Source organism: Amycolatopsis sp. NPDC048633 (assembly GCF_040650695.1).
Taxonomy (GTDB): domain Bacteria; phylum Actinomycetota; class Actinomycetes; order Mycobacteriales; family Pseudonocardiaceae; genus Amycolatopsis.
This window is the reverse complement of record NZ_JBEZHS010000014.1, coordinates 57,672-113,997: the sequence shown is the minus strand read 5'-3', so window position 1 is coordinate 113,997 and position 56,326 is coordinate 57,672. Positions and strand designations below refer to the sequence as shown.

Annotated in this window: 50 protein-coding genes and 1 pseudogene (1 of these 51 running past the window's edge); 29 read left to right on the top strand and 22 right to left on the bottom strand. The window is 72.2% G+C overall.

From position 1 onward, the window contains the following. Positions 1-145: the 3' end of a LacI family DNA-binding transcriptional regulator gene (locus AB0C38_RS24865; protein WP_360677391.1), read on the top strand. 878 nt of this gene lie to the left of the window's left edge; only the last 145 of its 1,023 coding nucleotides appear in the window; its start codon lies off the left edge, out of view; the stop codon is at positions 143-145. A gap of 22 nt (positions 146-167) precedes the next feature. On the opposite strand, the gene AB0C38_RS24860 is transcribed toward AB0C38_RS24865, so the two are convergent. Next, positions 168-1,301 (bottom strand): ice-binding family protein, encoded by a 1,134-nt coding sequence (locus tag AB0C38_RS24860; protein ID WP_360677389.1) that lies wholly within the window; start codon positions 1,299-1,301, stop codon positions 168-170. Between the two features lie 250 nt (positions 1,302-1,551). Between AB0C38_RS24860 and AB0C38_RS24855 the strand changes: the two genes are divergently transcribed. Further along, complete coding sequence (locus AB0C38_RS24855; RefSeq protein WP_360677387.1) at positions 1,552-2,292, top strand: ribonuclease activity regulator RraA; 741 nt, start codon at positions 1,552-1,554, stop codon at positions 2,290-2,292. Here AB0C38_RS24855 and AB0C38_RS24850 read toward each other — a convergent pair. The 5 genes from AB0C38_RS24850 to AB0C38_RS24830 all read right to left on the bottom strand — a co-directional run bounded on the left by AB0C38_RS24850 (position 2,289) and on the right by AB0C38_RS24830 (position 9,042). Continuing rightward, positions 2,289-3,548: a mandelate racemase/muconate lactonizing enzyme family protein gene (locus tag AB0C38_RS24850; RefSeq protein ID WP_360677385.1), complete on the bottom strand. Its 1,260-nt coding sequence runs from the start codon at positions 3,546-3,548 to the stop codon at positions 2,289-2,291. The two genes, AB0C38_RS24855 and AB0C38_RS24850, sit on opposite strands and share 4 nt — an antisense overlap. Then, a complete protein-coding gene (locus tag AB0C38_RS24845) occupies positions 3,545-5,563 on the bottom strand; it encodes an ABC transporter permease subunit (RefSeq protein WP_360677383.1) in 2,019 nt (672 codons plus the stop codon). Before AB0C38_RS24845 ends, AB0C38_RS24850 begins: the two co-directional genes overlap by 4 nt. Next, a complete protein-coding gene (locus AB0C38_RS24840; protein ID WP_360677381.1) occupies positions 5,560-6,996 on the bottom strand; it encodes an extracellular solute-binding protein in 1,437 nt (478 codons plus the stop codon). The genes AB0C38_RS24845 and AB0C38_RS24840 overlap by 4 nt, the downstream gene beginning before the upstream one ends. 101 nt (positions 6,997-7,097) lie before the next feature. Continuing rightward, on the bottom strand, positions 7,098-8,246 hold the full coding sequence (locus AB0C38_RS24835) for a Gfo/Idh/MocA family oxidoreductase (RefSeq protein WP_360677379.1): 1,149 nt from the start codon (positions 8,244-8,246) through the stop codon (positions 7,098-7,100). 49 nt (positions 8,247-8,295) lie between these two features. Further along, positions 8,296-9,042, bottom strand: a complete 747-nt coding sequence (locus AB0C38_RS24830; RefSeq protein WP_360677377.1) for an FCD domain-containing protein — start codon at positions 9,040-9,042, stop codon at positions 8,296-8,298. 73 nt (positions 9,043-9,115) lie between these two features. Here AB0C38_RS24830 and AB0C38_RS24825 point away from each other — a divergent pair, with 73 nt between their 5' ends. Next, on the top strand, positions 9,116-10,273 hold the full coding sequence (locus AB0C38_RS24825; RefSeq protein ID WP_360677375.1) for a mandelate racemase/muconate lactonizing enzyme family protein: 1,158 nt from the start codon (positions 9,116-9,118) through the stop codon (positions 10,271-10,273). A gap of 14 nt (positions 10,274-10,287) precedes the next feature. Here the strand turns inward: AB0C38_RS24825 and AB0C38_RS24820 are convergent, their stop codons facing one another. Next, entirely contained in the window at positions 10,288-11,718 is a 1,431-nt protein-coding gene (locus tag AB0C38_RS24820) for a hypothetical protein (protein ID WP_360677373.1), read from the bottom strand. 230 nt (positions 11,719-11,948) lie between these two features. Between AB0C38_RS24820 and AB0C38_RS24815 the strand changes: the two genes are divergently transcribed. From AB0C38_RS24815 to AB0C38_RS24785, 7 genes are all read left to right on the top strand, one after another. Then, positions 11,949-12,344 (top strand): STAS domain-containing protein, encoded by a 396-nt coding sequence (locus AB0C38_RS24815; protein WP_360677371.1) that lies wholly within the window; start codon positions 11,949-11,951, stop codon positions 12,342-12,344. Positions 12,345-12,424: 80 nt separating this feature from the next. Further along, complete coding sequence (locus AB0C38_RS24810; protein ID WP_360677369.1) at positions 12,425-13,303, top strand: alpha/beta hydrolase; 879 nt, start codon at positions 12,425-12,427, stop codon at positions 13,301-13,303. 46 nt (positions 13,304-13,349) lie between these two features. Then, positions 13,350-15,428 (top strand): fibronectin type III domain-containing protein, encoded by a 2,079-nt coding sequence (locus tag AB0C38_RS24805; protein WP_360677367.1) that lies wholly within the window; start codon positions 13,350-13,352, stop codon positions 15,426-15,428. A 4-nt stretch (positions 15,429-15,432) separates the two neighbouring features. Continuing rightward, complete coding sequence (locus AB0C38_RS24800) at positions 15,433-16,398, top strand: MoxR family ATPase (RefSeq protein WP_360677365.1); 966 nt, start codon at positions 15,433-15,435, stop codon at positions 16,396-16,398. After that, positions 16,395-17,522: a DUF58 domain-containing protein gene (locus AB0C38_RS24795; protein WP_360677363.1), complete on the top strand. Its 1,128-nt coding sequence runs from the start codon at positions 16,395-16,397 to the stop codon at positions 17,520-17,522. The genes AB0C38_RS24800 and AB0C38_RS24795 overlap by 4 nt, the downstream gene beginning before the upstream one ends. Further along, complete coding sequence (locus tag AB0C38_RS24790) at positions 17,519-19,606, top strand: transglutaminaseTgpA domain-containing protein (protein ID WP_360677361.1); 2,088 nt, start codon at positions 17,519-17,521, stop codon at positions 19,604-19,606. The genes AB0C38_RS24795 and AB0C38_RS24790 overlap by 4 nt, the downstream gene beginning before the upstream one ends. Positions 19,607-19,616: 10 nt before the next feature. Continuing rightward, positions 19,617-20,885 carry a protein kinase gene (locus tag AB0C38_RS24785; protein ID WP_360677359.1) on the top strand — a complete coding sequence of 423 codons (1,269 nt, stop codon included), beginning with the start codon at positions 19,617-19,619 and terminating at the stop codon, positions 20,883-20,885. 9 nt (positions 20,886-20,894) lie between these two features. Here the strand turns inward: AB0C38_RS24785 and AB0C38_RS24780 are convergent, their stop codons facing one another. Further along, positions 20,895-21,314, bottom strand: a complete 420-nt coding sequence (locus AB0C38_RS24780; RefSeq protein WP_360677357.1) for a hypothetical protein — start codon at positions 21,312-21,314, stop codon at positions 20,895-20,897. A gap of 347 nt (positions 21,315-21,661) precedes the next feature. Between AB0C38_RS24780 and AB0C38_RS24775 the strand changes: the two genes are divergently transcribed. Together AB0C38_RS24775 and AB0C38_RS24770 are read left to right on the top strand one after the other, a co-directional pair. After that, a complete protein-coding gene (locus tag AB0C38_RS24775) occupies positions 21,662-23,356 on the top strand; it encodes a serine/threonine-protein kinase (protein WP_360677355.1) in 1,695 nt (564 codons plus the stop codon). A gap of 72 nt (positions 23,357-23,428) precedes the next feature. Further along, complete coding sequence (locus AB0C38_RS24770; protein ID WP_360677353.1) at positions 23,429-24,220, top strand: FHA domain-containing protein; 792 nt, start codon at positions 23,429-23,431, stop codon at positions 24,218-24,220. Here the strand turns inward: AB0C38_RS24770 and AB0C38_RS24765 are convergent. Continuing rightward, complete coding sequence (locus AB0C38_RS24765; protein ID WP_360677351.1) at positions 24,217-24,672, bottom strand: MarR family transcriptional regulator; 456 nt, start codon at positions 24,670-24,672, stop codon at positions 24,217-24,219. The genes AB0C38_RS24770 and AB0C38_RS24765 overlap by 4 nt on opposite strands. 95 nt (positions 24,673-24,767) lie before the next feature. Here AB0C38_RS24765 and AB0C38_RS24760 point away from each other — a divergent pair, with 95 nt between their 5' ends. Further along, entirely contained in the window at positions 24,768-25,655 is an 888-nt protein-coding gene (locus tag AB0C38_RS24760) for an alpha/beta hydrolase (protein ID WP_360677349.1), read from the top strand. Between the two features lie 60 nt (positions 25,656-25,715). After that, positions 25,716-27,662 (top strand): potassium transporter Kup, encoded by a 1,947-nt coding sequence (locus tag AB0C38_RS24755; protein ID WP_360677347.1) that lies wholly within the window; start codon positions 25,716-25,718, stop codon positions 27,660-27,662. An 8-nt stretch (positions 27,663-27,670) separates the two neighbouring features. On the opposite strand, the gene AB0C38_RS24750 is transcribed toward AB0C38_RS24755, so the two are convergent. After that, on the bottom strand, positions 27,671-28,042 hold the full coding sequence (locus AB0C38_RS24750; RefSeq protein WP_360677345.1) for a MerR family transcriptional regulator: 372 nt from the start codon (positions 28,040-28,042) through the stop codon (positions 27,671-27,673). A gap of 112 nt (positions 28,043-28,154) precedes the next feature. Between AB0C38_RS24750 and AB0C38_RS24745 the strand changes: the two genes are divergently transcribed. Then, positions 28,155-29,228: an alkene reductase gene (locus AB0C38_RS24745; protein WP_360677343.1), complete on the top strand. Its 1,074-nt coding sequence runs from the start codon at positions 28,155-28,157 to the stop codon at positions 29,226-29,228. 109 nt (positions 29,229-29,337) lie between these two features. Further along, positions 29,338-30,540, top strand: a complete 1,203-nt coding sequence (locus AB0C38_RS24740) for an MFS transporter (RefSeq protein WP_360677341.1) — start codon at positions 29,338-29,340, stop codon at positions 30,538-30,540. 18 nt (positions 30,541-30,558) lie between these two features. Here AB0C38_RS24740 and AB0C38_RS24735 read toward each other — a convergent pair whose 3' ends face one another. Continuing rightward, positions 30,559-31,167 carry a methyltransferase domain-containing protein gene (locus tag AB0C38_RS24735; protein ID WP_360677339.1) on the bottom strand — a complete coding sequence of 203 codons (609 nt, stop codon included), beginning with the start codon at positions 31,165-31,167 and terminating at the stop codon, positions 30,559-30,561. Between the two features lie 78 nt (positions 31,168-31,245). On the opposite strand from AB0C38_RS24735, the gene AB0C38_RS24730 reads away from it, so the two are divergent. After that, the gene (locus AB0C38_RS24730) at positions 31,246-34,305 is read left to right on the top strand and encodes a tetratricopeptide repeat protein (protein ID WP_360677337.1); all 3,060 of its coding nucleotides are present in this window, start codon (positions 31,246-31,248) and stop codon (positions 34,303-34,305) included. 92 nt (positions 34,306-34,397) lie between these two features. Here AB0C38_RS24730 and AB0C38_RS24725 read toward each other — a convergent pair whose 3' ends face one another. Both AB0C38_RS24725 and AB0C38_RS24720 read right to left on the bottom strand, forming a co-directional pair. Further along, positions 34,398-34,874: an SRPBCC family protein gene (locus tag AB0C38_RS24725; RefSeq protein ID WP_360677335.1), complete on the bottom strand. Its 477-nt coding sequence runs from the start codon at positions 34,872-34,874 to the stop codon at positions 34,398-34,400. Between the two features lie 124 nt (positions 34,875-34,998). Then, positions 34,999-36,117 carry an NAD(P)/FAD-dependent oxidoreductase gene (locus tag AB0C38_RS24720; RefSeq protein WP_360677333.1) on the bottom strand — a complete coding sequence of 373 codons (1,119 nt, stop codon included), beginning with the start codon at positions 36,115-36,117 and terminating at the stop codon, positions 34,999-35,001. An 80-nt stretch (positions 36,118-36,197) separates the two neighbouring features. On the opposite strand from AB0C38_RS24720, the gene AB0C38_RS24715 reads away from it, so the two are divergent. Continuing rightward, the gene (locus tag AB0C38_RS24715) at positions 36,198-36,875 is read left to right on the top strand and encodes a TetR/AcrR family transcriptional regulator C-terminal domain-containing protein (protein ID WP_360677331.1); all 678 of its coding nucleotides are present in this window, start codon (positions 36,198-36,200) and stop codon (positions 36,873-36,875) included. On the opposite strand, the gene AB0C38_RS24710 is transcribed toward AB0C38_RS24715, so the two are convergent. Beyond that, positions 36,872-37,297 carry a helix-turn-helix domain-containing protein gene (locus tag AB0C38_RS24710; RefSeq protein ID WP_360677329.1) on the bottom strand — a complete coding sequence of 142 codons (426 nt, stop codon included), beginning with the start codon at positions 37,295-37,297 and terminating at the stop codon, positions 36,872-36,874. The genes AB0C38_RS24715 and AB0C38_RS24710 overlap by 4 nt on opposite strands. Between AB0C38_RS24710 and AB0C38_RS24705 the strand changes: the two are divergent. The 4 genes and pseudogenes from AB0C38_RS24705 to AB0C38_RS24690 form a co-directional block, all read left to right on the top strand. Beyond that, positions 37,271-37,650: pseudogene (locus tag AB0C38_RS24705) on the top strand (aldo/keto reductase); the annotation flags it as partial. The gene AB0C38_RS24710 and the pseudogene AB0C38_RS24705 overlap by 27 nt on opposite strands. Before the next feature lie 54 nt (positions 37,651-37,704). Then, positions 37,705-38,421, top strand: coding sequence for a TetR/AcrR family transcriptional regulator (locus tag AB0C38_RS24700; protein WP_360677327.1), 717 nt, complete (start codon positions 37,705-37,707; stop codon positions 38,419-38,421). After that, a complete protein-coding gene (locus AB0C38_RS24695) occupies positions 38,405-39,889 on the top strand; it encodes a glycosyltransferase family 39 protein (protein ID WP_360677325.1) in 1,485 nt (494 codons plus the stop codon). The genes AB0C38_RS24700 and AB0C38_RS24695 overlap by 17 nt, the downstream gene beginning before the upstream one ends. Positions 39,890-39,926: 37 nt before the next feature. Continuing rightward, a complete protein-coding gene (locus AB0C38_RS24690; protein WP_360677323.1) occupies positions 39,927-40,676 on the top strand; it encodes a short-chain dehydrogenase/reductase in 750 nt (249 codons plus the stop codon). On the opposite strand, the gene AB0C38_RS24685 is transcribed toward AB0C38_RS24690, so the two are convergent. The 5 genes from AB0C38_RS24685 to AB0C38_RS24665 all read right to left on the bottom strand — a co-directional run bounded on the left by AB0C38_RS24685 (position 40,642) and on the right by AB0C38_RS24665 (position 47,077). Continuing rightward, positions 40,642-42,747, bottom strand: a complete 2,106-nt coding sequence (locus tag AB0C38_RS24685; RefSeq protein WP_360677321.1) for an iron ABC transporter permease — start codon at positions 42,745-42,747, stop codon at positions 40,642-40,644. The genes AB0C38_RS24690 and AB0C38_RS24685 overlap by 35 nt on opposite strands. Positions 42,748-42,754: 7 nt before the next feature. Beyond that, positions 42,755-43,732: an iron-siderophore ABC transporter substrate-binding protein gene (locus tag AB0C38_RS24680; protein WP_360677319.1), complete on the bottom strand. Its 978-nt coding sequence runs from the start codon at positions 43,730-43,732 to the stop codon at positions 42,755-42,757. A 36-nt stretch (positions 43,733-43,768) separates the two neighbouring features. Then, on the bottom strand, positions 43,769-44,560 hold the full coding sequence (locus tag AB0C38_RS24675; RefSeq protein ID WP_360677593.1) for an ABC transporter ATP-binding protein: 792 nt from the start codon (positions 44,558-44,560) through the stop codon (positions 43,769-43,771). A gap of 213 nt (positions 44,561-44,773) precedes the next feature. After that, complete coding sequence (locus tag AB0C38_RS24670) at positions 44,774-46,399, bottom strand: FAD-dependent monooxygenase (protein WP_360677317.1); 1,626 nt, start codon at positions 46,397-46,399, stop codon at positions 44,774-44,776. A 69-nt stretch (positions 46,400-46,468) separates the two neighbouring features. Next, on the bottom strand, positions 46,469-47,077 hold the full coding sequence (locus tag AB0C38_RS24665; protein WP_360677315.1) for a TetR family transcriptional regulator: 609 nt from the start codon (positions 47,075-47,077) through the stop codon (positions 46,469-46,471). A gap of 82 nt (positions 47,078-47,159) precedes the next feature. Between AB0C38_RS24665 and AB0C38_RS24660 the strand changes: the two genes are divergently transcribed. Genes AB0C38_RS24660 through AB0C38_RS24645 form a run of 4 tightly spaced genes read left to right on the top strand, consistent with a single transcriptional unit; the run spans position 47,160 to position 50,925 of the window. After that, entirely contained in the window at positions 47,160-48,311 is a 1,152-nt protein-coding gene (locus tag AB0C38_RS24660) for an FAD-dependent monooxygenase (RefSeq protein WP_360677313.1), read from the top strand. Further along, a complete protein-coding gene (locus tag AB0C38_RS24655) occupies positions 48,308-48,961 on the top strand; it encodes a DUF3159 domain-containing protein (RefSeq protein WP_360677311.1) in 654 nt (217 codons plus the stop codon). The genes AB0C38_RS24660 and AB0C38_RS24655 overlap by 4 nt, the downstream gene beginning before the upstream one ends. Positions 48,962-48,991: 30 nt before the next feature. Then, the gene (locus AB0C38_RS24650) at positions 48,992-49,957 is read left to right on the top strand and encodes an RNA polymerase subunit sigma-70 (protein WP_360677310.1); all 966 of its coding nucleotides are present in this window, start codon (positions 48,992-48,994) and stop codon (positions 49,955-49,957) included. 35 nt (positions 49,958-49,992) lie between these two features. Continuing rightward, a complete protein-coding gene (locus tag AB0C38_RS24645; RefSeq protein ID WP_360677308.1) occupies positions 49,993-50,925 on the top strand; it encodes an alpha/beta hydrolase in 933 nt (310 codons plus the stop codon). Here AB0C38_RS24645 and AB0C38_RS24640 read toward each other — a convergent pair. Both AB0C38_RS24640 and AB0C38_RS24635 read right to left on the bottom strand, forming a co-directional pair. After that, entirely contained in the window at positions 50,915-51,856 is a 942-nt protein-coding gene (locus AB0C38_RS24640; protein WP_360677306.1) for an NADP-dependent oxidoreductase, read from the bottom strand. The two genes, AB0C38_RS24645 and AB0C38_RS24640, sit on opposite strands and share 11 nt — an antisense overlap. Before the next feature lie 133 nt (positions 51,857-51,989). Beyond that, positions 51,990-52,847 (bottom strand): helix-turn-helix transcriptional regulator, encoded by an 858-nt coding sequence (locus tag AB0C38_RS24635; RefSeq protein ID WP_360677304.1) that lies wholly within the window; start codon positions 52,845-52,847, stop codon positions 51,990-51,992. 72 nt (positions 52,848-52,919) lie between these two features. On the opposite strand from AB0C38_RS24635, the gene AB0C38_RS24630 reads away from it, so the two are divergent. From AB0C38_RS24630 to AB0C38_RS24620, 3 genes are read left to right on the top strand one after another with little or no spacing between them, the layout of a single operon-like run. Next, on the top strand, positions 52,920-53,426 hold the full coding sequence (locus tag AB0C38_RS24630; protein WP_360677302.1) for a MarR family transcriptional regulator: 507 nt from the start codon (positions 52,920-52,922) through the stop codon (positions 53,424-53,426). A 23-nt stretch (positions 53,427-53,449) separates the two neighbouring features. Further along, positions 53,450-54,274, top strand: a complete 825-nt coding sequence (locus AB0C38_RS24625) for a DUF72 domain-containing protein (protein WP_360677591.1) — start codon at positions 53,450-53,452, stop codon at positions 54,272-54,274. Between the two features lie 56 nt (positions 54,275-54,330). Continuing rightward, positions 54,331-55,194 carry a hypothetical protein gene (locus AB0C38_RS24620; protein ID WP_360677300.1) on the top strand — a complete coding sequence of 288 codons (864 nt, stop codon included), beginning with the start codon at positions 54,331-54,333 and terminating at the stop codon, positions 55,192-55,194. Here AB0C38_RS24620 and AB0C38_RS24615 read toward each other — a convergent pair. Beyond that, entirely contained in the window at positions 55,185-55,682 is a 498-nt protein-coding gene (locus tag AB0C38_RS24615) for a GNAT family N-acetyltransferase (RefSeq protein ID WP_360677298.1), read from the bottom strand. The genes AB0C38_RS24620 and AB0C38_RS24615 overlap by 10 nt on opposite strands. Between the last annotated feature and the right edge of the window lie 644 nt (positions 55,683-56,326).

The following is a 56,326-nucleotide window of genomic DNA, read 5'->3' as shown; positions in this document are numbered from 1 at the left end:
GGACCGCCACATCACCCAGCACGGCGTGCTGGCGATCGAGACTCTGAACGAGATCCTGGCCGTCGGCGCGGCCGGGCACGTCCAGGCGCCGGCGCCGATTCTGATGCCGAGGGCGAGCACCGGCCGGGCCCCGCTGGATCCCTGACGGCGACCGCGTCCAGTCGGAACTAACGCTTTGTCCTGCGGTGGCGGACGAGCGTGAGCAGCAGCCCACCGAGCACGACGAGCGACGCTCCGAGCCAGGCCAGCGGGCCGAACAGGGGGCTGACTCCGGTGCTCGCGAGGTCGGAGGTGTCGCTGGGCGTGTTGCCGAGAGTCCCACCGCCGCCGTTGTGGCCGGGGGCCGTCCAAGTCGTACTGGCGCCTGCGCCGGGTGAGCTGCTCGTCGTGTCGCTGCCGGTGGGGGACGTCACGTCCGTGGTGGTCACCGTGCTCGTGTCGGTGTCCGAAGTGGACGGTGCCGTGCTGCCGGTGTCCGACGTCGTGGGCGTGGTGGTGCCGGTGCCCGGGGGACTCGTCGTCTCGCCTGTGGTGGGCGTCGTGGTCGGCGGCGGGGTGCAACCGGGGGTGGTGAACGTGTTGTCGTCGAGGGAGACCTGGCCGTTGCGGGCCAGCGCGCGCCCCGTGACGACGGTGCCCGTCGTCACGGTGATCGAGGTCAACGCCATGATCGTGCCGACGAAGTTCGAGTTCGTGCCCAGCGTCGCCGAGCTGCCGACCTGCCAGAACACGTTGCACGCCTGAGCCCCGTTGATCAGGTTCACGTTGCTGGCGGAAGCCGTGATCAAGGTGGACGCGACCTGGAAGATCCAGACCGTGCCGGAGGTGCCCTGGCCGTCCAGGGTCAGGGTCCCGCCGAGGGCGAGCGGGCCGCTGGACTTGTAGACGCCACCGACCAGCGTCCGGCCGACGAGGTCACCCGCGACGTTCGCGGTCGGCGCGCGGCCGGCGGCGTCGTTGTAGGCGACGACGAGATCGGACTGGGCTTGGCCGGCGACGGCGTCACCCGCGTGCGTGGCACCGGCGGCTGTACCGGGCGGGAAACCGGTGATGGCGGTACCGGGGGAGACGCCGAGGTTCCGGTCCAGGGTGCTGGGGCCGGTGTTGGTCACCGTCTGTCCGCCCAGCACGGAATAGGAGCCCGCGGTGCCGAGCCCGACTGGTGCTTCGGCGGCCACGGCCTGCGGTGCGCCGATCATCAGCCCCAGGCCCAGCGCGCTCACCGTCGCGCACAGGCCCACGACCGCACTGCCTCGGCGCCAGGTCCGTACCGGACGTGTTCTGTGGAATTCGCCTTTCACGGGTTTTTCCTCCACCGACTCGACAAATCGAAGCCGGCGAGGTCCGGGCCGGAAAGCATGGGTCCACATCGGAGCGGTGATTATGCGCCACCTGCCCGATCCGGTGGACGCTAGCCCGATCCGGATCGTCCGGCCAGGGAAAGCCGAATTGTCCACACGAAAGTGGACGCTTTTGTTCACCGACGGACTAAGCTCGAAGGGAAGTCTCAGCGAAAGTCACGGTCATCGCGGATCCGAGGGAGCCACCGACGTGGTCGAGACGCACGACATCGTTCGCCCGCCCGCCGAGCTCAGTGCGGCCCTCGCGGCCATCGGCAGCGCGACGGCCAGCGGTGAGCTCAGCCGCATGGGTATCCGCAGCGCGTTCATCCAGGGCCCGGTCTCGGTGACCCCGGGCGTGCGCGTGGCCGGGCCGGCGCTGACGCTGCAGTTCTTGCCGAAGCGCGAAGACCTCTACCCCGTCGACGAGTACGAGGAACCGGAGAAGCAGCTGCACCGGCACGTCATGTACCACGCCCAGCCCGGCGACATGATCGTCGTCGACGCGCGCGGCGACATGGGCAGCGGCGTGTTCGGCGAGATGATGCTGACCTACTTCAAGGGCCGCGGCGGCCTCGGTGTGGTGGTCGACGGCTGCCTGCGCGACATCGGCGAGGCCAAGCAGCTCGGCCTCGGGTTGTGGATCCGGGGCGCCACCCCGAACTTCCACGTCCAGACCGGCATCGTCCCGGCCGCCGTCAACGTGCCGGTGGCGTGCGGTGGCACGCTCGTCGAGCCGGGCGACATCGTCGTCGCCGACGACGACGGGGCGGTCGTGGTGCCGGTCAAGCTCGCCCCGGCCTTGGTGGCCCACGCCCAGGAACACGCGGACTGGGAGGAGTTCTCCCGGATCCGCCTGTCCGAGGGCGGCGACCTGCGGCTGTACTACCCGCTGTCGGACGAGGCCCGGCCCGAGTACGAGCGGTGGCGCGCCGAGCGGGGCAAAGCCTAGCTCCACAGCCGGTCGTGGCTCGACTCCGCGTCCCAGTGCGTCGTCTCGGCGAAGAACACCGGGTCGCGGGGGTCGAGGTGGTGGCGCAGCAGTTCCTCGTTGAGGTCCCCGAATCCCAGTCCCGGGGTGTCCGGCACCGTGATGTGGCCGTCCCGGATCAGCGGGGCGGTGACGAGGTCGCTCCAGAACTCCACCTCGGCCGCGTGGTGTTCGAGCGCGAGGAAGTTCTCCGTGGCGGCGGCCAGGTGCACGCACGCCATCGTCGCGATCGGTGACGCCGCCAGGTGCAGCGCCATCGCGATCCCGCGCTCCTGCGCGTAGTCGCCGATCCGTTTGGTCTCCGCGATCCCGCCCGCCGTCGCCGGGTCGGGGTGCACGACGCGGATGGCGCCGGCGTCCAGCAGCGGCCGGAAGCCGTCGAGCAGGTAGATGTCCTCTCCCGTGCACGTCGGGACGGCGACGGCCTCGGTCAGCTGCCGCCACTGGCCGGTCAGCTGCCACGGGATCAGGTCCTCGATCCACGCCAGCGTGAACGGCTCCAGCGCGCGGCCGATCCGGATGGCGGAGTCGAGGGCGATGTGGCCGAAGTGGTCGGCGGCGAGCGCGACGTCGGTGCCGACCACCGACCGCACGATGTCCACATAGGACACCAGGTGGTCGACGCCCTTCGCGGTGACCTGGATGCCGGTGAACGGGTGCATCGTCGTCACGTCCTCGCGGGCGCCCGGCGGCGCGATCAGCGACCCCGGCACGTCCCACAGCAGGTCGACGCCCACGTCCATCTTCAGCATCGTGAACCCGCGCTGCTTGCGCTCCAGCAGCCGCGCGCCCATCGCGTGCGGGTCCGGCAGCGACGGCGTGTCCGCGTAGCAGCGGATCTCGTCCCGGAACCGGCCCCCGATCAGCGCGTACGCGGGCACACCGTAGGCCTTGCCGGCCAGGTCCATCAACGCCATCTCGACGCCCGAGACCCCGCCGCCCTGGCGGCCGTGGAACCCGAACTGCTTGATCTTGCGGAAGATCTTGTCGACGTCGCAGGGATTTTCCCCGACGAGCCGGCTCTTGAGCATCAGCGCGTAGGTGGCGCTGGCGCCGTCGCGCACCTCCCCGTACCCGGACAGGCCCTGGTCGGTGTCGATCCGGATGATCGACGAGCGGAACGGCACCCCGGCCAGGTTGGCCACGCGCAGGTCGGTGATGCGCAGCTTGCTCGGCCGGGACGCCGTCGCGACGTGCTCCTCCGTGATCTCGCTCATCCCTTCACCGCTCCCGCGGTGAGCCCCTCGGTCAGGAACCGCTGCCCGAACCCGTACATGAGCACGACCGGGATGCTGACCAGCAGCGAGGCCGCGGCCAGCTGCCCCTGCGGCACGACGTCGCCGAAGATCATCGACTGCATGCCGACGGGCAGCGTCTTGTAGTCGTCCTTGGTGATGAACACGAAGGCGAACAGGAACTCGTTCCACGCGTTGGTGAGCGTGAACAGCGCGACCGCGAGCAGCCCCGGTTTGGCCAGCGGCAGCACGATCCGGATGAACGCCCCGAACCGCGTGCAGCCGTCGACCAGCGCGGCCTCCTCGAGGTCGGCCGGGATCGACTTGAAGTAGCCGACGAGCAGCCACGTCGCGAACGGCAGGGTGAACGTCGGGTACGCGAGCACGAGCGACCACAACGAGTCGTTGAGCCCGATCCCGCTCATCAGCTGGTACAGCGGGATGAACAGCAGCGCGCCCGGCATCACGTAGGTGAGCAGGATCGTCACCGTGAAGCTCTCCGAACCCCGGAACTTCAGCCGCGCCAGCGCGTAGCCGGCCAGCGCCGCGCAGACCAGGGCGATCACGGTGGACGCCACCGACACCAGGATCGTGTTGACGTACCAGGTGCCGAACGCCCGGCCCGAGAACAGGTTGGTGAACTGCTCGGTGCTCCACGGGGTCGGCCAGAGGTCGTCGGTGCGCGCGACGATCTGGTCGTCGGACTTGAAGGCCGTGACCGTCATCCAGTAGATCGGGGCGAGCACGAAGCCCAGCAGGCCCACGAGCGCGACCCCCGAGCCGGTGCCGCCGACCAGGCGTGCGGCCAGCCGGTTGCCCCGGATGGCGAGCACGGAGACGACTCGTCCGACGACGGCCGCGAGCACCACGAACACGCCCAGCACGAGCGCGGCCTTCCAGACGATCTGCGGCGACGCCCAGACCAGCACGAGCACCGAGCCCGCGACGATCACCCACGGCATCGCCCGCCGCTGGGCGGGAGTCAGCCGCCGGCGCCCCAGGTCGGCCGCGCCCGGCAGGTCGGTGCGGCGCATCATCCGCACGAGGATCACCACGAGGACGGCGATGATCGGCAGCATCACCAGTGTGACCGCGGCGCCCGCGCCCAGCTGCAGCTGCTGGATGGCCTTCGAGTAGGCCACCATCACGTACGGGGCGGTGGCGTCCCCCGGGCCGCCCTGGGTCATCAGCCAGATCAGGTCGAAGTTGTTGAACGTCCAGATCGACGACAGCAGCACCGTCACGATCATGACCGGGCGCAGCCCCGGCAGCGTGATGTGCACGAAGCGCTGCCACGGCGAGGCCCCGTCCATCATCGCCGCCTCGTGGAGCCCGCTGTCGATGGCCTTGAGCCCGGCGAGGAACGTCACCGTGAAGAACGGGATGCCCTTCCAGACGTTGACCAGGATGACCGCCGGCATCGCGAGCGTGGGATCGGAAAGCCACTCCGCGGGCCACTTGTCGACGAGCCCCATCGCGGCGAGGGCGGGTCCGATCCCGGAGTCGGTGAGCAGGACGTTGACGCTGCCGAAGATCGGGTCGAGCAACGACCGCCAGGTGAAGGCCGTGACGACCGTCGGGATCACCCACGGGAGCAGGATCACCCCGGCGATGATGGCCCGGCCGCGGCGCATGTGGTGCAGCATCAACGCCGCGATGAGGCCGAAGACGACCTTGAAGATCTCGGCGTACGCGGTGAAGACGAACGAGTTGAGCACGCCCTTGTGGAACAGGGCGTCGCCGATGAGGGCGGTGTAGTTGTCCAGCCCGACGAAGACCGTCTCCGCGCCGTGGCGTTCCGTGGCGCTGGTGAAGATCGAGCTGATGATCGGGACCAGGATCAGGCCGGCGACCAGCAGCAGCGTCGGCCCGATGAACAGCGCGGCGAGGCGCCAGTCGCGCCCGAGCCGTCGCTGGGTCGGGGTGAGCGAGGACGACGAGCCCGGCGCCGGACGGGCCGGCGCCGGGTGTGTCCTCTTCGGACGCACGACCGTCACTGCCGGTAGCCCTGCTGCTCGAAGATCTGGACGATCCGGGTGTGGGTCGAAGCCACGGCGTCGGCCGGCCGGGTGCCCTGGATGACCGACTGCATCATGTCGGTCAGCAGGTAGGCGGCGAGCGCGGCCTGCTCGCCGGGGCTCGGGGCCTGCGGGAAGGCGTAGCCGGTCGCGGTCTTCACCGGGAGCTGCGCGCGGGTCTGCTCCCGCAGCGCGGTGAAGGCCGGATCGCCGGTGGTGTAGTACGGGTCGGAGTCCCACACCTTGTCCCACGAGGGATTGACCAGGCAAGGCGCTTCCTTCGCGACCCCGAGCAGTGCGGTGCCCCCGACCATGAACTTCGCCACCAGCTTGGCGAGATCGGGGTTCTTCGCCCCCTTGAACACGACGAACGAATTGGACTCGCCGTAGGCCAGCGGCCGGTCGAGCGCCGGTCCGCTCGCACCGTTGAACACGTGCGTGTTGGCGTAGACCGGGTTCTTCTTGGTCTTCGAGTCGGCGTAGACGCTGAACTGGTTGAGCGTGAGCCCCAGGATCTGGGCCAGCCAGTTCTCGTTGTTGCTCGAATCGGTCCAGCTCCCGACCCCGGGCGGCAGCATCGGCTGGTACTTCGGGTTCGTGTAGATGTCGCCGATGAACGTGATGGCTTCGACCGTCTCCGGAGAGTTGAACACGACCTTGGTGCCGGTGTTGTCCGCGATCGCCCCGCCGTAGGTGTTGATGACGTTCTGGATGAAGCCGTTGGCGTCACCGGAGCGGTTCACCGTGAGCCCCCAGCCGAAGCGCCGCTTGGCCGGGTCGGAGACCGCCAACGCGTTGTCGCGCAGCTCTTCCCACGTGTAGTAGGGCTTGAGCGGGAGACCCTTTTCCTGGTACCAGTCCTTGCGCAGGTACATCCCGGTCCCGATGAAGTGGTAGGGGATCGCGAACCAGCGTCCGTCGAACACGCAGTAGTTGTTCGCCTCCGTCGCGGGATCTCCGTAAAGCGCTTTCAGCTCGTTGACCACATCGGTGAGGTCGGTGAGGGCGCCGAGGTTGTGGAGCTGGCCGACGAACCGCCGGTCGCTCATGAAGGCCAGATCGCGGCTGGTGCCCGCCTTCACCTCGGCGTCCATCTTCGCGACCATGTCACCGGCGTCGCCGGAGACCAGGTCGTTGCGGACCGTGGTGCCGGTGGCCTGCGCGAACACCTGCAGCGACTTGTCCAGCGCCTTGTTGGCGGCCTCCGAGTACAGCTTCTGCGAGAGCATCCCCACCGACCCGCCGCGGAGCTTGGCCGCCTGGTCGAGCAGCGCCTGGGGCACCTGGACGTCGACCTGCGGTGCGGGTGCGGGGCCGCCCCCGCACCCGGCGAGACCGAGCACGCCCAGCGCGCTCACCCCCGCGCTCATCCCGAGGAACGTGCGCCTCGACAGGTCATTCTTCTCTTCCATGACAACTCCTCGTACCGACGGGGCGACGGTGCAACCGGCGGGGCAGCGAGGCGAGTGCCGCGCTGTGAGTCTTCAAAGCCGAGTCTGCAAAGCTGGGTCTTTCATGCGGCGAAGGACGCCGAACTGCTGATGCGTTGTCCTGGCAGCCCGTCGAACAGCCCGGCCGCGCCGCGGGGCCGCCACAGCGGCACCGGGCCCGCACCGGGCACGGGGTCGAGCGCCAGCGCGGCCGCCCGTTCCGCGGAGTCGAGCGCCCGCTGGACGACCATCGTGTTGGCCACGCTCTGGGCGACGCTGCCGACCGGCCGCACGCCGAACTGCACGGCATCGGCGAAGTCGACGAGTTCCGCGCGGTAGCCGTTGTCGCTACCGCGGAAGACCGTGGTGTGGGTGGTGGCGTCGGCACCGCTGCGCGTCACGCGGCGCTCCGACTCGGAACCGGCGAGCACGAGCACGCCCTCGGTGCCGTACAGCCGCATCTCGTTGGGTTCGGGCGGCACCGGGATTTCGGGGTAGGACGCGGTGTAGTTGCCGATGGCGCCTCCGGTGAACACGAGGTTGAGCGCGAGGTCCGACGGTGCGTCGATCGTGCTGTTGGCCGTCTGCACGGCACCGTGCACCCGCGCGATGTCACCGCAGAGCAGCCGGATCTGGGCGATGTGGTGCACGCCGAAGTCGAGGTGCACCCCGCCGCGGTACTGCGGCCGGTGCCGCCACGGCGTGCCGCTGAAGCCGCCCGCGCGCGGCACCACCCGGCCGGCGTGCCGCCACGCCATCAGGTGCGGGCGGCCGATCGCGCCGTCGTCGAGCAAGGCGCGGGCGTAGCGCAGGTCGTCGCGGTAGAAGAAGTTCTCGCCCACCACGAAAATGCGGCCGGGGTGCGCGGCCGCCAAGGCGAGGAAGGCCGCGGCCTGCTCCGCGTCGCCGCCGGCCGGCTTCTCGCAGAACACGTCCTTGCCGGCCGAGAGCGCGTCGCGCGCCACCTCGTACAAGTGCGGGATCGGCACCGAGATCAGCACGGCGTCCACGTCGTCGCGGGCCAGCAACGCGGCCCGGTCGGCGGCGGCCCGGGCCGGATCGACCCCGCTGTAGCCCGCGAACCGCCTGCTCTGCTCGGCGGAGGAGTCGGTGAACGCGGTGACCACGTACCGATCGGCGAGCGTGCGCAACGCCGGCCAGTGCAGCTTCTCGACCGCGAGCCCGGTGCCGATCAGCCCCAGCCGGATCGGCGGGATCGCGGATGCTGCCATGCCTCGTCCGTCCTCGTCATCGGTTCCGGAGCTCGGTCGTGCAGGGGTGCTAACGCCGCCGGGCGGCCCGCTTGCTTCGCTGCTCCTTCTCCGCGAGGAGCGTGGAGTAGTTGTTGCTCAAGTGCTTGCGCATCGCAGCGCGGGCGCCCGAAGGATCGCGCGCCACGAGCGCATCGTAGATCTCCGTGTGCTGGGCGGTGGCGCGGCGCAGCCCGGCCGGCGCCTCGTTGGTGAGACGGCGGCTGGCCGTGCCCAGCCAGCGCGCGGAGTACATGATCCGGTCGAGGATGCGGTTGTCGGCCGCCCGGCAGATCTCCATGTGGAATTCGTGGTCGACCTCGAGGTAGGCCTCGGGATCCGCTTCGAGCGCCGACATCCGCTCGATCTCTTTCCCGAGCCGGGCCAGCGTTTCGTCGGTGATGCCGGTCGCGGCCATCGCGGCGAGCTCGGGCTCGAGCAGGACGCGCATCTGGTGCAGTTCCTGCAGCAGCTCGTCGACGATCTCCGTCGGCAGCCACTCGATCAGCAACGGGTTCAGGTAGTCCCACTCCGCGCGGGGGCGCACCACGACCCGGCGGCCCTGCGCGACGTCGACGATGTCGAGCGAGGCGAGGATCTTGAGTGTCTCCCGCGCCACCACGCGGGAAACGCCGAACTCGTTCGAGATCTCGAGCTCCGACGGCGCCCGGCCGTCCTCGATTTCGCCCTTGACGATGCGCCGGGTCAGGTGGGCCGCCACCTGCACCGGAAGGGTCCGGACCTTGACAGCGTCCGGAGACTCTTGTCTCCTTGGCATGTCATCAGCTTATAGGACAAGTTCGACCTCGCGACAGTCCTTTTCATACGCATTACCCTGCGGCGGGAGAGCAATGCGGATCGTGAACGTCACGACGGCGGTGGTGGCCTACCACGGTCAGGCCACCCTGGTGCGGATCGACACCGACGAGGGCCTCAGCGGCTTCGGCGAGGCCAATCCCGACGCCGGCGCGGGCGCCGTCGTCGGGATGATCGACTCCCTGACACCCCTTCTGATCGGCGAAGACCCGCGTAACGTCGAGCGGTGCTGGGAGAAACTACGCCGCAGCAAGGTCTTCGCGGGCGCCCAGAGCGGTGTGTTCGTGATCGCGCTGTCCGGGATCGAGCTCGCGCTGTGGGACCTCGCGGGCAAGGCCGCGGGCCAGCCGGTGTATCGGCTGCTGGGCGGGAAGTTCCGTGACCGGATCCGCCTTTACGCCGACTGCGGCGACGGCGACGACCCGGCGGGCTCGGTCGCCGGGTGCGTCGACCGGGCCCAGCGGATGGTCGCCGAAGGCTTCACCGCCATCAAGTTCGACATCGACAACCTGCGCCACCCGGCCAAGTTCGACGATTTCAACCACACGATCAACGCCGCCGAGCTGCGCTCGATGGTCGAGCGCGTGGCCGCGGTCCGGGAAGCGATCGGCCCGGACGTCGACCTGGCCATCGACCTCCACGCCCGCTACGACGTGCCGAGCGCGTGCCGGATCTCGTGGGAGCTCGAGCCGTTCCACCTGATGTGGCTCGAGGAGCCGCTGCCGGCGGAGAACATCGACGCGCTCGTGCGGGTGCGCGAACAGACCCGCACGCCGATCTGCGCGGGCGAGAACCTCTACCTGCGCTGGGGATTCCGCGAGCTGCTCGAACGCGGCGCCGTCGACGTCATCGAGCCGGACGTGCCGAAGTGCGGCGGCCTCGCCGAGGCCAAGAAGATCGCCAACCTCGCGGAGCTGCACTACATCCCCTTCGCGCCGCACCTGGTGTCGACGCCGCTGGGCACGATGGCCACGTCGCACCAATGTGGAGCGATCCCGAACTTCCTGATCCAGGAATGGCACGCCCTCGAGGAGCGCGAGGTGTGGGACAGCTACGTCCGCGCCCCCGACGGGAGCGGCTCGATCGTCAAGGACGGCTACATCACGCTTCCCGACACCCCCGGCATCGGCGTGGAGCTCGACATGGACGGCGTCCGCGCCCACGCCGTCGCGGGCTACGGGGTGTTCGAGTAGCGGAGGGCCGGGGCTCAGAAGCGGGCCAGCAGTGCCGCGGCGACCCGGTCGCCCAGGGCGAGCCGGGCCGGGTCGGTGGGGCGCTCGGGGGTGGCCTCGCCCAGCGGTGCGGTGGTCGACGTCTCCAGGTGCACCCGGCCGATTCCTTGCTCGTCGTGAGTGTCGGAGACGAGCAGCATCCGGGCGGTGCCCAGGTCCACCGTCATCGCGGGGAACCCGGCGACGGTGATCCGCGGGTTGCGCGGGTCCCATCGGGACAGGTTCGAGGCCGGGTCGAGCTTGAACCTGAAGTCGAGGTTCCGGTCCGCGGTCGTCCCGAGGCACTGGAGCCCGGTGTAGGCGACCTGGCCGTCGCGGCCGGTGGCCGACCTGATCGCGTCGGCCAGCAGGGTGCAGGCCAGGTCCACCCCGTCCGGCGTGGCGGCCGCCTTCAGGATCGCTACGCCACCGGCGGGCACCGGGAGCTGCTTGTGTGCGCGGCAGTCCGCCGGCGGCACGGCGGAGACCAGGCAGGCCGGGTCGATGGCGGGCTCGTCGGACTGGTCGCGGGGAATGCCGAGGCCGGCCGGTGCGGGCGGTACGGGCGGCGGCGGGCCGCCGAGCAGTGTCTGGATCTTGGTGGCCACGTCGGTGAGCCCGGCGCAGCCGCCGCGCAACGTGGCCAGCGGGGTGGTGCCGGTCGGAGCCCAGATGAGCACGCAGGTGCCCTGGTAGTCGGTCAGGCGGGCGGGAACGGTGCCCACCCGGACCGGGGCCCCCTCTTCGGGCACGGTGCCCAGGGTGAAGGTCAGGCGCCGGCCGGCGAAGCGGTAGTCACCCCATTCGCAGTCGTCCGCTTGGGACGGATCGCCGACCCGGGTGTCCCGGATGGCGTCCATGGTGGGGTCGGCGGGCGCGCGGCCCAGCACCCGAGCCAGCGGTTCGCAGGCTCGCCAGCGGGTTCTGGGCTCGTGGCCGGCCGCGAGCGCGGCGACGTCGCCGCGGAGCTTCGCGGTGATCGATCGCATCGTGGGCCGCGCGATGTCGCATTCCCGGCGGTAGTCGGCACCGCCGCTCACGGTCAGCCAGACCGCCCTGGTCGGTGCCAGCGGGACCGCGAGCCGACAGTTCACCGGCGTGTAGCCGGCCGCGGGCTGGTAGCTCAGGTAGACCCGCAGGCCGTTTTCCTCGTAGAGCTGCGACCGGTAACGGGCGAAGTGGTTGAACCCGCCGCCGACCTCGACCGTCATGGTCTGGCCGTGGTCCAGGGTGAGTTCGCAGGCGTGCGGGCTGGTGAGCGTGCCGGGGGAGGGCAGCAGCACGCACGGGTCCAGTGCGCGGACCGCCCAGTCCGCCTGTTCTTCCCAGTTCACCGGCTTGACCGGAGCCGGAGCCGGAGAGGGGGCGGGCGGGGCGGTGCTGCAGGCGGCGAGAGCCAGCAACAGGAGTAGCGACCAGGCGCGCATGGCCGAAACCTATTACTCCCCACCGGGGAGGGGTCCCGGCCGCCGGTCGACCGGAGAACGACCTCGGCGTTCCCGGATGCGTGAAGTTCACCCTATTCGGGTACGCCATGCCTGTCCGCGGTTCAGCCGAGCAGCCGCCCGCCCGCGCTGGGCACCGCAGTCGGTGCGCAGCGAACGTGCCGTGGGCTCGGCTTCCCGGGTCGACGGCCTCGACGGAGGTGCCAGCGACCATGAGCGACCCGGTGACCCGGTTGCCCCAGCCCACAGTGACGTTCACCGTCACCACCACCTGCGACTCGACGGTGGTGGCCGCCACCGGGGACCTCGACTCCGTCGTCGCCGAACGCCTGCTGGACCACCTGAGCGGCGAGATCGCGCTGCGGCCGCGGGCGTTGGTCGTCGACCTGACCCGGGTGAGCTTCTGTTGCACGCGAGTGCTGAGCGCGCTGCTTTCGGCCACGGCCGACGCCCACGCCGCCGGGATCCCGTGCGTGATCGTCAGCGACCAGCGCGCGGTCCGCCGTCCGATCACGGCGCTCGACCTGGACCAGGTATTGCAGGTGCAGGACAACCTGGCGGCCGCCCGCGAGGAACTGCGGATCCTGCAGGGTGTCGCCGGGCGCTGACGCGGGTAGGGACAACCCCCGATCGGATCGGGTGGTCAGCGGGATCAACCGGGATCGGGATTCCGCGAAAACTGATCTCCATGACCACGCAGAGAACGTCCCGGTTCCGCCGGGCCGCCCGCACCCTCGTCTCGCTCGTCGCCGTGGTGGGGATGGTGGCCGCGTGCGGTGATCCGGCCGCGCTGGAAGCGACGCCCGCGGCGGGTCCGCACCTGATCACCCACGACGGGCACCGGCTTGCCTTCCACGTCACCGCCGGGCATTCGCCGACCGTCGTACTGGACGCCGGCGGCGGGGAGGACTCCTCCTACTGGGATGCGCTGGTGGCTCAGCTGTCGCGGGCCACCGGTTCGCGGATCGTCACCTACGACCGGGCCGGGATGGGCGCCAGCGACGAGGTGCCGGGCCCCTGGGACGGCCGGGCCGCCGCTTCCGACCTGCAGGCCGGCCTGCGTGAGCTCGGCGTCACCCGGGACGTGGTCCTCGTTTCGCATTCGCAGGCGGGGGAGGTCGCCACCTACTTCGTCCGTGCGAACCCGGGTGTGGTCGCCGGGGCGGTGCTCGTCGACGCCAACCTGCCGCCGTTCTTCACCGACCCGCAGATCCAGCGCATCGTCGCCGTCACCGAGCCGCAGATCGAAGCGCTCGGGAAGCAGCCGTCGACCAAGGAGAACCGCCAGCTCATCGCCACGGCCGCGAACTTCGGTCCCACGCACCAGGCCTACCACGAGCTTTCGTGGCCGGACGGCCTCCCCGCCACCGTCATCGTGTCGGAGAAGACCCCCTTCGACGGATCCCCGGAGGATGCCCAGCGCTGGCGGGACGCGGCCGCCACGTTCGTCGCCGCGGGCCCGGGCCGGACGCTCGTCACCGCCCGGGGAAGCTCGCACGACGTGCCGAAGGACGACCCCGCTCTGGTGCTCGACCACATCGAGCGGATGGCGGCCACCGCCCGGTGAACGATCGCGGGACCCCTCCCGGCTCGCGTGGCTACTGTCCGCTTTCGTGACGGAGCGCACTCGACCGAAGTACTCATGGTGGACCCGGCTGCCGGTGGTGGGGATCGTCGTGGTCGTGACCGCGGGGCTGACCGCCGCCATCACCGGTGCCGCGGACCCGCTGCCGGGCCTGCGGGCCGTTCCCGGTGGTCACTGGGTCTACAACTCCGTGCTGCACGCCGTCTTCCACGTCGACGGGGGCACCGCCGGCATCGACGCGCAGGCCGCCGTGCCGGGTGACCCGGACAGTCAGGTCCTGCAGGGCGACACCAGCGGGTACGTCGTCGGCGGCACGCGCATCACGCCGTTCGGGAAGTCGGACCTGGCCGCCGGGGCGTCGGCGGCCCCGCCCGCACGCGAGCTCCCGGTGGGGGTGGAGACCGCCGGCGGTCCCTACCTGGTCTACCGGCAGGCCGGCCAGGTCGTCCGCCTCGGCGACCCGGCCGCGACGATGTCCGCCGGCGGCCCGGTCGGCGACCCGGTCGCCACCGCCGAGGGCACACTCTGGCTGTCGCGCACCGCTTCCGGCCTGCTCTGCCGGCTCGACCGGGACGAGACCGCCGTTTCGTCCTGCCCGGTCGCGCTCCCGGCGGGGCACACCGGTGCGCTGACCCTCGTCGGCGACACCCCGCACTTCCTCGACTCGGCCGATGCCACCGTGCACACCGTCGAGGCCGGCGGTCTGGGCGCGGCGGTGCCGACGGGCTTGACCGCCGCGGCGGACCTGCGGCCGGCGGCCAACGACGTCGCCGGTCGCATTCCCGTCCTCGACCCGGTGGCGAACCGGCTCCACCTCGTCGATCCCGCTCCGAACCCGCGGAAGCCGATCACCGTGTCCCTCCCTCCCGGGCAGTACGACGGCCCGGTCGCGGGCGGGTCGGTCGTCGCGCTGGTCAACCGCAGCTCCGGCACGCTGCTCACGTTCGACGCCGCGGGCCGCCCGGCCGACGCGAAACCGGTGCCGCCGGAGGAGGGCACCGCCCGGCTGGTCCGGGGCGAGGACGCCCACGTCTACGTCGACGGCGGGCAGGGCACCCACGTCCTCGTCGTCGGCAAGGACGGCAAGGTCACCGACGTCCCGGTGGTGTCGCCGGCCGGCCGGCCGGACCAGCCGGTGCCGGACCGGCCCACGCCGGGACTGGGATCCGAGCTGCCGCCCCCGGCCGGGCGGCCGGGACCCGGGGACCGGCCGGACACCGACGCCGGGAACAAGCCGAAACCCCCGAACCCGCCACGCAATCCGGCACCGCCTCCGGTGCCGGCCAGTCCGCCCGGCGCGCCGCCGGGAGTCTCGGCGACCGGCGGCGACAGCTCGGCCACGGTGAGCTGGGGCGCGGCGGCGGACAACCGGGCGGCCGTGACGTCCTACCGGATCAGCTGGGCCGGCGGGTCCAAGACCGTGGGCGGCGGCGCCCGGCAGGCCACGATCACCGGTCTGGCCAACGGAACCCGCTCCACCTTCACGGTGGCCGCGGTGAACAAGGCGGGCACCGGGCCGGGCGCGTCGGCGTCGGCGACCCCGGCGGCGGCCGCGTCGGCGCCGGGGCTCACCGCGACCTACCGCAACGGCGGCGCGGCACTGTCGTGGACGCGGCCGGACCTCGGTGGCGGTCAGCTGGTGCACTACCTCGTCACCGGCACCGGGCTGGCGCAGCAGACCGTGGCCGGCACGACCGCGACGTACGCCGGCCTGACGGCGGGCAAGTCCTACACCTTCACCGTCCGCGCGGTGACCAGGACGCCCGACGGCGAGACCCGCACCGGCGCACCCGCGTCGAAGTCGATCACCGTGCCGTCGCCGAAGATCACGATCAGCCAGGGCGCGCCCACCACGAGCGGCAACTGCGACGCGCCGGACTGCGCGGCCGTGAACGTGACGATGACCGGCTTCGCGCCGAACACGACCTACGCCATCAGGCTCAGTTCGAACAGCAACGCCAACGTCCGGACCGAGTCGGCGAGAACCACCGCGAACGGCTCGCTGACCTACGACGAGCTCGACTACGACGAACCCGGCCAGACGATCTGGGTGAGCGTCGCGACCCCGGACGGCCGGATCACCTCCAACCGAATCACCTGGGACTGAACCGATGACCTCAGCACTCCCGCCCGGCGCCGTCCACGAGCGCATCGCGGCGAACGTCCACAGTGTCCTGCGTGGCAAGCCGGAGGTCGTGCGGCTGGCGATCGCGGCGCTGTTCGCCGAAGGGCACCTGCTCCTCGAAGACGTGCCCGGCGTGGGCAAGACCACGCTGGCGCGGTGCCTGGCGCGCAGTATCGGCGGCTCGTGGAACCGCATCCAGTTCACCCCGGACCTGCTGCCCGGCGACATCACCGGCGTGCCGGTCTACCACCAGAAGGACGAGCGCTTCGAGTTCCACCCCGGCGGGGTGTTCGCCAACGTCGTCGTCGCGGACGAGATCAACCGCGGCACGCCGAAGACGCAGTCGGCGCTGCTCGAGGTGATGGCGGAGCGGACCGTCACCGTCGACGCGGTCCGGCACGAGGTGCCGCGGCCGTTCCTGGTCGTCGCCACGCAGAACCCGATCGAGCTGGCCGGCACCTACCGGCTCCCGGAGGCGCAACTGGACCGGTTCCTGATGCGCCTGGACGTCGGTTACCCCGATCTCGCGTCCGAGGTCATGGTGATCATGGGCGACTGCGCGGGCGTCGGGCCGGACGAACTGTCCCCGGTGGTGGACATCCCGACGCTGCGGCAGACGATCGAGCAGGTCCGCGCGGTGCACGTCGACCGCGCGATCTGCGAGTACGCCGCCCGGCTCGCCGCCGCGACGCGGGCGCACGTCGCGCTGCGCTACGGCGCCAGCCCGCGCGGCAGCATCGCGCTGATCCGCGCCGCGCAGGGGTACGCCGCGACCGACGGCCGCGCGTTCGTCACGGTCGACGACGTCAAGGACGTCGCCCACGCGGTGCTCGCGCACCGGCTGATCCTGACGGCCGACGCGGAGCTGAACGGCCGCCGCGCCGGCGGTGTCGTCGACGAGGTGCTCGACGCGACACCGGCGCCGATGGCCACGGGGACGCAGCTCCGATGATCCTGCTGACCCGGCGCGGCACCGGTGTCCTCGCGGGCACGGTGGTGCTCTTCGCCTTCGGCCAGTGGGCCGGTTACCCGTTCTTCCTGGCGATCGCCGGCGCCGGGGCGGGCGCGCTCGTGGCCGCGGTCGTCATGACCGGGCGGCGGCCCCGCGTCGCCGTCAGCCGCGAGGTCTACCCGGACCGCGTCGAGTGCGGCCGGCCCGCCGTCGCGACGCTGCGGGTGCGGAACCCGACCGGACGCCGGCAGGGCGCGTTCAGCGCGGGCGACCGGATCGGGTCCGGCCTGCGCACAGTCCGGATCCGCGCGCTCGCGCCGAACGCCGAAGCCGTGCACCACTACGAACTGCCGACGGCGCGGCGAGGCAGGCACCAGGTCGGCCCGCTCACCCTGGACCGCGACGACCCGCTCGGGCTCGGGAACCGGCGGCTGAGCACCGGCGAGGTCGCGATGCTGTGGGTGCACCCGCGCGTGCACGTCCTGCACCCGCCCGGCGGTGGCCGGCCGCGCCACCACCACGAGGGCAACGCGGTGGACGACCGGCTGCGCGGCTCCCACGACCTGCGCGAAGTGCGCGAGTACGTGCCCGGTGACGAAGTCCGGCACCTGCACTGGAAAGCGACCGCCCGGACCGGGCAGCTCATGGTCCGCGACTACGTCGACCCCGACCAGCCGCGGTTCACCGCGCTGCTGGACAGCCGGCTGCGGGGGCCGCTGCTGGAGGAGGCGGTCGACCTGACGGCGTCGCTGGTCACCTCGGCGGCGCACGCGGACCGGCCGACGCGGCTGGTCTCCTCGGGCGGCCTCGACCTGGACACCTCGGGCGGGATCCCGGCGATCCGGCCGCTGCTGGACGCGCTGTGCGTGCTCGAGCCGTCGGCGGAATCCACGCTGGTGCCCGAAGAACTGACCCGAGCCGGGGTCGGCGGGCTGGCCGTCGTCACCGCGGGCGGCACCCCCGCCGACCGCGCCGCGCTGGCCGCGGTGCGCGAGCGGTACTCGCCGCTCGTCGTCTTCTCCTTCGGTGACCCCGCGCCGCTCGCGGGGATCCCCGGGGCGACCGTGCTCGCGGTCTCCGACGCCGCCGACGCGGCCCGGCGCTGGAACGAGCTCACCCGATGAATCCACAGTGGACACAGCGGCTCAGCGCGGCCGTGCTGCTGTTGGCGATCGGTCTCCCCGGGCTGTTGTTCGCGCCGGTGTTCGGGTTCCGGCCGCTGCTGCTCCCGATCGCCGTGGTGCTGGTGGCGTGCTTCGCCGTCACCGAGGTCTGCGCCCGGTTCGAAGCGCTGCGGCCGTGGCGGCCGGTGCCGGCACTCGCGGCCGGCCTGCTCGCCCTGGGAGAGCTGGAGTTCGGCCCGGGCCTGCCGGACGCGGCGATGCTGCGCGGCCTGCTCGACGGCGTCACCCGCTCCTGGCAGCTGACCCTGCAGTCGACGTGGCCGGCGCGCCCGGATGCGGAGCTGGTCCTGTTCGTCCCGCTCGCGGTGCTGGTCGCCGCGGTGCTCGGCGTCGAACTGCTGCGCCGCCCGGCGGTGGCGCTGGTGCCGGGACTGGCCGTCGCGGGCCTGAGCCAGGCGTACGTGGCCCTGTCCGGACCGGCCGCGACGGTGGCCGGCCTGGCCTACGCCGTCGTCGCCGGCGCGCTCTTCGCGCTCACGCGCCGGCGCGGCAGCAGGCTGGTGCTGGTGGTGCCGGCCGCGCTGCTCGCGGTGGCGGTGGCCGCCGGGATCACGTTCGTGGACCAGGGATCCCGGCCGGCACTGGCGATCGGCCACGAGGCCGCGCCGCCGCCCCCGCTGCGGATCGACGACCCGCTCGACGACGTCGTGGACCGGCTGACCCACCCGGCCGCGCCGGTGTTCAGCTACACCAGCACCGCCCCGGTCGACCGCTGGCGGACGGCGGTCCTCGACGACTTCGACGGGGTCACCTGGCGGGACGGCGCGGACTACCTGCGACTCGGGTCGACGCTCGGTGCCGCCACCTACCACGCGCGGATCACGGTGCCGGCCGGCTCCGGCGGCCCGTGGCTGCCGAGCCAGGCCGAACCCGCCACGGTCACCGGCGTCGCGCCGCTGGTCGACCCGCGCACCGGCACGCTGCTGCTGCCCGGCCGCCAGGGCACGGTCGGCTACGAACTCGGCTGGCGCGAGCCGGCGATCGCCCCGGACGACCTGCTCGACGCCGGGATCGACGCCGGGGGGCACCCGGCCGGCGGGGTCGGGCAGGTGCCGCCCGGGGTCGCCGAGCTGGCGAAGACGGCGACCGGCGGGCTGCGGCCGTCGTTCCGCGCCGCGCTGGTGCTGGAGCGCTACCTCGCCGAGCACTACCACCAGGCCGTCGGGCCGGTGCTGCCGACCGGGAGCGGCTGGGCGCAGCTGCGCACGTTCCTGTTCGGCACGCGGGCGGGCACCAGTGAGCAGTTCGCCGCCGCGTATGCCGCGCTGGCCCGGATCGTCGGCATCCCGGCGCGGATCGCGGTCGGGTTCCGCGCCCCGGCGGGGGCGAGCCCGGTGACCGTCCACAACGGCGACGCGTTCGCCTGGCCGGAGGTCGCGGTCGCCGGGGTCGGCTGGGTGCCGCTCGACCCGACCGGCAGCGCGACCCGGGGGACCGGGGCGGTGCCGGGCGGGTTGGCGCAGGCGACCGACGGGGCACGCCAGGCGCTTCCGCCCCGGCCGCAGCTGCGCGACCCCCAGGTCGGGGGCGACGACGAGGCCGTACCGGTGACGTCCGACCCGGAGGACAACCGGCTGCTCGTGGTGGCGGCGTGGGTGGGCTTCGGGCTCGTCGCGCTCCTGCTGCTGTCGGCGGCGTCGATCCCGGCACTGCGCGCGCTGCGGACCGCGCGCCGGCGCCGGCGGACCGGTGCGGACGCCGTCGTCGCGGCCTGGCTGGAGGCCCGGGATGTGCTGCGGGCGCACGGCATCGCTGTTCCGCGCGGGGCGACCGTGCGCGACCTCGCGAGGCTCGTACCGTCCACAGTGGATGGTTCGGTCGCCGAGGCGCTGGCCTGGCTCGCCCGGCAGGTCGACCTCGCGCTGTGGTCCGGCGACGGCGCGGACCACGGGACGGTCACGCAGGCGTGGTCGGCGGTCCGGGCGATCGGCAAGGGACTGGCCGGGGAGCCCTGGCGCGCGCGGCTGCGGGCGGCGTTCGACGTGCGGAGCCTGCGGGCCGTGCCGGGCACGGGGACGCGGTGAGGTGCGGGCGATGAGCGTGGTGGTGACGAAGCCCGACGAGGACCGGCCGCTCGGCAGCGGCCCGGTGGCGACGGTCTACGCCGGGGTTTTCGACGATGTCCCGATCGCCCTCAAGGTCTTCCCGGCCCGGTTCGACCGCGCGACGCTGGCCGCGGTGGAAGCCGACCGCGCCCGGCTGGCCGAACTGCCTTCGGTGCTGCCGATCGACGGTGTCGAGCAGCGGCCCGACGGACGGCACGCGGTCCGGATGGAGCTCTGCGCCCAGTCGCTCGCCGCGCTGATCGCCGACGAACGCCGGCTCACGCCCGAGGACGCCGTCGTGCTCGGGCACGTGCTGGCGACCGCGCTGGCCGGCGCGCACGCGGCCGGGGTGGTGCACGGTCGAGTGCACCCGGCGAACGTGTTGTTCCGGCCCTCCGGCGAACCGGTGCTCGCCGACTTCGGCGTCGCGCTGCGGCAAGCCTTCCCGCGCGACACCGCGAGCGAGCCGGAGTACCTGGCGCCGGAGACGGTGCGGGACGAAACCCTCGACGAGCGCACGGATCTCTACGGTCTCGGTGCGCTCCTGCACCGCGCGCTCACCGGCCGGCCCCCGCTGCCCGGGCCGCTGGGCGAACCGGCGGGGGAGCGGCTGCTGCGGCTGTTGCGGACCCCGGTCCCCGCCATCGACGAGCCCGGGGTCCCGGTCATCGTGTCCACCGTGGTGGGGCGGTTGCTCGCGCCGAAGCCCGAGCACCGGCCGCCGGACGCCGCCTGGGTCGCCGAACGGTTCGCGGAGATGCTTCCGGCTCCCGCCGGGGTGGACCGCAGCATCGGCTTCCCGGCGACCGGCAGCTCGCCGGCCCCGGTGTCCGCGCCCCTGAAACGGCGTCGCCGCAACGTCGTTCTCGGCGGTGCGGCGGCGGTGTGCGTGGCCGCGGCCGGAGCGGCTTGGCTCGTCGGCGGCCAGGACGATCCCGCCACGACCGCGGTACCACCGCCGGCGCCGCCGACGCGGACGGTGCCCGCGGCGGGCACCGAACTGGTGCTGGCCGAGCCCGCGGACCACGGCACCGAGGTCACCCTCAGCTGGACCGGCGAGCTGACCGAGGTCGACTACGCGGTGGTCGTGGCCCCGGAAGGCGAACCGAACCACACGGTCCTCGCGCACCGGCTGCACGCGAAGACCGTCACGGTCGACCCGCTGCGGCGGTACTGCTTCGAGGTCCGGGCCACCGACGGCCGGACCATCTACACGAGCCTGTCCCGCTCGATCCGGGGTGCGGTGTGCACCCGGTGAGTGCCGCTCCTAGCGCGGTGCCGAGCCGTCGCAACCGCTGACGTCCTCCGGTGGTGTGGATCGCGCGGGACCGTCGGAGCCCGACGCCGTCGCGACGAGGAGGCTCGCCACGACTATCAAGCCGGCCACCGGTCGCAGCAAGGGTCGCGCTCGACGGCGCCGCGCGCGGATCGCCGCGATCAGGGCCCGGCCGTCGGCCGCGCCGGCGTGCTCGGGGTCGGTGGCCTGGATGCGCGCCCAGCACAGGTCGGCTTTCTCGAAATCACCGCGTTGGGCGTGGATCCGCGCCAGCAGGTCGAGCTCCGCGGGGCGGGCGTGCTCCGCCGCTTCGGCGTCGGCCAGCACGGCCGCAGCGGCCGCGAGGTCGCCGGATCTCGCCAGTGAAGCCGCTTCGGCGACCCGCAGGCCGGCTCTCAGGCACGCTGTCACGCCCACCTCACCGACGGGTCGGAGCGGATGAGCAGCACCTGCACCCGGCCACGGCGTCGAGCAGCCGTTCCAGCTCCCGCCGCCGGGGTGCGTCCCACAGCGGCGCCTCGATCCGGAACGCCGCGTGGTGGCCTCGCTGGCGGAGGTGCTCGACGAGGCGCCGGGGCCGGCGGGGCGTCATCGGCTCGGCGTCCCGGCTCTTCCAGCGCCGTCGCCGTGGTTCGGTCCGTGCATGGCGCGAGATTAGCCAGTGACCGCGGGACCGGTCCCGTGCCGATTGCGCGCCGGCAATTCCGGGAATGCGGGTCGCTTTCTCCGTCCGGTCATTCGGCCGCTATGTTCGCGGAATGGATCGTGGTGATCTGGTTTCCGGCCGTTACCGCCTGGAACAGCAGATCGGGCAGGGCGGCATGGGGGTCGTGTGGCTGGCCACCGACACCACCTTGCGCCGGCTGGTCGCGCTCAAAGTCGGTGCCCAGGCCGGCGAGGGCCTGGCCGGCGCCAGACTCGCCCATCCGAACGTGATCGCCGCCTACGACCTGGTCCAGGACGACGCGGGCCGGGCCTGCCTGGTGATGGAATACCTGCCGTCCCGCAGCCTGAGCCAGATCCGCGACGAAGACGGTCCGTTGCCGGCCCGGGAGGTCGCCGCGATCGGCGAGCAGATCGCCGCCGCGCTGGCGCACCTGCACGACCGGAACATGACGCATCGCGACGTCACTCCGGCGAACATCCTGGTGACCAGGGACCGCATCGCCAAGCTCACCGATTTCGGCATCGCCACCTGGGCCAGTGAAACCCGGACAGAAGATCCGAAAACCGGCGGAGGAACACCGGGATTCGAAGCACCCGAAGTCCAGCGTGGCCACCGGGCGACGTCGGAGTCGGACGTGTTTTCGCTGGGCATGACGCTCCGCACCGCCGCCGAAGGCGATTCTCCCGCCGAGGACGCCCACTTCGCCCCGCTGCAGGGCCTACTGGCTCGTCTCACGCAGCGTGACCCCGGTTCGCGCCCCACGGCCGAGGACGCCCGGCAGGAGTTCGCGGCCCTGGCGAACCGGCGGACCCGGCGACGCCGGCGGCCGGTCGCGGCCGCCGTCGCCGCGATCCTGCTGGTGACCTCCGCGGTGGTCTGGTTCACGGTCCGCGACAGCGCCTCGTCCGCCGCCCCGGCGGCGCCTCCGGCCCCGGCCGCGCCGGAGTCGATCATGGGGGATCCGCGCACCGCCGACCCCTGTGCCCTCACCTACGCCAACGCGCTCGCCGGCTACGGCGCGGTCGAGACGTCGCACGACTACGGCAACTTCAACCGCTGCGACGCGCTCGTGTACCTGACCACGGACCGGCGGAACTACGTGGACGTCGACGTGGAGTTCGCCGTCGACGAGCAGGACCCGGCCACGCCGGTGCAACGCGTCGGGGCGATCGGCATCCAGCGCCCGCCCGCCGAGGACGACAGCTGCACCCGCGTCCTGCTGCTGCCCGGCGCGCAGCAGGTGGTCGTCGACGCGGACCTGACCGGCGACGGCAAGGTCGACCTCTGCGGCGTGGCCGAGGCGATCACCAGCAGCGCGCTGATCGCGCTGAACGCGGGCCGGATTCCCCGCCGGGCGCTCCCGGCCGAGTCGCTCGCCACGAAGAACGCCTGTGCGCTGCTGGACGCCGGGACCGTGACCGGCGCACTCGGTCCCGGCCCCCTGAACGAGGTCCGCTCGTTCGGCGACTGGGAATGCGAGTGGAGCTTCACCGATCGGTCGGGCGTGGCGAAGGTCGTCTTCGACCGCACCCTCGCGGAAAGCTTCGCCTCACCCGAAAGCACGCCGCTGCGGTTGGGCGACTACCCCGCGCGCGTCACTCCCGAGGGGCGCAGCGACACCGACTGCGAGGTGGCCATCGCCTACCGCGGCTACGTCGAAGGCACCCGCCCGCGGGTCTACGAGCTGGTGCTGGTCGATGTGGAAGACAGTGAGAAGAAGCCTGACGAGCTTTGCGAACCGGCTCGGCGGTTGGCCGGCACGGTGGCGCAGCGGCTGGCCCGCTGACACTCCGGGAGGGGTCCCGCCCGGCCGGGGGACGATGGTGCGGCTCGGCACGGATCGGGAGCAGGAGGACGGATGGGCGGGACACGAGCGAGCGGACAGGGCCTCGTGCGGAACTACGAGAACCTGCGCGGCGGGGTGGCCGACCCGACTCCCGGTTCTCTTTTCGTCCTCGCGTTGGCGCAGGGCATCACGGTCCTTCCGGCGCCCGGCCGGGAGCTCAGGTTCGGCCGCAACCGGCCGCAGGTCGATCTGTGCATCGGCGAGGACGATCTGCGGGTCAGCAGGCAGACCGGGGTGATCAGCCACCGCGACGGCGGCTGGCAGGTCGCCAACACCGGCCGGCTGCCCATCCGGCTGCCCGGTGACCAGTGGCTGTTCCCCGACCACGAGCCGCTGCCGCTGGTGCCCGGCTACACACCGCTGTTCGTGCGCGGCACCCGAGGCCGTGAGCACGTGATGGAGGTGTACGTGATCGGCCCGGACGGGTCCTGCCCGGCGGCGCTGTTCGACGCCGTCACCCAGCCGCCCAAGAAGTACTGGCTGACCGCGGACGAGAAGCTGACGCTCGTCGTGCTCGGCCAGCGGTACCTCGCCCAGGAGGACTTCGCCCAGCCGCTCGGCCGGCAGCAGGTCGCCGAAGAGCTGGCCGAACTGCAGCCCGGCGCCGAGTGGAACGACCGTCGCGTCGAACGGGTGCTCGCGGCGGTCCGGCTGCGCCTGCACCAGGACGGCGTTCGCGGTCTGACGAGCGAGGAACTGGTCCAGCCGCTCGGCAACATGCTCAACCACAACCTCGTGCAGGCCTTGATGAGCACCTCGACCCTGGTCCCGGCCGACCTCAGCCTCCTCGACGGCTGGGACTAGTCCCGCAGGTCCTCGGCGCTGAACGAGCGGCGCTCGGTGAGCCGGGCCAGGTGGGTTTCCAGCGTCTTGAGCTGCTCGTCGCCGATCCGGGCCGCCCAGCGGCTGCGCACGTCGTCGAACAGCGCGCCGCCGACGGTCATCAGCTCGTGGCCTCGCGGCGTGACCCGCAAGCGCTTGCGGCGCGCGTCGCCCGGGTCGGGCTCGCGGTCGACGTAGCCGAACCCCTCCAGCACGGCGATGGTCTGCGCGGCGGCCTGCTTGGTGACCGACAGCCGGCGACCGAGCTCGGAGGCGGTGTCCGCACCCGCGTCCACGGCGCGCAAGGCGAACTCGTGCACCGGCCGGACACCTTCGTGGCCGCGTTTCGCGAGCTCCACGTTCACCTCGTCGACCATCGAGTGGAACCCGCCGAGCAGCAGAAGCGCGAGCTCGGCGCCGCTGGACTGCGCCATGGGGCCGATCATACGAGACCCGCCGAGATGGACAAGTCACTTGTCTATCCACTAAGGTTCGACAAGTAACTTGTCCATCAACCCGGAGGAGCCCCATGACCGCCACCATCCCCGGCGTCGGCCACCACCGCGTCCGCGTCAACGGCACCGAGCTGCACTACGTGACCGCCGGCACCGCCGGGTCTCCCGTGCTGCTGGTGCACGGCTTCCCGGAGACCTGGTGGGTCTTCCACAAGCTGATCCCCCTGCTGAGCGAGCACCACCGGGTGTTCGCCGTCGACCTGCGCGGGTTCGGCGACTCCGCCACCGCCACCCCGGAGCACGACAGCGCGACCGCGGCGAAGGACCTCGCCGACCTGATCGCCTGCCTCGACGTCGGCCCCGTCCACCTCACCGGCCAGGACATCGGCGGCCCCACGACGTTCCGCGTCGCCGCGACCCACCCCGGACTCGTCCGCAGCTACGCCGGGATCGAGACCGCCCTGCCGGGGTTCGGCGCCGAGCAGCTCGCCGACGTCACCCACGGCGGCGCCTGGCACATCGGTGTCCTCGCCGCCCCCGGCATCCCGGAGCTGCTCCTCACCGGACGCGAGCGCGCGTTCCTCACCGGCTACGCGATCCCGTCCCTCTCCGCGAGCCCCGACGCGTTCACCGACCGCGACATCGACGAGCTCGTCCGCTCCTACGCGCGGCCCGACGCCTTCGCCGGCGCCGCCGGTCTGTACCGGTCCCTGCTCTCGGAGGGCGAAGAACTTCGCCGGCTCGCGGCCCGGAAGCTGGACATGCCCGTACTCGCGGTGGAGGGCTTCTCGGACCGGGTATCCACGACGCTGCGGCAGGTCGCCACCGACGTGACCGCGGTACGAATCGACCGGATCGGACACTACGTGGCCATGGAGGCCCCCGACCGGCTCGCGGCGGCCCTGCTTCCCTTCTACGCGGACATCGAACTCGCGGCGGCGGGCTCGCCACGGTGTCGGTAGTCTGCCGCCCAGGTGCGCCGGTCCACTGAGGTCCGGCCGGCCTGCTCGGAGGGGAACACCGTGACTGAACAGAACACGCCGGCCGTCGAACCGGCGGCTCATGGCCCGCGCGGACGGGACGCCGTGCGGCTCGCCGTGGTGGTCGGTGCCCTCGGCGTGGTGTTCGGGGACATCGGGACCAGCCCGATCTACACCCTGCAGACGGTGTTCAGCCCGAGCGACCCGCATCCCGTCCCGGTGAGCACCGACAACGTGTTCGGGGTGGTGTCGCTGATCTTCTGGTCGGTGATGATCATCGTCACCGTCACCTACGTGCTGCTGGCCATGCGCGCCGACAACGACGGCGAGGGCGGCATCATGGCCCTGATCACGCAGCTGCGGCGCTGGAGCGGCCAGCGTGGCCGCCGGACCGCGCTCGTCCTGTCCGGGGTGGGCATCTTCGGCGCTTCGCTGTTCTTCGGCGACAGCATGATCACCCCGGCGATCTCGGTGCTGTCCGCCATCGAAGGGCTCAAGATCGTCGAACCGTCGTTCGACGACCTGGTCGTGCCGATCACCGCGGTCATCATCGTGCTGCTGTTCCTGGTGCAGCGCAAGGGAACCGCGACGGTCGGCCGGCTGTTCGGGCCGGTGATGATCCTCTGGTTCGCCACGATCGGCGTGTTCGGCATCGGCGGGATCGCCGGCCACCCGGAGATCCTGAAGGCACTGCTGCCGACCTACGCGCTGGGTTTCCTGGCCGGCCACTTCGGAATCGCGTTCTTCGCGCTGGCCGCGATCGTGCTGGCCGTCACCGGCGCCGAGGCGCTCTACGCCGACATGGGACACTTCGGACGGCGGGCGATCACCCGGGGCTGGCTGTTCCTGGTGCTGCCGGCCTGCGTGCTCAGCTACCTCGGGCAGGGCGCGCTCATCCTGAAGGACCCGGCCAACGTCAGCAGCCCGTTCTTCCTGCTCGTGCCCGGCTGGGCCCGGCTCCCGCTGGTCCTGCTGGCCACCGCGGCGACCGTGATCGCGTCCCAGGCGGTCATCACCGGCGCGTATTCGGTCACGGCGCAAGCCGCCCGCCTCGGCTACCTGCCCCGGCTGCGGATCCACCACACGTCGGCGTCGAACATCGGCCAGATCTACGTCCCGTGGATCAACTGGCTGTTGATGTTTTCGGTGCTGACGCTGGTTTTCGCGTTCCGCAGCTCGGCGGCGCTGGCCTACGCGTTCGGCATGGCGGTGACCGGCACGATCACCATCATGACCCTGCTGTTCTTCTACGTCGCGCGCGTGAAGTGGGGCACGCCGAAGTGGCTGATCGGCGTCGGCGCGGCCGTGCTGCTGTCGGTGGACCTGCTGTTCGTCGCGGCCAACCTGACCAAGCTGATCCACGGCGCCTGGCTGCCGCTGCTGATCGCGCTCACCGTGTTCACCGTCATGATCACGTGGCAGCGGGGCCGGCAGATCGTCACCGCGCAGCGTGAAGAGCACGAGGGCTCACTGCGGGAGTTCATCGACGACCTGGAGAACGACAAGCCCGTGACGCAGCGCGTGCCCGGGACGGCCGTCTTCCTCAACCGCGGCAAGGTGACCGCGCCGCTGGCCATGCGGGCCAACGCCGAACACAACCACGTCCGGCACGAGCACGTCGTGATCGTCTCGATCGAGACGGAGCCGGTGCCCCGGGTGCCCGAGGACCAGCGCACCGTCGTCGACGACCTCGGCCACGCCCACGACGGCATCACCCACGTCAGCGCCCGGTTCGGCTACCTGGAGCGCCCGGACGTCCCCGCCGCGCTGCGGTCCCTCGAGCCGGCGGAGACGGAGGGCAGGCTGCAGGTGGACGACGCGTCCTACTTCCTGTCGAAGATCGAGCTGCAGCTGGGGAAGGCGCCGACCATGGCGGGCTGGCGCAAGCGGCTGTTCATCGCGACGTCGTACATCACCGCGGACGCGGCCGAACAGTTCGCGCTGCCTCGCGACCGCACCGTCGTGATGGGCTCCCACATCGAGGTGTAGGCCGGTGCTCAGCGCGCCGCTTGCAGGGTGGCGCGGTGGGCGCGGTTGACGGCGATGAGCTCGTCGAGGGAGTCGCGGGTGCGGATCAGCTCGGCGATGTGCCCGGTCAGGCGGTCGCGTTCCTGCAGCATCCGTTCCCGGGCCGCGTCGGAGGTGTCTTCGCCGGGGGAGTCGACGCAGGGGAGCAGCTCGGCGATGGTGCGGCTGGTGAGGCCGGCGGCGAACATGCGCTGGATGAAGCCGACGCGCTCGGTCTCGGCGGCGGTGTAGTGCCGTTGCCCGCTGGTGCTGCGGGTGCTGGTCAGCAGGCCTTGCTCCTCGTAGTAGCGCAGGGACCGGACGCTCGCTCCGGTCCGCGCCGCCAGTTCGCCGATCCGCACGCCGACCTCCCGTTGTGACCCGTGCCACGAAGGCTTTCCTCTGACACTGATGTCAGATTTTAGCGTGGGTGGTGCGCCCGGCGCGGGCGCACCACTGACGAAGGAGCCTGACGTGACATCCCTCTTCGACCGCCACGAAGTCGGCGGCCTGGTCCTGCCCAACCGCGTGGTGATGGCCCCGATGACCCGGGTCCGCGCCGCCGCGGGCGGTCTGGCGACGCCGTCGATGGCGACCTACTACGCCCAGCGCGCGACGGCCGGGCTGATCGTCACCGAAGGGGTGCAGCCCAGCCTGGTCGGGCAGTCGAACCCCGGGACGCCGGGCCTGCACACCGACGAGCAGGTCGCCGCGTGGCGTCCGGTGACGGCCGCGGTGCACGCCAACGGCGGGCGCGTCTTCGCGCAGATCATGCACGGCGGCCGGGTTTCGCACCCCGAAACCACCGGCGTCCAGCCGGTCGGCCCGTCGGCGGTGCCCGCGGTCGGTGACGTGTTCACCCCGACCGGGCCCCAGCCCGCGCCGGTGCCCCGCGCCCTGGACACCGCCGAGATCCCGGAGCACGCGCAGTCCTACGCCGACGCCGCCCGGCGTGCCGTCGAGGCCGGCTTCGACGGGGTGGAACTGCACGGCGCCAACGGTTACCTGATCTCGCAGTTCCTGTCCTCGAACGCGAACCTGCGCACGGACGGCTACGGCGGCTCGGTGGCCAACCGGATCCGGTTCGCCGTCGAGGCGACCGCGGCGACGGCAGCGGCCGTCGGCGGGGCCCGGACCGGCATCCGGCTCTCCCCGGGCGGCACGTTCTGGGGCGTCGAGGAGTCCGACGTCCCCGAGCTGTACGCGGCGCTGCTGCGCGAGCTGGTCGGCCTCGACCTCGCCTACGTCCACCTCGAGGCCACGGCGGACGAAGAGCTGCTGCTGGACCTGCGCCGGGTCTGGCCGGGAACGCTCGTCGTCAACCCGACCCTCCCGATGGGGCCGAAGCAGACCGGCCGCACCGAGGCCGACCACTGGCTCGGGCTCGGCGCGGACCTCATCGGCTTCGGCCGCGCGTTCATCGCCAACCCCGACCTCGTGGAGCGCCTGCGCACGGGAGTCCCGCTCGCGCCCGTCGACGAAGCGACGTACTACCAGGGCGGCGACGCCGGCTACGTGACCTATCCGGCGTACCAGCACACGGCCTGACGGCTTCGGACTTCGAGTCCGAAATGCCCTGGTCAGCGGAGGAATCCGCGACGCGACATTGATCACTCCGGTCGCCGGCGGCCCGCGTCGGCCACGCATGATGGCGGCGATGGTTGAAGACTTTCGCCTGCGCTCGGTCGCCGCGGCGGCGTACGGGCCGGCAGCACTGTTCGGGCTGTCCGAGGGGGCCGTGCTGCCGGTCATCGCGTTGAGTGCGATCGACCGCGGGGCCAGCACCCCGACGGCCGCGCTGATCGCCGCGCTGCTCGGCGTCGGGTCGCTGGCCGCGAACATCCCGGCCGGGATGCTCGCGACCCGGGTCGGCGAACGCCGGACGATGCTCCTGGCGGCGGCCGTCATGGTCGCCGGCGTCCTGACCTGCCTGGCCGACCTGGGCCGCGGGCCGTGGTCGCTGCTGCTCTACGGCTGCGGGGTCCTGCTGATCGGCGCGGCGAGCGCGGTCTACAGCCTGGCCCGCCAGTCGTACCTGACCGAGATCGTCCCGCTGCACATGCGCGCCAGGGCGTTGTCGACGCTGGGCGGGAGCATGCGCGTGGGCGTGTTCCTCGGACCGTTCGCCGGGGCCGCGGCGATGCAGTTCGCCGGGCTGCCGGGCGCGTACTACGTGAGCCTGGCCGCGATCGTGGCCGCGGCCGCCCTGGTGTTCCGGGTGCCCGACCTGGAGGTCACCGCCGACGACCGGGTGGCCGCGTCCGCCGTCACGACGCGGGGGATGCTCCGGCAGCGGTGGCGGGTGTACGCGACGCTGGGCGTCGGAATCCTGCTGCTGTCGGCGATCCGGCAGACCCGCCAGACGGTGGTGCCGCTGTGGGCGGCGCACCTCGGGCTGTCGCCGACGACCAGCTCGATCATCTACGGCGTCGCCGGCGCGATCGACGCGCTGACGTTCTACCCGGCCGGGAAGGTCATGGACCGCTACGGGCGGCGGTGGGTGGCGGTGCCCGCGACGCTCGTGCTGGGTGTGTCGTTCGTCGTCATGCCGTTCGCGGGCGGGGCGGTTTCGCTGGCGGTGGCGGCCATGGTGATGGGGTTCGGCAACGGCATCGGCGCGGGCATCGTGATGACGCTCGGCGCCGACGTGTCTCCGCGCGTGGGGCGGCCGACGCACATCGGGATCTGGAACGAGCTCGCGGACATCGGCGGCGGGGTCGGGCCCCTGATCCTGTCCGCGGTGACCGCGCTGGCCGGCCTCGGTGCCGGGATCACGGCGAGCGGCCTGGTCGGTTTCGCGGCGGCCGGGGCGTTGTGGAGGTGGATACCGCGACCGCGGCGCGCCGGCCCGGATCCCTGACGGCCGGGGGCGACGCCGTCAAGATTCGTGGCGGGCGAAGAGAACCGCTCCCGGTTTCCTGCTCGGGGTCAGCAGCAGTTGGGCCTCGACGTCGAATCCGGCGTCCTGCAGCCAAGTCACCACCTGCTCCGGCTGCCGGCGGTGGTCCGTCTCCGACGGTGACTCGTCGCCGACGTGGAATCCGAGCTGCAGCGGGCCGCCCGGCCGCAGGACCCGGTGGAAGTGCCCGAAGACCGCCGGCACCTCGTCGTCGGGGATGTGGATCAGCGACCACCAGGCGAGCAGGCCGGTCACCGAGGCGGCGGGGAGGTCCAGGTCCGTCATCGAGCCCACCTCGAACCGCAGGCCGGGGTGGTCGCGCCGGGCCACCTCGATCATCCCGGGGGAGAGGTCGACCCCGAAGGCGTCGACCCCGAGCTGGTTCAGGTGGGCGGTGACGTACCCGGGTCCGCAGCCGACGTCCGCCACCGGTCCGCCGCCGGCGGTCCGCACGTTGTCGGCGAACATCGCGAGAGCCGCTCGCAGGTACGGCTGCTCGACCAGCAGGTTGCGCACCTGGTCGGCGTAGCTGTCGGCGATGGTGTCGTAAGAGGTTCGGATGTCGGCCAGCCAGTCGTCCGTGCCCATGGCCCGCACGGTAGTCCACGATCAGGCTCGCCCGGCGTCGTTGTAACGGTGGCTGGGCTACCGGCGACGGTGGCGAGCATGAGGCCGTCGTGGTTCGGGTGGGTGCGGTCGCGGACGTGGCGGGCCGGGGCGAGCGTGGCGCTGACCGCCGCGCTGGCCTACGCGACGAACCTGATCACCGGCGACAACCCCGCCGTGGTCTGGTGGGTCTTCGGCGCGGTGTTCCTGACCACGCTGGTCGGCCTGGAGGTCTGGAACCACTTCGACGGCGGCCGGGACGAAGCCCGCGCGCGGCTCGACGCTCGCGCGCAGGTGCTGGGCGCTCTGCGCCCGCCGACGGCCATGGGTGCGATACGAGTGCTGGAAGCGTTGACGGCCACGGGCAGCCCTACGCCGCTTTGGGGCCGTCGCGCCGAACTGGCCGCGCTCCTCGGCTGGTGTGCCGAGGAAGGCGGCAGGGTGCGGATCGTCTCCGGCCCGGCCGGGGTCGGCAAGACCCGCCTCGCCCTCGCGCTGGCCGAGGAGATGGTCGAGCAGGGCTGGTGCGCGGGATGGGCGCTGAGCCTGGACGGCTTGGTCGAGAAGGTCGCGGCGTGCGGGGAGAAAGCCCTCGTCCTCGTCGACGACGCGGACCGCTGGGCGGGAGTCGAGGTGCTCCTCACGCAAGCCGCGCAACGCCCGGATCTGGTCCGTGTCCTGCTGATCGCCCGTGACGGCTCGGCTCTGCGTGACCGGCTGCGCGCCCGGCCGCCGGCCACGGTCGGCCTGCTGCTCGCCGACGAGCCGATGGAGCTGGCGCCGATCGGTCTGGAGGGAGACCGGATCCGCTGGTTCGACGAGGCCACCCGTGCCTACGCCGGGCAGTTCCGCTACCGCGGCCCCCTGCCGAGCCCCAACGCCGTGGGAGCGGACGGGGACACCCTGTTGCTGCTGCACGCGCGGGCGTTGATCGCCGTCGTCGACCAGACCGGCGCGCACCAGCTCACGCTGCCGCAGATCGCCGATCACCTGATGCGCCTGGAACGGGGACGCTGGAGCGACGACCCCGCCGCCCCGGCCGGAGTCGCGCTGCTCACCGATGTCGTCGCCGTCCTCACCTTGTTGCCCATCCTCAGCCTGCAGGACGCCGCGAGCATGCTGGTCGTGGTGCCGGACCTCGCCGGTGACGACGCCCAGGCTCTTCGCTTCGCGTGCGCCCGGTGCGCCCGGTGGGCGCGGGAAACCTACGGCTGCCGTCCCGACGGGCGCCTCGACCTTCGTCCCCACCTGATCGCCGACTACCTCATCAGCCGGCATTTCCGGCAGGACCCGGTCCTGCTCGGCGCACTGCCCACGGTGGGGGCGGCCGCGGCGCTGGTGGCACTGGCCCGAGCCTGCGTCAACGTCCCGGAGGCGGCATCGATGTTCGTCATCGCCGCCGCCACCAACCCTTCGCTGCTGTGGCCGGCCCTGGTGGCGATCACCATCGCCGACCTCACCAGCGACCGCCTGGACGCCGCACTGGCGACGCTCATCGACGCCACCGCGCCCGAGTTCGTTCCGGCCCGGCGTGACCTGTCCGGCCTCGGCCGGCATCGGCACGTCGTCCGCGCCCTCACCCAAGCCGCGGTGGTCCGGGCCCGCACCGCCGGGTCGGCCGCCGACCTGGCCCGCGCACTGACCGAGCTCGGCGACCGGCTGTCCGAGGTCGGCAAGGCGGAGCAGTCACTCGCGGCCGGTGCCGAGGCGGTCCGGACGTGGCGGCGGATCCCCGGCCACCGCCGCCGGCTCGCCGACGCGTTGACCGACCTCGGAGCGAGACTGGAAGCTGTCGGCCGGAAGCGGGAGACCGTGGCCCCCTACGAGGAAGCCGCCGGCCTCTGGCGGCAGCTCGTCGACGACCATCCGGACGACCTCGACGTCAGCGCCAGCCTCGGCTTCACGCTGGTCCCGCTCGGCCGGCAGCTGGCCGAGGCCGACCGGCGGGGAGACGCGCTCACCGTCTGCCAGGAGGCTGTCGAGATCGGCCGCCGCCTGGTGAACGATCGGCCGGAGGATGCCCTCCACCGTGATCTGCTGGGCCGGGCGCTGATCTGTCTCGGTGACCGGCTGGCCGAGGTCGGCCAAGCCGAGCAGGCACTCGCCGTCCAGGGCGAGGCAGCCGAAATCTGGCGGCGGCTCGTGGCCGATCGCCCGCAGGGCTACGACTTCCGGGATCAGCTGGCTCTCGCGTTGACCCGTTGTGGTCATCGCCTGGCCTACGTCGGGGAGCCCGGCCGGGCGATCACCACCTACGAAGAGGCGGTCGAGATCCGGCGGCAGCTGGTGCGCGACCGCCCCGGCAAGACCGTCTACCGCAGCGGTCTGGCCGCCACGCTCGGCAGCCTGCACGATGTGCTGACCAGGACGCGTCACCACGAACAGGCACTCACCGTCTGCCAGGAGATGGTCGGGACCTGCCGGCAGCTGGTGGACGACCAGCCGCACAACCCGGAGTACCGCCACAACCTCGCCGCCGGCCTCGCCGGCTACGGAACGCTTCTGGCCAAGATCGGCCGGAAGGAGCAAGCCCTCCCTTTCCAGGAAAAGGCGGCCGATCTCTTCCGGCGGCTCGCGGACGACCAGCCGCGCAACCCCGACGCCCGCAGCAGCCTGGCCGGCGCTCTGGTGAACCTCGCGAACATCCAGGCCGATGTCGGGCGGAAGGACCAGGCCCTCGCTGCCGGTGAACAGGCGATCGGGACTTTTCGGCTTCTGGCAGAAGAACATCCGGACGACCCGATGTACCGCAACAACCTCGCCGTCGCCCACAACGCGACCGGGATCGTGCTGGCACGCATCGGCCACTACCGGCAGGCAGTCGTCGCCTACCGGAACGCCGTGGAGATCTGGCGGCAGCTCGCCGGCGAACAGGCACAGAACCGCGACTACCGCGACCGCCTCGCCAACACCCTCGGCAACCTCGGAATCATCCTGAGGCACGGGCAGGATCTGCCGGAGGACGAAGTGCTCGCTCTCAGACGGGAGGTGGTGGGTATCTGGCGCGAACTCGCGCACCAGGACCCATCGGGCTACGCGACGCGGCACCTTCGCGAGCAGCTTCTGCTGGACGGCGAACTCGACCGGCGTCCGGATGATTCCGCCTTGCCCGACAGGTGAGCACCGGCCTCTGTGGACGGTGGACTGGTCAGCCCAGGCCGAACGGCCGGTCCTCACGGAGGAAAACCGGCCGTTCGGTAACGAGGTTCGTGCTAGTTCGCGGTGTGCTGGCCGGGACGGTCGACGTCGCCGCGCCACGCACCGGTCTCGTGGCCGTCGCGGACCTCGATGAACTTCTTGAACCGGTCGAGGTCGCCCTGGACCCGGTGGTCGAGGATGCCGAGCTTGTCGGCGGCCTTCTCCACGAAGCCCTCGGGGTCGATGTCCATCTGGACGGTGACCCGCGTGTGGGAGTCGTCGAGGCGGTGCACGGTCACGACACCGGCGTGGGTCGGGCCGGAGTCGGACTTCCAGGCGACGCGCTCGTCGCGGTTCTGCTCGGTGATCGTGGCGTCGAACTGCTTGGTGACGCCGGCCACGCTGATGGTCCAGTGGGTGTGGGTGTTGTCCACCTGCTCGATCCGGTCGACGCCCTCCATGAAGCGGGGGAAGTCGGCGAACTGCGTCCACTGGTTGTAAACGGTGCTCACGTCGGCTTCGACGTCGACGGACTTGGTGATCGTGCTCATGCCGCGGTCGCTCCTTCTCGTTGATGTCGGGTTACCGCACTCGCAGTGCACGGCCACTGTTCGGCTACCCGCCGGACTCGCGGGTAAACGGCGGGCCCGGATGTGGAGACGACCGCGACGCGGATCAGCTGCCGGTGAAGGCGTCGATCAGGGTGTGGGGCGTGCCTTCACCCAGCATCAAGTAGAGGTCGGGGGCGTCGGCGGCAGCTGCGGCGCTGCGCGTGAACATCGCCTGCTCGTACTCGGCGAGCGCGGTTTCGATGTCGCCGGGGTGGGCGGCGATCGCCTGGCCCAGCTCGGCGCCGTCGTACATGGCCAGGTTGGCGCCTTCGCCGTTGGGGGCCGTGAGGTGGGCCGCGTCGCCGAGCAGGGTCACCCCCGGCGTCCGGTCCCACCGGTGCTCGGCGGGCAGGGTGTGGATCGTGCGCAGGACCGGTGCGGTCTCGCCCTCGGTGACCAGTGCGGTGAGCTCCGGTGCCCAGCCGTCGAACTCCCGCACGATCCGGGCGGTGGCCGCGGCCGGATCGGTGAAGTCGATGCCCGCCAACCAGTCCCGCGTCCTGGCGAGCATCACCCACGTGTGGAGGTTCCCGCCGCGCTCCCGGTGGGCCAGGATCCCCTTTCCCGGCTCGAGCACCATCATCGCGCCGCCGCCGACGGTTTTCGCGCTGGTGGGGTGCCGGTGGTCGCCGTCGAACAGGTGGGTCTCGACGAACGAGATGCCGGTGTACTCGGGTGTCGCACCGGAAAGCAGCGGCCGGACCCGCGACCAGGCGCCGTCCGCGCCGACGAGCAGGCTCGTGGTGGCGGTGGTGCCGTCGGCGAAGGTGACCTCGTGGCGGCCGTCGCCGAGAGCGCGGACGCCGCCGGCCTGGTGGCCCCACCGGACGGTGCCGTCGGGGAGCGAGCCGAGCAGCAGCTGCCGCAGTTCGCCGCGCTGCACCTCGGGGTTGCCGCCCGTGCCGTCGTCGGGCACGTCGAGCAGGAGGTTCCCGTCCCGGTCCAGGAGCCGCATCGCCTGGCGTCCGTCGAGGACGAGCCGGCGGAACTCCTCGGTCAGGCCCGCTGTTTCCAGCGCCGGCTGGCCGTTGTAGTCGCGGATGTCGAGCAGCCCGCCCTGCGTGCGCGCCGCGGGGGAGGACTCCGCCTCGTAGACCGTGGACGCGACGCCGTGGACGTGCAGCACACGGGCCAGCATCAAGCCGCCCAGGCCTGCTCCGATGATCGTGACCGGTGTCGTCATGGTTCCTCCGATTGGATCGTCGCTCCAATCAAGCTAGCACGAGTTTGGAGCGGCGCTCCACTCATGCGATGATGACGACCATGGCGAAGAAACCTGCGACGCGCGCTCAGCGGCGCACGGACAGCCTGTCCCGGGAGCTGATCATCCAGACCGCGACCGACCTGCTGGACAGTGGCGGCGAAAGCGCGCTGACCCTGCGCGCGCTCACCATTCGCCTGAGCACCGGCTACGGCGCGATCTACCACCACGTCGCGGACAAGAGCGACCTGCTCGCGGCCGCCACCGACGACATCATCACCCGCGTCCTGGCCGGCGCGGTCACCGAGACGGACCCGCGCGACACCCTGCGCCGCCTCGCCCTGGGCCTGTTCGACGCGATCGACGCGCACCCGTGGGTCGGGGCCGAGCTGTCCCGGCAACCGTGGCGGCCCGCGCTGCTGGACTTCTACGAGAGCATCGCCCGGCTGCTGGACGCCCTCGCCGTCCCCGAGCGGGCGCGCTTCGACGCGGCCGGCACGCTTATGAACTACGTCCTCGGCGTCGCCGTGCAGAACGCCGCGAACGCCCGGTACCTCGCCGACGCCGAGACGGACCGAGCGTCCTTCCTGGACAACGCCGCCGCGCAGTGGGCGCAGGTGGACCCGGCCCGATACCCGTTCGTGCACGCGGCGGCGACGAAGCTGCGCGAGCACGACGATCGCGAGCAGTTCCTCGCCGGCGTCGACATCTTCCTGACCGGGATCGCCGCCCTGCGCTAGACCGGCCGTGGCGCCTGCTGGAGACCGAAGAACACGGCGGCGATCAGGCGCCGGGCCTGTGCGGCGCCTTCGTCGTTGTTCGCCACTCGCCACAGAAAGCTCATCAGCATGATGATGTCCGCCGGATCGTGGCCCGCGGCGATCGTGCCCTCGGCGCTGTGCAACGCGTCACCGAGGCCGTGCTTGATGCGGATGTAGGCCGCCAGGGTCTCGAACCACTCGACGAACGCGGCCTTCGCGGATGAATGACGCGCGAGCACTTCGTCGGCGGTCGTGGTCAGGCGTTCGATGTCGTGCTCGTAGGCCGCGAGGATCAGGTCTTCCCTGGTGGGGAAGTGGCGGTAGAGCGTTCCGGCGCCGACGCCGGCGCGTTTCGCGACCTCGCTCAGCGGCACGACTACATCGACCTCTACCAGGTGCACCGCAACGACCACGCGACCCCGCTGGAGGAGACCCTCGAAGCGCTCAGCGATCTGGTGAAGCCGGGCAAGGTGCGCTACCTGGGCGCGTCGTCGATGTTCGCCTGGGAGTTCGCCAAGGCGCTGCACCTGCGGAAGCAGCACGGCTGGGCCCGGTTCGTGTCCATGCAGGACACTACAACCTGCTCGCCCGCGAGGAAGAACGCGAGATGATCCCGCTGTGCCTCGACGAAGGCGTCGGCACGATCATCTGGAGCCCCCTGGCCCGCGGCCGGCCGGCCCGGGGCTGGGACGACGCGAAGTCGACCGCCCGCTCCGAAACCGACGGCGGCTGCGCGGACCTGCTCTACTCGCCCGCGGAATGAGGTCGACCACTTGACTGACTGACTGAGTCGGTCAATACTCCTCTCATGCGCGGACGAGTGCGGCCCCGGCCGTTGAGCGAGATCGCGACGGCGGCGGCGCGGGTGTTCACCGGCAAGGGCTACAAGGCGGCCGGGATCTCCGATGTGGCCGGGGTGCTCGGCTTGAGCCACGGTGCCCTCTACACCTATGTGGACAGCAAGGAAGCCTTGCTGTACCTGGCCTTCCTGCACCTGGCCGAACCCGAGACCCTGGCCGGGCTGACCATTCCGGTCGCGAATCCGGGCCAGGCGGGGATCGCCGGGATCGACCCGCGGCCGGCCGGATTCCCGGCACTGGCCGGCGCGCTGGGCCGGCGCACCAAGCCGGTGGCCGAGGAGCTCGGCGGGATCGTCGACGAGCTGTACGGGTACATCGAGGGCCACCAGGAGCTGCTCGCGCTGGTCGAGAGCTGCGCGCGGGACATCCCGGAGCTCGCCGAGCTGCACTTCGTGCGCGGCCGGCGCGTCCTGCTGGACCAGCTGGGCGACTACCTGCGGCGGCGCATCAAGTCCGGGCACCTGCGCCCGGTCCCGGACGTGCCGACGTCGGCCCGGTTCGTCGTCGAGACCATCGCCTGGTTCGCCTGGCACCGCCACGGCGACCCGGACTCGTCGATGCTCGGAGACGACGATTGCCGGCGCACCGTGCGCCACCTGTTGCTGGCCGCTTTCCTGCCGCCGCAACCATCTCCTGGGGGAAATGACGATGACTCGGACGCTTGAGGCCGCGCCCGGTGGCACCCGCGTGACGTGGCGGCCGGTGCTGCTGGTCGCCGGCGTGATCGCGGTGATCCACCTGGCCGTGGCCGCCCGCTACGGCTGGCACCGCGACGAGTTCTACTACGTGATCACCGGACGCCACCCGGCCTGGGGCTACGTCGACCAGCCGCCGCTGACACCGGCGCTGGCGCGACTGGCCGCCGCGCTGCCCGGCGGTGTGCTGCCGCTGCGCGTCCTGGCCATCGCCGCCGTGGCCGGTTGCGTCCTGCTGGCGGCGAAACTCGCCGCCGAACTCGGCGGGCGGCGGCGTGCCCAGCTGATCTCGGCCGCCGCCGTGGCGGCCTGCCCGGTGTTCGTGGGCGCTTCGGCGCTGTTCGGCACCACCGTCGTCGACCAGGTGTGCTGGCTCGCCGTGACGGTCGCGACCGCCCGGGCGCTGCGGCTGGGCACGACCCCGGCCTGGCTGCTCGCCGGCCTGCTCGCCGGGCTGGGCCTGGAGAACAAGCACACCATCGCCGCACTGCTCGTCGGCATCGCGCTCGGCCTGGTCATCACCAGGCGAGACGTCCTGCGCGCGCCCGGGCCCTGGCTGGCCGGCGTGCTGGCGGCGCTGATCGCCCTGCCGAACATCCTGTGGAACGCTTCTTATGGCTGGCCGTGGCCGGCCGTCAGGATGGCCGCCGTCCTGTCGGGACGGCAGGGCAGCGCCCTCACCCAGGTTCCCGAACTGCTGCTCCTGCTGACCGGCCCGCCCCTGCTCGTCCTCGGGGTGATCGGCGTGCGCCGGTTGTGCACCGAAGCCGGACGACCGCACCGATGGCTGCTGGTGGTCGGCATCACCGCGGTCGCGTTCATCGCCGTCACGTCCGGCAAGGCCTACTACGCGGCCCCGGCGTTGCCCGGCCTGTTCGCGGCCGGCGCGGTGCGGGTCGAAGCGGCGAACAGCCGGGACGGCCGGCGCGCGTGGCCGATCGCCATCGGCCTCACCGGCGCGTTCGCGATCGTGGTCGGGCTGCCCGTCCTGCCCCCGAAGGTCGCGAACAGCGTCGCGATCGGCTCGGGCAGCCCGGCGATGGAAACCTACGGCTGGACCGGCTATGTGCGGCAGATCGTCTCGGTCGCGGACCGGTATCCGGCGGACACGACGATCTTCACCAGCAACTACGGCGAGGCCGGGGCGCTGACCATCCTCGGCCCGGCCGAGGGCCTGCGCAATCCGGTGAGCAGCGCCCACAACGCCTACGGGTTCTGGGGTCCGCCCCCGGGCAGCGCCGCCACCGTGTTGTGCGTCGGCGAGTTCGACGCCGCCTACCTGCACCGGTTCTGGTCGCAGGTGACCGAGATCGCTCCGCTCACCCTGCCCGACGGCCTGTCGAACGAGGAAACTCGGCAGGGCGCGGCCATCTACCTGTGCGGGCAGCCACACGGCAGCTGGGCGCAGCTCTGGCCCGGGCTGGCGCACCTGAGCTGAGCGGGCCGGCTGGCCCGACACCAAGGAACGAGGACCGATGGATCTGCACCTCAAGGGGAAACGCGCGCTGGTCACCGGCGCGTCGAAAGGCATCGGCGCGGCGATCGCCGAGGGGCTGGCGGCCGAAGGCTGTCATCTGCACCTGGCCGCCCGCAACGGGGAAGCGCTGGCGGACCGCGCCCGGAGCCTGCGTGCGGACCACGGCGTGGAGGTGACCACGCACGCCGTCGATCTGCGGGACCCCGCCGCCATCGAGCGGCTCGCCGAGGCGGCCGGTGACGCCGGGATCCTCGTCAACAACGCCGGCGACATCCCCGCCGGCACGCTCGACGACATCGGGTCCGAGCGCTGGCGGCACGCGTGGGACCTGAAGGTCTTCGGCTACATCGACCTCGTCCGGCTCGTGTACCCGCGGCTGAAGGCCCGCGGCGACGGCGTGATCGTCAACGTCATCGGCACCGGCGGCGAGCGACCGACCGCCGGGTACATCGCCGGCGGCGCGGGAAACGCCGCCCTGATGGCCTTCACTCAGGCCCTCGGCGGCGAAGGCCCCCGCCACGGGGTGCGGGTGGTCGGGGTGAACCCGGGCCCGGTGGCCACCGAGCGGGTCGCCACGATGAGCGCCGCCAACGCCGACGTCGCCGCGAGCTTCGCTTCGCTGCCGGCCGGCCGGATCGCCGAAACCCGCGAGGTCGCGGACCTGGTGACGTTCCTCGCGTCCGATCGCGCCGCCTACATCAGCGGCACCATCGTCACGATCGACGGGGGGATGACCGCCGCGCGGTAGTCGTGCGGTGCCGGTACAGCAGCCACACGAAGTAGGGCGCGCCGATGATCGCGGTCATCAAGCCGGCCGGCAGCTGGCCGGGGGCGAGGACGGTGCGGCCCACGGCGTCGGCCGCGCAGACCAGGATCGCCCCCAGCAAGGCCGCCGCGGGCAGCAGGCGCGCGTGCCGGCTGCCCACGATCGCGCGGGCCGCGTGCGGGGCGACCAGCCCGACGAACGTGAGCACGCCGATGCCCGCGACCGCCGCGCCGGTCAGCAGGACGGCGCACGTCAGCAGCAGCAACCGCGAGCGGGCGACGGGTACGCCGAGGACCCGGGGCGTCTCGTCGTCGAGCGCCAGCAGGTCGAGCTCGTGCCGCATGCGGACCAGCACCGGTGCCACCAGCAGCAGTGCGAGCGCCATCGGCACGAGGTGGGTGAAGGTCCGGCCGTAGGTCGAGCCGCCGAGCCAGGTCAGCGCCTTGGTCTCGTTCCACGGGTCGGACAGCGTGATCAGCAGGGTCACCAGTGCCTGCGACGCCGCGTACACGCCGAATCCGATCAGCACCAGGCGTTCGCTGCTGAAGCCGCCGCGGGCCGCCACCGCGAACACCACGCCCATCGCCAGGGCGGCGCCCAGTCCCGCGAACCCGGTCAGGGTCCAGAACCCGACCCCGGACACGAGGGTGATGACGGCGACCGCGCCGAGGCCCGCCCCGCCGACGACCCCGATCATCCCCGGTTCGGCCAGCGGGTTGCGGGCGACCGCCTGGGTGAGCGCGCCGCCGAGCGCCAGCGCGGCGCCCGCCAGCAGCGCGGCGACCACGCGGGGCACGCGGGTGTCCAGCACGCCGGTGACGATCGGGCCCGCCTGGCCGGTCACCCAGTTGACGACGTCGCCCAGCAGCAGCTTCGCGTCCCCGAGCAGGACCGCCCCCACCGCGACGCCGACCGTCACGAGCACCAGCACGCCGAGGATCACCCGGTACCGGAGGGCGCTCACGCCGCCGCGGGCGCCGGCCGCGGGCGGTTCGGCGGTCGCGGAGGTGATCCGGGCGGTGCGGGCCAGGACGACGAGGAAGATCGCGCCGAGGATGGTCGTGACGACGCCGGTCGGTACCTCCAGGGCTTTCTGCGCGCTGATGATCGTGCGGAGCAGCACGTCGGCGCCCAGCAGGAGAGCCGCGCCCAGCGCCGCGGAGAACGGGATCAGCGCGGCGTGCCGGTGCAGGCCCGGGACCACGGACGCGAGCAGCCGGGCCAGTGCCGGTGCGGCGAGGCCGACGAACCCGATCGGGCCCGCCAGGGTCACCGCCGCCGCGGACAGCAGCACGGCCAGCGCGATCGCGGCGAAGCGGAGGCGTCCGACGTGGACGCCCAGCGTCCGGGCGTGGTCGTCGCCGACGTGGATCAGGTCGAGCCGCCGGGCCATCGCGAGCAGCGCGGCCAGCGCCACGCCGACGAGGGGACCGAGCGTGCGGATCCCGGCGAGCCCGTTCTGCTCCAGCGAGCCCTCGCCCCACGCGAACAGGCCGCGGGTTTCCTGGGCGTAGAGCAGCAGCAGGACCTGGGTCACGGAGATCATCGCCAGCGCGATCGCGGTGCCCGCCAGCACCAGCCGCACGATCCCGGTGCCGCCGGTGCCGGCCAGCGCGAGCACGAACACGGCCGCGCCCAGCCCGCCCGCGAACGCGACACCGGTCGCGCCGAGCAGGGGCAGCGAGACACCGAACGCCGCGACGGCGACCACGGCGAGGTGTGCGCCGGCGTTGACGGCGAGGGTGTCCGGCGACGCCAAGATGTTGCGGGACACCGACTGCAGCACGACACCGGCCACGCCGAGCGCGGCGCCGACGACGAGCGCCGCGAGCAGCCGGGGGAGCCGTGACTCGACGACCACCGCGGTCGTGTCGCCGGTGCCGCCGCCGAACACCAGCCGCAGCACGTCCAGCGCGTCCAGGTTCGCGGTGCCCTGGGTCAGGTGCACGGCCGAACCGAGCACGAGCAGGGCGGCGAGGCCGAACCCCAGCAGCGTCAGCCGTCCGCGTCGCCGGACGGTGACCGCGGGCGGCGGCTCGGTCAGGGTTTTCACTCCGGCGCTATCCCTTGAGCGCGGCGACGGCCGCGTCGACGAACTGCTCCATGGACTTCGGTCCGCCGAACATCCACAGGGAGTCCGGGAAGCGGTGCACCTTGCCGCTCTTGACGAACGGGAGGTTCTTCCAGATGGCGTTGCCGGCCAGCTCCTGCTGGTACGGGTCGCCGTCGGCGTTGTTGGCGATGTACCAGAACCGCACGTCGGGCAGCTGGGTCAGGCCCTCGACGTCGGCCTGCGCGAGCCCGTAGACCGCGTCGCCCTCCATCGGCCAGGCGGTCTCCAGGCCGAGCCGGCCGAACACCGCGGGCACCAGGGCGCCCTGGGTGTAGGGCCGGATGCTGACCGAGCCGGAGGTGACGTAGGCGTCGGAGAACGCGACCTTCTGACCGGCGGCGCCGAGCTTCTCCACCTCGGCCCGGCCCGCGGTGAGCTTCTGCTCGAACGCGGACTTCAGCTGCGCGGCCTTGGCTTCGGTGCCGGTGGCCTTCGCGATGGTGTCCAGGTTGGCGTACATCCCGGCGATCGGGTCCTTGGCGGTGCCGCCGTTGATGACGATCACCGGCACCTTCGCCTCGATCTGCTGGAGCGCGCCTTCGGTCACGCTGTCGGTGACGATCACGAGGTCCAGCCCGAGCGAACCGAGCGTGTCGAGGCTCGGCTCGCCGCGGGTGCCGATGTCCTTCGGGGTGCCGTCGAGCGGCGCGGAGCTCACCCACTGGCCGTAGCCCTTGATGTCGGACACCCCGGTCGGCATGACACCGAGCGACACCAGGTTCTCGACGCCGTTCCACTCGGTCGCGGCGACGCGCTTGGCCGGGCCGGGCAGCTTCACCTCCTTGCCGCGGGAGTCGACGACCGTGACCGGGCCGGTGCCGCTCGCGGTGGGGGCGCTGCTCGCGGCCTCCTCGGTGGTGCCGCAGGCGGCCACGAAGAACGTGGCGGCCGCGGACAGGCCGAGGATCATCCGGGTGATCCGCATGTTTCTCCTAGGTGTTCTTTGATGACGGCGCACCGGTCAGACCGACGCGGTGCGCGCTCCGGTGTCGTTGAAGCGGCCGATCGCGCGGGTGTGGATCCGCCCGTCGGCCGGGTCGAGCGCGACGTCCACGCGGATGCCGTAAGCACGGCTGAGGTGTGCGGAGGTCAGCACGTCGGCGGGGGCGCCTTCGACGGTGACCCGGCCGTCCTCCAGCAGCAGCACCCGGTCGGCGACCGCCGCGGCCTGGTCGAGGTCGTGCAGCACCACGCCGACCCCGACGCCGTGCCGGTCGGCGAGGTCGCGGATGACGTCGAGGATCTCGACCTGGTAGCGCAGGTCGAGGAAGGTCGTGGGCTCGTCGAGCAGCAGCAGCGCGGTGTCCTGGGCCAGGCAGCCGGCGAGCCACACCCGCTGCGCCTGCCCGCCGGAGAGGGCCTGCACGGGCCGGTCGGCGAGGGCGGAGAGGCCGGTCAGCTCCAGGGCGCGCTCGACGGCCGCGGGGCCTTCGGGGTCGCGCCCGCCCCAGCGGGAGCGGTGCGGGTGCCTGCCGTACTCGACGAGCTCCCGGACGCACACGCCGCCCGGGGCCGTTCTCTGCTGGGACAGCAACGTGATCCGCTTGGCGATGTCCTTTCCGGACAGTGCGCGCAGGTCCGCGCCGTCGGCGAAGGTGACCGAGCCGGCAAGCGGCGGGTGCAGCCGCGCCAGCGCCCGCAGCAGCGTCGACTTCCCGCTGCCGTTGGGCCCGATGAGCGCGGTGACGGTACCCGCGTTCAGGGAGACGGACGCGGCACGCACGACGATGTCGCTGCCGTAGGCGACGTCGATCTCACGCGCCTGGACACCGGTACCGGCGCGGTGGGGGAGAGCGGACACGCGAGAACAATAAGGTCAGGCTTACCTAACTACAAGGTGGCGGACGGCACATGCGGCCACGGTGCCCGTTCTGACGCGCACAGTGATCGTCTGCACGTGCGAGGCGCGGAGGTGACGGTCGGCGAGATCGGCTACGGGCGCCGCAGAACCGGGTGCCGAGCGGGGTCAGTCCCGGTGGCCCCGGGCGACGTCCAGCACCGCCCGCGGGTCATCCGGCGAGGTCTCGCCGCGCCAAGCGACGTACCCGTCGGGCCGGACCAGGACGTACCGCGCGGCGTAGAGATCGTGCAGGTCCGGACGGTTGAGCCGGAACCGTGTCAGGGGCACGCCGGCCGCCGCCGCGGCGGTTTCCCACTCGGGTGCGGGCGGGGCGGCGACCTCCAGGAGCGTGAAGCCGGGGCCGAGCTCGTCCTGGAGTGACCGGTCCCGGCTGAGCCACTGGTGCGGCAGCCGGTTCCCCGGGGCGCTGGACGGCCGGTACTCCGAACCGGTGGAGGCCGGCGCGGGACCGTCGTCGGCGACGATGATGGGCGAGCCGGGATAGGTCGTGCCGAGCACGAAACCGAGGGTGTACATCTCGGCCGTCTTGGCCTGGCGGATCAGCTCCGCCGTCTTGGCGCGCAGGGCCCGGCCGTCCGGCCCGTCGCCGTCCAGCCCGGGCACGGCGAGCTCGCCGGTGAGCACCCGCATGTTGCGTTCGGCTTCGGCGATGGCGCGCCGGGCGATCGGACGGCGTTCGGTCTCGTAGGAGCCGAGCAGGTCGGGGCCGGCCCAGCCGCGCAGGGCGGCCGCGAGCTTCCAGCCGAGGTCGGCGGCGTCCCCGATGCCGGTGTTGGCGCCGAAACCACCCCAGGGCGGGTTCTGGTGGGCGGCGTCCCCGGCCAGGAAGCAGCGGCCGTCCCGGTAGCGGTCGGCCACCAGCATCCGGGCCGTCCAGGGATCGATCGCGGTGACCGTGATGGGTGCGTCGGCGCCGATCATGCGGTGGACGGCTCGTTCGCACCACGCGGCGTCGGCGTCCTGCGGGGCGTTGATGATGATGGCCCACCACAGGTCGTCGGTGTCCAGCGTTCCCATCAGGCCGTTGACCCCGGGGTCGACGACCCAGTACTGGACGGCGCGGCCCAGGTCGTGGCGGGCGGAGAGCCCGGGCGCGTCGAAGATGACCTGCACGTTGCGGATCTCGTGGCTCCGCCCGGTCAGCGGGATGCCGCACGCCCGGCGGACGGCACTGCGCGCGCCGTCGGCGCCGACCAGGTACTTCCCGCGCACCAGGCGTTCACGCCCGGCGTCGTCCGTCGCGGTGGCGGTGACGCCGGCGTCGTCCTGCTCGAGGCCGGTCAGCGTCCAGCCCCAGCGCGCGCTGACCGTCTCCCGCCCGGCGACGGTGTCGCGCAAGGCCTCCTCGACGTGGTTCTGCGCGCACCACTGGGCGGGTTCGGCCAGCTCGGCTCGCTGGATGTCGCTGAGGGCGAAGACGCCGTCGAAGCGTTCCAGCCGGTGCCCGGTGAGCGAGGTGCAGAAGACGGCCGAGTCGGCCCAGCCGAACGGCAGCCGCGCGTGGTCCCGGACCGCGTCGGCGACGCCGAGGCGCCGGAAGATCTCCATCGACCGGGGGTTCATCTGCTTGCACCGCGGGGAAGCCAGGGCCGGTTCCGGCCGCGGTTCGAGCAGGACGCAGTCGATGCCCCGGGAGCCGAGCTCGTGGGCGAGCGTCAGGCCGACCGGGCCGCCGCCGGCGATGACGACCTCCGTGGTCTCCACGCCGGGGGAGTCGGTGCTGCTCGACATGACAAGGCTCCCAGCGGGTCGGTGATCGTCATCGCGCAGAGTACGGCGAGCACGCCGAAAGGACCACCATCACGGTGGTGCCGTGCGTCCGGTCAGGCAGTGCTGCACCAGGGGACCGAACGTGGCGACCAGCTCGTCGACGGACGCGGACGCGATCGGCTCGATGTGCGCGATGTACCGGGCCACCGCGAGGCCCAGGATCTGGACGTTGACCATGCCCGCCCGCAGCTCGGCGTCCGGGGTGCCGAGCAGCGCCGCGAGCCGGCCGGTGAGCTCCCGGTCGATGAACTCGCGCAGGAGCGCCTCGGACCGCGGGTCGGTGGGCGCCGACCTCGTGAGCGTCACCAGCGGCATGTGGTCGGACTTGTCGAGGTTCTCCACGAGCGTCCGGACGATGCGTTCGCCGATGGTGGCGAGGTCGCCGGCGAAGATCGACTCGATGGCCTGCGGGACGGCGCCGGACATGTCGGTCACCGCGCTGAACAGGCCTTGTTTGGTGCCGTAGAAGTAGAACACCATCGCCGGGTCGACTTCCGCCGCGGTGGCGATCGCGCGCACGGTCGTGCTCCCGTAACCGTGCTGGTGGAACAGCTCGCGGGCGACCTGCAGGATCCGCTGCTTGCTCTCCGCGCCGGACCGCCAGCGCCCGGGGCGACGGCTGTTGTCGTGCTCTGTCATGGCCGCCGAAGCCTAACACCCCTTTCTTCATCGATCGGTGGAGTTTTGCCGGAACTCGCCGTACGGTGTTCTTCATCGGGTGATGAAGAATGGGGTTGAGGGCATGCGGGTGGTGGTGGTCGGTGCCGGCCTGGGCGGGTTGACGCTCGCTCATGGACTGCGCCGGGAGGGAATCGACGTCGCGGTGTACGAACGAGACGCCGCGTCGGGGCGTCCGCAGGGCGTCAGCCTGCACGTCGACGAACGCGGCGCGTCGGCGTTGCGTGCGTGCCTGCCGCCGGCGCACGTCGCGATGGTGGAGGCCACCACGGGGGGACCGCGCGAGCAGACCCTGACACTGTCCGATGTGGACGGAGAGCTCGCCGTCACGGGCACGCTGCCGTCCGACGGCGTGGCAGGCCGGCCGCGGCCCGGCCGGCAGGTCCACCGGCCGCTGCTGAAAGCGGTGCTGCTGACGGAACTGGACGACGTGGTCCGGTTCGGCGCGGAGTGCACGCGGTTCGAGCAGCGCGCCGACGGCACCGTCCGGGTGTGGTTCGCCGACGGCCGCACGGACACCGCCGACGTCCTGGTCGGCGCGGACGGAGTCGGCTCGGCGGTGCGGCGCCGGTACCTGCCCGACGTGCGGGTGGTGGACACGGGACGCCGGATGATCATGGGCGCGACGCCGTTGCGTGCCGTGCTCGGCACCGGGCTGCCCGCCCTGATCGGCGACAGCCCCGCCGCCGTCCACGTGCGGGGCACGATGATGGCGCTGGGCGTGCTGCGGTTCACCGAATCGCCCGCGGTCGCGCGGCAGCGATGGCTGCCTGCCCTGCGCCACAGCGCGGTCGCCGAGATCGAGGACTACGTGATGTGGGCCTTGCCCGTCACACGGGAGCAGCTCGGTTCGGCCGAGGTGTGGCGCCGGGCGAAGGAGCTGACCGCGGACCTGCCTCCGGCCCTGCGGTCGGTCGTCGCCGAGGCGTGGCCGGACGTCACGGTCGCGCTGCGCATCGGGACGATCCCGCCGATGCCGGCCTGGCCCGCGAGCCCGGTGACGCTCCTCGGCGACGCCATCCACCTGGCCCCGGGTTTCGGGGGCAACCTCGCGATGCAGGACGCGCACCAACTCGGCGAGGCACTGGCCGGGGCGTACCGGGGCCGGCTCGGCCTGCTCGACGCGATCGGCGCCTACGAGGACACCATGCGCCGCAGCGGTTTCCCGGCGGTCGGCGCGAAGGCGGGCGCATGAGCCTCGGCATGCTGACGCAGCGGTCGTTGTCGTTGTTCGGCGCGGTGGGCGGGTGGCGCACGGTCGCCGAAGGCGTCGCCTCCCGGGTGGTGTTCCTCGTCGCGTACCTGGTGACCGGACAGGTGCTGACGTCCGCGCTGGTCGCGGTCGGCGGCGTGGCCGTGCTGGCCGTGGTGCGGCTGTGCACCGGCGGCAAGGTCTGGCAGCCGGCGATCGGGCTGGCCGTGGTCGGGGTGTCCGCGTTGCTGGCCGGGACCACCGGGCACGCGGCCGACTTCTACCTGCCCGTCGTTCTGGTGCAGGCCGGCTGCAGTGGGGTGTTCCTGGTGTCCCTGCTGGTGCGGTGGCCGGTCATCGGGTTCGTGATGGGCACGGTGCGCGGCGAAGGCAGCGCCTGGCGACGCGATCGCCGGCAGCGGCGGCGCTATTACGTGTGCACGGCGGTGTTCCTGGCGAAGTTCGTCCTCGCCACGGCCGTGCTGGTGCCGCTGTACTCCGCCGGAGCGGTGCTCCCGCTCGGCATCGCCGCCACGGTGCTGGGCGGCGCACCCGCGGCCGGCGCCTGCCTCTACCTGTGCTGGCGGATCCTGCGGACCCCGCCTGCCGATCCCGGTGATGAGTTGTCGCGCCCGCGGCCGTCTCACCTTTGACGGGACACCACCAGGCGGAAGGATGACGTGATGAGTGTGGAGGAGCTGGGTGTGGACGAGGTCGGCGAGCCGGCGTTTTCGGGGCTGGCGGAGCGGCACCGGCGGGAGCTGCACGTGCACTGCTACCGGATGCTCGGGTCGTTCGAGGACGCCGAGGACACCGTGCAGGAGACGTTCCTGCGGGCCTGGCGGCGGCGGGAGACGTTCGAGGGGCGCCCGACGTTCCGGGCCTGGCTGTACCGGATCGCCACCAACGCCTGTCTGGACCTGCTGGCCAAGTGCCGCCCGGAGCCCGCGACCGGCGGCGAGGTGCGGTGGCTGCAGCCCTGCCCGGACCGGCTGCTCGACGAGCTGCCCGCGGGCGAGGCGGACGCCCCGGAGACCGTCGCCGTCGCGCGGGAGACGATCGAGCTGGCCTACCTGGTCGCGGTCCAGCACCTCGCGCCGCGCCCGCGGGCCGTGCTGATCCTGCGGGACGTGCTCGGCTGGCCGGCGAAGGAGGTCGGGGAGCTGCTCGGGGACTCCGTCAACTCCGTGAACAGCGCGCTGCAGCGGGCCCGCGCCGGCATGCGGGAGCACCTGCCCGCCGAGCGGCAGGACTGGACCGGCGGCGAGGAGGACGCCGGGACGCGTGAGCTGGTCCGCCGCTACACCGACGCCAGCGTGGCCACGGACGTCGACGGGCTCGCCGCTCTGCTGCGGGACGACGTCCGTTGCTCGATGCCGCCGACGCCGGGCCTGCACCTCGGCCGCGACGCGGTGGTCGGCAACTGGGTCGAAGACGGCTTCGAGAGCATGACGGGCCTGCGCGCCGTCCGCACCTCGGTGAACCGCCAGCCCGCCGTCGCTTTCTACGAGTGGCGGGAGCAGGTGGGCGCGTACCTGCCGCTGACGATCGACGTCCTGCGCGTCACCGGCGGGGTGATCACCGAGATCGTCACGTTCCACGACGACCGGTTCCCGCGGCTCGGGCTGCCGGAGCGCCTGCCGGCGTAGTCCGGCGGGGACCCCGGCATCCGGATACTGGGGTGATGGTGACCGATGTGACGTTCTCGAGCGCCGACGTGATGCTGGCGGGGTCGCTCGCCGTGCCCGATCGCCGGGCGCCGGTTCCGGGGGTGGTCATGGTCGGCGGTTCCGGACCGTCGGACCGGAACAACGACGCCTTCTTCCCGCCGATCCGCCGGCGGCTCGGGGAAGCCGGGCTCGCGGTGCTGTCGTACGACAAGCGCGGGGTCGGCGAGTCCTCGGGTGACTGGCTCGAAGCAACCATCGACGACTTCGCGCTCGACGCCGTCGCCGCGCTGGACTTCCTCCGTGCCCAGCCGGGTGTGCAGGCCGGAACCACCGGCCTGTTCGGGCACAGCGAAGGTGGTTGGGTCGTCCTGCGCGCCGCGGCCCGGGAGGAGGTGCCCTGGGTGGTCACCAACGGCTGCCCCGGCATGACACCCGCGGCTCAGGACCGGTACGCGCTGGCCACCGCCCTGCAGACGATCGACGGCCTCACATCCGGCGACGCCGATGTGACACTGGCCGCGTACGACCGTCTCGTCGAAGCCGGCCGGCGCGGCGCCGGCTTCGCCGAAGCGACCCGGATCGTCCGCTCGTCCCCGATCCCCGCTGCCGTCAAGGATCTGTTCGGTGAGTACTGGTCCGAGGTGGACGAGCGCCGTTGGGAGTTCACCAAGCGCAAGCAGGACCACGACCCGATCCCGGACGCGCTGCGCCTGCGCTGTCCCCACCTGGCGACCTTCGGTGGCGCCGACCAGCTGGTTCCGGTGGCCGCCAGCATCAGCCTGTTCGCCGCGGCCGCCTGCCATCCCGGCCGCCATCCGCGGGCCACCCTGACCGTCGAGGTGTTCCCCCACGCCGACCACCGCGTCCAGGTGGGCGGCGGCACCGACCTGGCGTCCGGCTACCTCGAAACCCTGACCCGGTGGATCACCGGGCTCGTCAGGCCGTGACTGCGACGACGACCTTGCCGTGCACGGCGCCTTCGGCGGCCCGTGCGTGCAGCGCCGGCAGCTCGGGCAGCGGCACCCGCTCGGCGACGTCGACGCGCAGCTCGCCGCGGTCGACCAAGGCCACCAGGTGCGCCAGCTGTCCGGCGTCGCTGCGGACGAACAGGTCGATGCCGCGCACGCCGCGTTCTTCGTCGGCGGGCGCGGGCATCCACACCGTCGTGTTCACCACGACCCCGCCCGGACGGACCAGCGTGACGAGCGCGGCCAGTTCGGCCGGGTCGACCGGCGCGAGGTTGAGCACGACGTCGACCTGCTCGGTCACCGCCGCGGTCACCCCGGCGGTGGTGTGGTCGATGATCTCGTCGGCGCCGGCCGACTTGACCGCGTCGCCGCTGCGCGGGCTCGCCGTGGCGATGACGTGGGCCCCGGCCCCTTTGGCCAGCTGCACGGCGTAACCCCCGACCGCGCCACCGGCGCCGTTGATCAGCACGCGCTGCCCGCTCTGCAGCTTGCTGTGGTCGAACAGCGCCTGCCACGCGGTCAGCCCCACCACCGGCAGGGCGGCGGCGTCGGCCAGCGGGACGCCCTGGGGCGCCGGCGTGAGGACCTCGGCCGGCGCGAGGACGTACTCCGCGGCGGCGCCGTCGCCGTCCATCGGCAGGAAGCCGATGACCTCATCGCCGGCCTGGAGGCCGGTCACGCCCTCGCCGAGCGCGTCGACCGTGCCGGCGACGTCGAGGCCGGGGGTGTGGGGGAGGACCACCGGGATGGGGCCGCGCATGAAGCCGCCGCGGATGTTGCCGTCGACGGAGTTGAACGATGTCGCAGCAACCCGGATCCGGACCTGCCCGGCTCCGGGAACCGGCTGGTCCACGTCCTCGTAGCGCAGGACGTCGGGGGTGCCGTACTCGTGGAAACGCACTGCCTTCATCGGAGTTCTCACCTTTGCTGATTCCAGTGTGCTTCGAATTCGAAGCAATCGCGGACCACGGTACATCTGCTTCGAATCTGAAGCAAGTTTCCCTTGATCCATCTGGACCTCAGGATCGTGGCCGCGGGCTCGGTCAGCCTGGGCCGGTTTGTCCCACCTTCACGACGGCCGGCCCGTCCGCGGTGCGGACGACCTCCCCGAGCCGGGCCGCGTCGGCCGAGCCCGGGGCCGCGGTGAGGACCACCGCCATCAGGTCGTCACCGGGGACCTCGAGCAGGGCGCCGTCGAGTGTGATGCCGCCACCGTCCGGGTGCCGGAACACGGCTCGGTTCTCGTAGGCGGAGACCGTTTTCGGGCTGCGCCACAGGGTGTCGAACGGACGGCTGGCGCTCCGCAGTTCGTCGACGAGTTCGGCGAGCGAGGCGTCCGCCGGGTGGCGCAGGTGCGTGTCGCGCAGCCGCGCGGCGAGGACGGCCTGGAAACCGGCCTGGTGCTCGTCGGTGCGATCGATCTCCTCGCGCGCTTTGCAGAACGTGCGCCACGCGACGTTCCAGTCCCGGGCGGGCCCGGCCGCCGCCCCGCCGCCCAGTGCCATCCACGCGCTGTTGACGGCGATGACGTTCCACGCCGCGTCGGTCAGGAAGGCGGGGGTGGCGTCGAACCGCTCCAGGAGCCGCATCGCCGCCGCCCCGGCTTCGCGCGGCACCGGCCCGTCGGCCGCGGCGTACCCGGCGAGGGCGCAGAGCCGCGCGTAGTCCGCCCGGCCGACCCGCAGTGCGCGGGCGATGGCGGTGACCACGCCGGCCGACGGGTGCCGCCGTCCCTGTTCCAGCCGCCGGATGTAGTCCGCGGACACCCCGGCCAGCTCGGCGAGCTCCTCCCGGCGCAGGCCGCGGACGCGCCGCGGTCCGCCGACCGGCAGCCCGGCGGCCGCGGGATCGGTGTGTTCGCGCAACCAGCGGACCGCGGTGCCCAGCTCGGCCAAGGACATGCCGCAAGTGTGCACCAGCGGGGTGTCCACTCTCGCCGAACCCCTTCGAATTCAAAGCAGTAAGCTCCGGTCATGTCTGACGCACCACCGTCGCTCGACCCCGTGCAGCTCGGCGCGTACTTCGACCTCATCGAGGTGACCAGCCTGCTCCGGCACGCGGTCGAGCAGCAGCTGCGCGAGGCCGGTGATCTCAGCTACGTGCAGTTCCAGCTGCTGGCCCGGCTCGGTGACTCGCCGGCGGGCAGCCACCGCATGACCGACCTGGCCGACGGCGTCGTCTACAGCCGCAGCGGCCTGACGTACCAGGCGGGCCTGCTCGAGAAGGCGGGCCTGGTCGTGCGCGCCCCTTCTCCGGACGACGAGCGGAGCACCACGGTCACCATCACCGATGCCGGACGCGCGCGGCTCGCCGACGTGCTGCCCGGGCACATCGAGGTGGTCGGCGGCCTGCTGTTCGAGCCGCTGTCGCGTTCGGACGTCGAAACGTTGGCCGGTCTGCTGGCGCCGGTGCGAGACCACATGCGCTCGACGCCACCGCGCTCGGCAGCGCCCCGGCGTCGTACGAGGGGGGATCAGTGACACGTCTTCACGTCGGCTGCGCGATGTGGACCCACAAGGCGTGGCCCGGGCGGTTCCTGCCGCAGCCGCTGCCGGCCAGCGAGCGCCTGCGGGCCTACGCGGGCTGGTGCACCGCGGTCGAAGGCAACACGACGTTCTACGCGACCCCCGCGCGCACGACCGTCGAAACTTGGGCGCAGCAAACCGATCCCGGCTTCCGGTTCGTGGTGAAGCTGCCCAAGGTCGTCACGCACGAGCGCCGGTTCGCCGGGGTCGAGGCCGAGATGCGAGCGTTCCTGGACGCGATCGAACCCCTCGGCGAACGGGCGGTCCTGTGGACCCAGCTGCCGGGCTCGTTCGGCCCTCCGGACGTCGAGGCCCTCGGCCGCTTCCTGCGCCGGCTCCCCGCCGACCGTCGGCGCGCGGTGGAGGTGCGCCACCCCGAGTTCTTCACCGACCCTGGCTCGACGTCGCTGCTGGAGGGCGCGCTCGCCGAGGCGAACGCCGAGTGGGTGCCGTTCGACACGACGGTGTTCTTCCAGAGCCCGCCGACGAGCGAGGCAGAGCAGGACGCGTGGGCGAAGAAACCGCGGCTCCCGCGCCGAACGCGGGCCCTGACCGACCGGCCGATCATCCGCTACCTGGGCCGCGACTCGATCGAGGAGACGGTCAAGGGATGGCGGCCGTGGACCGAGGTGGTCGCCGGCTGGCTGAGGGAGGGTCGTTTACCGACGGTTTTCGTGCACACGCCCGACAACAACGAGGCACCGGCGCTGGCCCGCCGCTTCCACAACGAGGTGCGAGCACTGGTGCCCGGCCTCGACGCACTACCCGAGCCGGAGCCGATCGAGCCTGCGACGCTGTTCTGAGTCGAGTCGTTTGCGCTCTCGAGGGAGACGAACGCTGAGCGTCCCCGTCGGCTCGCGTGACGTATCTGCGCTACGCCCGGGACACCATTGCGTATCCCCCCGGTGCCGGTGAAGATCTGGCCCGGCAGCGCGACGCGGCGGCATGGGTGATCGATGGTCCCCGGCCGCGCGGGTGCGAGACTGGGCGGCAACTTGACGACGCGAAGGAGCTCGCGGTGGCCTCTGATGCCCTCGAAGGACCGGTCCCGGCGTCGAGCGGGCGGGGGCAGCCGGTCCTTCAGTTGCTGGACAAGGCCATCGGCTTGCAGACACCGATGGTGCGTAAGAACATCGCCCGCGCCCGTCAGCGCAACCCGGAGGCGACACCGGCGGAGGTCGTGCGCACCCTGGAACGGATGTACGTCAGCGCACTGGCGGGCAGCGGGGCAGCGGTCGGGGCCACCGCGGCCGCGCCCGCCGTCGGCACCGGGGTCGCACTGGCATTGTCGGCGGGCGAGGCCTTTTCGTCACTCGAACTGAGCACCCTGTTCGTGCTCTCGGTCGCCGAGGTGCACGGCGTTCCGCTGGACGAGATCGAACGCCGGCGGACGCTGGTCATGGGAATCTTGCTCGGCCAGTCGGGTTCCTCGACCATCATCGGCAAGGCCGCCGAGCGCACCGGTCAGCACTGGGCGCGCCAGCTCGTCGGCAAGGTACCCACGGCGGCGCTGAAACAGATCAACAGCGTCCTGGGCAAGAACTTCATCACCAAGTACGGCACCAAGCAGGGCGTCATCGTCCTCGGCCGGGTGGCGCCGTTCGGCATCGGCGCGGTGATCGGCGGTGGCGCCAACGCCACCGTCGCCGCTCTGGCAGTCCGAGCGGCCCGACGTGCGTTCGGCCCCGCGCCACAGTCCTGGCCCGAGCCTGACTACAGCTGAGCCGCAGGGATCTCGTAGATGATCCCCAGCCCGTCCTCGTCGTCCCACTCTTCGTCGACCTTGACGAAGCCGTACTGCGATGCCAACCGGTAGGAGGCCGTATTGTCGGGGCTGATCGTGACCCGGATGGTGCGTACCTGCGGCTCGAGGGCGGCACGCGTCAGCAACGATTCCAGCGCCGCCCGCGCGTAACCGCGTCGCCGATGTGCCGGGTCGACGGCGTAGCCGATCTCCACCGTGCCCGATGTGTCGGGAGGCCCGTGGTAGCCGGCCGTTCCGACGGCCAAGAGTTGTTGCTGATCCCAGATGATGCCGGTAACCCAGGCGGCGCTGCCGGGGTCCGCGGCGACCTGCCTGCTGCGCCTCTCCCACAGCCGGCGCCGGTCCGGTCCGGCCAGGTAGGGCGTCAGGCGTACCGGACTGGTCGCATTCGCTCCGGGCAGGTCGCCGCGGGCGAGCGCGTCGAACGCCGGTCCGGTCAGGTGCACGATACGAACATCCGGTTTCGGCCTGTTCGATGTCGCTGAGTGGTGATGGTTCCGCACGGCGGCAACCTGCCACAGATCCGAGCACGATGCACCCGAGATATCACTCATCGGCATGGCATGAGAGTGCATCGCCTCGCGAGCGATATCAGGTGCGAGGAGACCCGGATGGCTGCGAGACTCGCGCCGACATGGTAGTGGAGCGGCGGCCGCTCTCCGTCGCCGTGTTCTGCAGGCAGGGCTGCAGTCACTGGTGGCATCGGTTGGGCGGCCCGCGCGTAAGCTGATCTTCTTCCGAGTGCATACCGGACCGGGCCCGGCAGGGGGTGACTGCCCTCAGCCGGCGCACGTCCAGGTGGCCGGCACCAACGTCTGGCCGTCCGCCGACTTGCGCTGCCCCGCGAGTTCGCCGGTCTCCGTCACCACCCGACCCATCGTTCGGCGGTGATGTTGCCGACGAACGTGGCCTCGCGCCATACACCCAGCTCCCGCGCGGTGCCGCCGACCCGGGGTGTATGAGGCAACCATCAGCCCGTGGGAGTTGATCCCTCGCGGGGAGAGGCGATCCTGGATCTGGAGGTCGGGAGAGCCGGCGAGCCGGCGGGTGGTTACAACTTCCCGTCAGGCGATTGACCGGCCAGGTAGCC

What these genes read in the sequence shown, in the direction of transcription:
- AB0C38_RS24680 (WP_360677319.1), bottom strand. Translation starts at nt 43,732, where the DNA reads ATGCGGATCACCCGGATGATCCTCGGCCTGTCCGCGGCCGCCACGTTC.
- AB0C38_RS24830 (WP_360677377.1), bottom strand. Translation starts at nt 9,042, where the DNA reads ATGCCAAGGAGACAAGAGTCTCCGGACGCTGTCAAGGTCCGGACCCTT.
- AB0C38_RS24820 (WP_360677373.1), bottom strand. Translation starts at nt 11,718, where the DNA reads ATGCGCGCCTGGTCGCTACTCCTGTTGCTGGCTCTCGCCGCCTGCAGC.
- AB0C38_RS24775 (WP_360677355.1), top strand. Translation starts at nt 21,662, where the DNA reads ATGGATCGTGGTGATCTGGTTTCCGGCCGTTACCGCCTGGAACAGCAG.
- AB0C38_RS24760 (WP_360677349.1), top strand. Translation starts at nt 24,768, where the DNA reads ATGACCGCCACCATCCCCGGCGTCGGCCACCACCGCGTCCGCGTCAAC.
- AB0C38_RS24795 (WP_360677363.1), top strand. Translation starts at nt 16,395, where the DNA reads ATGATCCTGCTGACCCGGCGCGGCACCGGTGTCCTCGCGGGCACGGTG.
- AB0C38_RS24765 (WP_360677351.1), bottom strand. Translation starts at nt 24,672, where the DNA reads ATGGCGCAGTCCAGCGGCGCCGAGCTCGCGCTTCTGCTGCTCGGCGGG.
- AB0C38_RS24660 (WP_360677313.1), top strand. Translation starts at nt 47,160, where the DNA reads ATGAAGAATGGGGTTGAGGGCATGCGGGTGGTGGTGGTCGGTGCCGGC.
- AB0C38_RS24790 (WP_360677361.1), top strand. Translation starts at nt 17,519, where the DNA reads ATGAATCCACAGTGGACACAGCGGCTCAGCGCGGCCGTGCTGCTGTTG.
- AB0C38_RS24850 (WP_360677385.1), bottom strand. Translation starts at nt 3,548, where the DNA reads ATGAGCGAGATCACGGAGGAGCACGTCGCGACGGCGTCCCGGCCGAGC.
- AB0C38_RS24655 (WP_360677311.1), top strand. Translation starts at nt 48,308, where the DNA reads ATGAGCCTCGGCATGCTGACGCAGCGGTCGTTGTCGTTGTTCGGCGCG.
- AB0C38_RS24735 (WP_360677339.1), bottom strand. Translation starts at nt 31,167, where the DNA reads ATGGGCACGGACGACTGGCTGGCCGACATCCGAACCTCTTACGACACC.
- AB0C38_RS24800 (WP_360677365.1), top strand. Translation starts at nt 15,433, where the DNA reads ATGACCTCAGCACTCCCGCCCGGCGCCGTCCACGAGCGCATCGCGGCG.
- AB0C38_RS24825 (WP_360677375.1), top strand. Translation starts at nt 9,116, where the DNA reads ATGCGGATCGTGAACGTCACGACGGCGGTGGTGGCCTACCACGGTCAG.
- AB0C38_RS24730 (WP_360677337.1), top strand. Translation starts at nt 31,246, where the DNA reads ATGAGGCCGTCGTGGTTCGGGTGGGTGCGGTCGCGGACGTGGCGGGCC.
- AB0C38_RS24665 (WP_360677315.1), bottom strand. Translation starts at nt 47,077, where the DNA reads ATGACAGAGCACGACAACAGCCGTCGCCCCGGGCGCTGGCGGTCCGGC.
- AB0C38_RS24690 (WP_360677323.1), top strand. Translation starts at nt 39,927, where the DNA reads ATGGATCTGCACCTCAAGGGGAAACGCGCGCTGGTCACCGGCGCGTCG.
- AB0C38_RS24725 (WP_360677335.1), bottom strand. Translation starts at nt 34,874, where the DNA reads ATGAGCACGATCACCAAGTCCGTCGACGTCGAAGCCGACGTGAGCACC.
- AB0C38_RS24770 (WP_360677353.1), top strand. Translation starts at nt 23,429, where the DNA reads ATGGGCGGGACACGAGCGAGCGGACAGGGCCTCGTGCGGAACTACGAG.
- AB0C38_RS24630 (WP_360677302.1), top strand. Translation starts at nt 52,920, where the DNA reads ATGTCTGACGCACCACCGTCGCTCGACCCCGTGCAGCTCGGCGCGTAC.
- AB0C38_RS24645 (WP_360677308.1), top strand. Translation starts at nt 49,993, where the DNA reads ATGGTGACCGATGTGACGTTCTCGAGCGCCGACGTGATGCTGGCGGGG.
- AB0C38_RS24640 (WP_360677306.1), bottom strand. Translation starts at nt 51,856, where the DNA reads ATGAAGGCAGTGCGTTTCCACGAGTACGGCACCCCCGACGTCCTGCGC.
- AB0C38_RS24840 (WP_360677381.1), bottom strand. Translation starts at nt 6,996, where the DNA reads ATGGAAGAGAAGAATGACCTGTCGAGGCGCACGTTCCTCGGGATGAGC.
- AB0C38_RS24740 (WP_360677341.1), top strand. Translation starts at nt 29,338, where the DNA reads ATGGTTGAAGACTTTCGCCTGCGCTCGGTCGCCGCGGCGGCGTACGGG.
- AB0C38_RS24815 (WP_360677371.1), top strand. Translation starts at nt 11,949, where the DNA reads ATGAGCGACCCGGTGACCCGGTTGCCCCAGCCCACAGTGACGTTCACC.
- AB0C38_RS24810 (WP_360677369.1), top strand. Translation starts at nt 12,425, where the DNA reads ATGACCACGCAGAGAACGTCCCGGTTCCGCCGGGCCGCCCGCACCCTC.
- AB0C38_RS24695 (WP_360677325.1), top strand. Translation starts at nt 38,405, where the DNA reads ATGACTCGGACGCTTGAGGCCGCGCCCGGTGGCACCCGCGTGACGTGG.
- AB0C38_RS24715 (WP_360677331.1), top strand. Translation starts at nt 36,198, where the DNA reads ATGGCGAAGAAACCTGCGACGCGCGCTCAGCGGCGCACGGACAGCCTG.
- AB0C38_RS24625 (WP_360677591.1), top strand. Translation starts at nt 53,450, where the DNA reads ATGTGGACCCACAAGGCGTGGCCCGGGCGGTTCCTGCCGCAGCCGCTG.
- AB0C38_RS24635 (WP_360677304.1), bottom strand. Translation starts at nt 52,847, where the DNA reads ATGTCCTTGGCCGAGCTGGGCACCGCGGTCCGCTGGTTGCGCGAACAC.
- AB0C38_RS24670 (WP_360677317.1), bottom strand. Translation starts at nt 46,399, where the DNA reads ATGTCGAGCAGCACCGACTCCCCCGGCGTGGAGACCACGGAGGTCGTC.
- AB0C38_RS24720 (WP_360677333.1), bottom strand. Translation starts at nt 36,117, where the DNA reads ATGACGACACCGGTCACGATCATCGGAGCAGGCCTGGGCGGCTTGATG.
- AB0C38_RS24835 (WP_360677379.1), bottom strand. Translation starts at nt 8,246, where the DNA reads ATGGCAGCATCCGCGATCCCGCCGATCCGGCTGGGGCTGATCGGCACC.
- AB0C38_RS24650 (WP_360677310.1), top strand. Translation starts at nt 48,992, where the DNA reads ATGAGTGTGGAGGAGCTGGGTGTGGACGAGGTCGGCGAGCCGGCGTTT.
- AB0C38_RS24700 (WP_360677327.1), top strand. Translation starts at nt 37,705, where the DNA reads ATGCGCGGACGAGTGCGGCCCCGGCCGTTGAGCGAGATCGCGACGGCG.
- AB0C38_RS24785 (WP_360677359.1), top strand. Translation starts at nt 19,617, where the DNA reads ATGAGCGTGGTGGTGACGAAGCCCGACGAGGACCGGCCGCTCGGCAGC.